This window comes from Bartonella sp. CL100XZDX (assembly GCF_042195375.1).
Lineage (GTDB): Bacteria > Pseudomonadota > Alphaproteobacteria > Rhizobiales > Rhizobiaceae > Bartonella.
The window spans coordinates 1-48,493 of the sequence record NZ_JBHIOH010000053.1 but is presented as its reverse complement, the minus strand read 5'-3'; the positions used below and the strand labels follow the sequence as shown (position 1 = coordinate 48,493).

Here is a 48,493-nt window from a genome sequence, read left to right as displayed (position 1 = left end):
TTATCATTCAATCCAAGTGATTTCGGATGCTCAAAAAGACCATGATTTACCCGAATTTGATCTGATCATTTGTGATGAAGCGCATAGAACAACTGGGGCTTCATTGGAAAGTGAAGACAATGAATCTGAATTTATCAAGGTTCACGATAACAGCATCATTCGAGGTAAAAAACGTCTGTATATGACAGCAACGCCGCGTATTTTTAGTGATACTGCCAAAAGGCGGGCGGATGAGATTAATGCCGTTCTCGCATCTATGGACGATGAAACGCTTTATGGCAAACAACTCCATCATTATACATTCGCGGAAGCTGTCGATAATGAACTTTTAACTCCTTACAAGATTGTGGTCTTGGGTATTAATGAAACCTATATCACACCAGCCATACAGGAGATTATTGCCAATGAAAACCGTGAAATTGATTTAGATGATGCGGCAAAAATTATTGGCTGTTATAGAGCACTTACCAAAATAGATAAGCAAGCCGCTGTTGATGATGATGATACAGAGCCCATGCAATGTGCTTTAGCTTTTTGCAAAGATATCAATACCTCTCAATATATAACAAAGCTCTTTAATAAAATTATCAAATCTCATATTGATGATTTCCTTCAAACCGTTCCCTTTCTAAACTGTGAAGTAAGACATATTGACGGAACGCAAAGCGTCAAAAAACGCAATGAGGAATTGGATTGGCTTAAAGAAGATGCGGGGCAAAATGTTTGTCGGATTTTAAGCAATGTTCGGTGTCTGTCTGAAGGGATTGATGTCCCTGCTCTTGATGCCATCATGTTTTTACACCCGCGTAATAGCCAAGTGGATGTGATACAAGCGGTGGGGCGTGTGATGCGCCGTGCTCCAAATAAGAAAACGGGCTATATCATTTTACCCATTATCATTCCTTCACGCTTAGAAGCCAAAAAGGCTTTAAAAAACAATAAGAGATACCGTGTTGTTTGGCAAGTTTTGCATGCTTTACATTCTCATGATGAGAGACTTGCTCGGACGATTAATCAAATGTCTTTAGGACAAGATAGCAGCCATACGATTGAGATTATAGAGATTAAGCGTGAGGATGAATTAAAAGAGCTTACCACAACGGTTGATGAGATCTCGATACCATCAAAAGCAGAAAGTTCTGGACATACCATTGGAACAGCAGAAAGCAAATCTCAATCGGTATCTGGAGGACAAGGAGACTTATTCCCCCATTCTGAATTTTTTGATTTTGTCAAAGCCATTTTTCTGGATAGTTTTAAAATCACGGATTATTGGGAAAATTGGGCGGGTAATGTTGCTGAGATTGCTCAAAACCATATTACGCATCTTCAAAACCTACTTGCCGATGAAAGTAGTGAAGCCTTTCATGCTTTTGATGCCTTTCATAAGGAATTAAAGAACAACGTCAACAGTGAAATCAAGCAAGAGGAAGCGATTGAGATGCTTGCACAGCATCTTGTCACGCGTCCCGTATTTAAAGCCTTGTTTTATGGCAATGAATTTGTACGGAACAATGCCATTTCGCAAGCCATGGAAAAAATCTTAGCTGAATTGGATAAAACCAATATCGAAGAGAAAACGAAAAATCTTGATAAATTTTACAAAAGTGTCACGTTCTGTACAGCGGGCATTACCAAAACGCATGCAAAACAGAATCTTATTATCAAACTTTATGAAAGTTTTTTTGCCAAGGCATTTAAGAAAACCACGGATAGGCTTGGGATTGTTTATACGCCCGTTAAGGTTGTTGATTTTATCATTCATTCTGTTGATGATGTGTTGCGGAATGAATTTGGAAAAAGCTTAGGGTCACGGGGTGTTTCTATTCTTGACCCTTTCACTGGAACTGGAACCTTTATCACACGGCTTTTACAATCTAATCTCATCAAACCAGAGGATATGGAATACAAGTTCCGTCATGATATCCATGCCAATGAGATTGTCTTACTCGCTTATTACATAGCAGCGATTAACATTGAAACGACGTATCATAGTCTTATGAAAGGTGAATATATTCCTTTCAAGCATATTGGTTTGGCTGATACGTTTCAGATGCTTGAAGAGAAAAATCTTCTACAGGAATTATTCAAAGAAAACAGTGAATATTTAGAGCATCAGAAAAATCTAAACATCAAAGTTATCTTTGGTAACCCTCCTTATTCTTCTGGTCAAAGAAGTGAGAATGATAATAATGCAAATGTAGAATATGAAATACTTGATAGAAGTATCCAAAATACGTATGCACTTAAATCTCAAGCAACATTAAAAAGAAATCTCTATGATAGCTATATTCGAGCGATTAGGTGGGCAAGTAATCGCTTAAGTTCTCAAGGTGGTATTGTAGCTTATATTTCTGGAAATGGATGGATAGATAAAGCATTTGCTGATGGCATGCGAAAATGCTTACGAAATGAATATTCTTCTATTTATATCATTAATCTTCGTGGTGATATTCGAAAAAATATAAAATCAAAAGAGCTATCAAAGGAAGGAGGCAATGTTTTTGGTTCTGGAAGTCAAAACGGAATAGCTGTAACGATTTTTGTGCGCAATCCAAATAAAAAACAACCGTGTAAGATTTACTATCATGATATTGGAGATAATCTTTCCACCGCAAAAAAACTTGAGATGCTTCAATACTTTGGTAGTGTTGATGGCATCACAAATAAATCGAGTTGGAAAATAATTACACCGGATGAACATGGTGACTGGATTCATCAACGTGATAACAATTTCAAAACATTTTTAGCTATAGGCGATAAGAAGGGATGTAATTTCAGACTATTTGAAACATTTTCTCTTGGGGTTGTAACTAATCGTGATGCTTGGACGTATAACTCAAGCCATGAAACTTTAAAGAAAAACATGAGTAATATGATTGCCTTCTATAACAGTGAAGTGGAACGTTTTAATGATATCTATCCGCATGCTAGTCGCAAGATACGTACAAAGGCTGTAAATAATTTCGTTGATACAGATGAGAGGAAGATAAGTTGGAGCTATAATGTTAAACAAGAGTTAGTAAGAGGAAAAATCTTTGAATTTGAAAATAGATGCATCACGCAAAGTCTTTATCGTCCTTTTACGAAACAATGGCTATACTGCAACCGTACTTTTAATGAGAGAGTCTATCAAATGCCGCGGATATTCCCTATGGGGAAGGTGGTTGAAAATATGGTAATACAAATTACAGGTACGGGAACTCAATCGGGTTTTTCTGTACTTATGTCTAAAAATTTACCTAATCTTGATGTAGTGGATAAAGGTCAATGCTTTCCACGCTATATTTATGAAGATGCTGAATCCTTGAAAAACAATAAAGAGAAACAATCCCATTTATTTACAGAAAAAAGCACAACAGCTGGTTTACAGAAGCATGATGCCATTACGGATGAAGGATTAGCACATTTTAAAGAGGCTTATCCAAATGAAAAAATTACTAAGGATGATCTATTCTATTACGTTTACGGTTTACTCCATTCGGAAGATTACCGTGCTCGTTATGCTGATAACCTCTCTAAAGAATTGCCTCGCATTCCTTGCGTAAAGAGTGCTGAAGATTTTTGGAAGTTTGTAACAGCAGGACGTGAACTGGGTCATTTGCACGTAAACTATGAAACTGTAGAACCTTATCCCGTGACCTTTAAAAAAGGCAATCCAAAACAGACTGATATCTCTAATCCAGAAAAGTTTTATTATGTGACTGAAATGAAATTCGCAAAAGCAGGTAAAGAGAAAGATAAATCAACTGTTATTTATAACAGCAATATCACAATGACAGATATCCCTCTTGAAGCTTATGAGTATATCGTTAATGGTAGACCCGCTCTTGAATGGGTTATGGGGCGTCAATGTGTAAAGACAGATAAAAAGAGTGGCATTGTTAATGATGCCAATCGCTATGCTGTTGAAACCGTTGGCAACCCTGCCTACCCTCTAGAGTTGTTTCAAAGGGTTATTACTGTAAGTTTAGAGACAATGAAAATCGTTAAAAGCTTACCAAAATTAGAAATTAAAGAAACTGAATAACTTATAAAGCATGCTCACATAATGGGTATGATAAACTCATAAGGGGTATAGAACATAGCGATAATCTATACCTCTCTTGTTAAGTTGATTACCTACCATCTTAAAAGGAGTGTTTATATGCGTTATTCTAAAAAGAAATCCCATCTTAAAGTGAATAGGCTTCTTTTGAATTGCCTTTAAAAGATTATATCGTCATCTAAAATGAGTGCTTTATGCTTTTCAAAAGCTTTGTTTAAAGAGAGTTATGTATATTCATTTTCTTATATTACTTATAGGTTTTGAAGGTGTAAAAACCGTCAAAACCCCCTCAGAACGTATATTATTAGTTGAATTTATAGGTTGTATTATCAATATAGATTGTTTTTTTAAGATCTGTAAAATCTTAACCTATTGAAATATATTGATTTTAATTTCCTCTCATTAAAAAAATAATATAGGCTCTAAAAAGAACTGACAACACTGACACGGTCTATTAAAAGGGATTTTGCTCATCTCTATAATGATCAGTTTCTATTGAGATGTTTTCATAACAGTCTATAAATTACAATTATCCTATTTATCAACTAGTTGTATAACATCATCTAAGGTATAGGTTTTCATGAATCCTCCCCTGCATACTCTTTAATTCTTTTGCAGAGAAATTCATAAAAATTACTTGCGTAATATTGGGGATCGTCAAGTGGAAACTTAAGATAGAGCGGGCACTCTCCATCCCGAAATTGAGTATAATCAAAGTAAAAGGTTTCACCGAAATCAGTTGTGCAGATAACAAGTTGTTTGGGATTCGTAAAGCCATCTCTTCTATCGAGCAAATTTCGGTAAACAATATCACCAGCAGGAATACCTGCGCAGATTTCATAAATACTGAATATTTCTTCACCTCCAATTTCTCCTCCTCCATAATTTTTTAAAAAATTCTTATAGGAAGAGGTAAATCGTAAATCGAGAGTGTTCTCAGCTGTTTTAATCCGTACATCATCAGGGGCATTATCTTGAGTACCAAAATTAATAGCATGACTATGCATATCAACATATTGTGCAACATCTGATAAAGTATAACTTTTCATAAATTTTTCTCCATAAGTCACAGCGTGTTTTTACTCATAATGAGTGTTTCTAATGATCAATCTTTTTCTACTATAGCCAATGAAATTGGGATGAGATTGATAAAATCATAAGAGATATGTTCTTGAAGGAGCTCTTTTCTCATCTGTCTCTGTACAATCATCTCGCATTTACAATATATGATGGAATTAAAGGAGGTGATCATTAAAGTTTAGAGAGCGCCTTTTAGGGACATTACTCCAATATTTGCAATAATTACTTTTTCTTTTTTTCCTACTTAGGAATTTTTTTTTGAAATCCAACCAATAACTTTTCTGATAAAATTTGTCTTTGGATTCATAGGAGCAAGCAAACTCCTGCCTTGATAAAATGAGTAGAGAACCTCAACGAGAGGACTATCTTGTTGTTGTGTCATAGGATGTAACATAATAGGTCTAAAATCGACTCCAATAGGAGCTCTTCCTGATGCCATTCTTTCCAGATTTGTACCTGTTACTATCTGTCCTTTTTCTTTCCAAGAAGAAACTGTTTCAGGCTCAAACAGTTCATCTTCCTGATAAACTTTTTGATCTTTAAATTCCACAGGCTCAGCTGCCCCCATACTTTTTTTCTTTATCCATTTCATGATTCATAATCCCCTCGATTTTTTCAAAATAATCAATGTATTCTGTGTTCTAAATAGACTTAAATAAACTCTCCTTCCAAGAGCGAGGTTATTCCTCGCTAGAAAGCTCTGAGTGATTATCAAAATCTTTTGCTACCCGTTCAATCAAAGCGTAACTCACTTGCTTCACCTTTGCTACTTCTTTGGCTAAAGCTAATGCATGTTCAAGGTGGGTTTTGTTGATGCTCTCGTCAAAGCCTAGGTGATCACCTGCCGTAAAGCTTTTCTGATAAGATTGTAAGGTCTCAACATCACCCAATAAAGCAAGAGCGCCAAGATGAAGTAAAGCATAATCCGTATCGTTTGCTTTAGACGTGGCGCCTTTTTCCCAAGGAGCAGTGCCATAATCAGAGCGAAGTCTTTTAGAAAGGTCAATGTCTGTTACCGCCCATTCTAAAGCATCATCAAGCGCCTGTGTTAAACGATCCGTAGTGACTTCTGGTTCAAAGATTTCCAATCCCTTGGCTTCAAAATTAAGCTGTATATCTGGAATATCTTCCGTGTGGGTAGGATCAATGAATTTACAAGCGGTGGAAAGAATGCCCGTGCTAATCAAAAAGGCGCTATCAAATTGCGGGTAATCTTTGGCAATTTCGTCGTTATAAAGAATGTCTACTTCACGATCAGCCAATTGATAGCTTGCCATATGGTCATTCTCATTGATTTTCTCGGTTGACCAGCCTAAGCTTTTTAAAAGTGCATGAGCACTTTCCATGGTGAGACGATCATCATTGTCATCCACTTCATCCACTTCCTCTGCCTCTTCAACAGAAGTTGTTTTAGAAGCAACAGATGCTGTTTGCGGATCCAAGCTCAAAATCGGTGCATTTTTCGGAAAACCTGCTCGATAACCCCGTGCAAGAGTGAGGAGATTATCAATTCTATATTTTGAGATTTCTTCCACAAAACCTAAAGAATTTCCCTTTCTAAAATTCTCCTTATAAGATTTGAGCTTTTCAACATCCCCAATCAAAACAAGCGCAATAAGGTGACGCGCTACAAGATCAAGTTCACTGTCTGGGGGAAAAGCTACATAATTATAAATGATCTGATTGACATTTTGTCGATCTGCCCATTCAAGTATATCTGTACAAATCTCCTTTAGCTTGCCTCTATCCAATTCAGTAGTAGAAACTGTATAAACTTCTTCTGCTTCTTTGAGGGCTATATATTGAGGCATATTATAAAAAATCTCTTTATGAGCAGAGGAAAAGCCAAGTATTGAAAGGGAAGCCTTAAATGCAACAATCGGCTCTTCTTCATCACTTTGAAGGTTATACATTATATTGATGATACGGTCTTTACTTATAAAATAAGCATTGCGATTGTAGTTTTTATCACGATAAACTGTCCAACCCATTTCTTTTAATTGCTCTGTAACTTTATTGAAAGTAATCAAAGCTTTCGGACCAAAATGTGCTTCTGCTGCTTCTCGCTCATTAAGGATTTTCAGATGTTTTTCAGCAAATTCAACGGCATGGTTAACATATTTTTCTACTTCATCATCATCCAAATCATCATCCAAATGTTCAGAAATCGTACCAGCTTCTAGAAAATTTTTATAAGATTTCAGGGTATCAATTCGACCTGTCAACGCTAAGCAAGCCAAATGCCAGACTATATCTATATTGTAGCTATACTTTTGAACACGTGTTTTGCTTTCTATTGATGCTTGTAAATCTTGGGCACGTGCCCATTGTATTATCCGCTCAGAGATTTTTGTCAACTCTTGCTCATTCAATATTTCTACACAAATATCAATTCCTTTATCAACCCCACGAAAATTCTCTCCTCCAATCGTATTAAAAGATCGATAAATATCCGTAGGTCGTACAAGATTACGTTGTCCACAAAAATGAATATACAAGCAAGCCAAAGAAATCTCTTCATTAGATATTTCAGCTTCGAGATGAATATTGTACTGATCATAGAGATGTACAAAGCCAAAATCTAACTTAATAAAACGATCCGGCAAAACCAACCACATTTTCCCAAGCTCTGTGGCAAACCACCCTTGAATTTTAAAAATGCGAGTTGCTGCTGTAAGACTCATCGACCACTGTTTAGGTTTTTTACGCGCTAAAATGTCATCTAACTCCCCGTTTTTATAAGCTTGCGCAAAAAGAATGAGGCGCTCAATCCACCCTATTGTTTTGTAATCTGAAAATTCTGGTACATGTAATTGGGGTGTAAACTTAGAACTTTTTAAAGCCTCAATATCACCAAGTAATGCTTCTGCAACAGCAGAATGATTGGCTGCTTTTTCACGTAATTTTTGTTCAATATCTTGTGCTTTCGCCCAAGCGATAACCTTATTTAAAGATTCCTTAACATGGCTTTCTGAGAGATCTGAAGCTGTAACATCGAAATCCTCTTTCGCAGAAAACAGCGTATCTTCATACTTATCCTGTGATACTTCACCACTAGCATATTCCCAAGCAAGGCAATAAGCACAGTGGTAAGATCAGCCGATAGCCGAAACTTTCCCCCATCCTCTCCATAATCTACAACATCATAACTAATGCCTACAATGCGATCGGGAAGATGATAATGCGCAAACATACTACCATCTTCAGCACGATAAGGTTCCCAGCCAAGCGTTTTTAAAATCTCTGTCACGTCTTTAGTTCGCATCGCTATTCACTTTCATTCAAAAAGTCCTGGATAATGAAAAACGTTAACGTCAGTTTTGTCTAACTTATTATTCAATTGTTCTTTAATCCATTTTCTATTCTCATTTTCCAATTCTTTCTTACTTCCTTTAAAATCTTTGAAATCTTTTTGATATTTTTCTAAGAACTCTTTGTTATCTTTAAGAAATTCCGTAAATTTGCCTTTTGTGGGCTCTGCATTTCCTTCTTTATATGCCTCTTTTAAAATCTTTTGTTGTTCACTTAATTTAGAATTCTTCCCCGTTTTTACCTCGCCAATTTTTATTTTACCATTCTCTATATAAACAATATCCGCACGAGATCTTACTACCCCCTTATCCGTCTTAGTTTTGAATACTATTTCTGTTTTGCATGTTCTACATCCTTCATCATTTAATTCTTGTTTTTTCTCATCGCGTTTTTTATCATGATGCTTCCTGACTTGTCCAAATATGTTACCCTTTCCATCATTATTGTTTTGTGGTTCTTTATTGTTTCCGTTTTTTTCTTATTTTTACTTTCCTTCTGAGAAGCTTTATTTTTTTCTTCTTTTGAGTTTTGGTTTGTTTTTTCGCTGTCTTCTTCTGCATTTTTCGATGCAAACAAATAGCCAAGGAAATCCGTTATAGCCGTCTTATTGCTAGAGGATCCAACAACAGTTGCTCCGCCAGCCATAAAAAGAGACAGAGCTGCCAACTCTTCTGGTGTAAGCGACACAATGAATGCTGCTACCGCAGGAAGAAAATTATTCTCCGCAGCATTTCCAGCGGCATCCGCGCCAGTATTGACATCACCACCAGCAAGGGCAGCGGCAACGCCCCCTGTAACCCGTGCGACATCAATGGCATGATCGCTAAAGTCAGCAAACTGCGCATCAATCTTTGCGTTTATACGCGCTTCCTCTTCCGGAGTTGGGGTGCGACCGTTTAGATCCCCCATTTCCTCTTTCACAATGCCTTGCACCCACAATTGAAACTGGAGCATGGCTGAGGCTTCGCCCACAGCACCCCCCACAGCACCGGCCGTGCAAGCACCACTCGCAACCGCGCCTTTTAAACAGCCAAGACCAGCGTGGGCAACGATCTGCGTGACCGTATCTATTTTGCCTTCAGCCTTGGCGGTACCGATTTTTTCTGCCAACGATTTGCCAACCGTATCAGACAGGGCAATGCGCAGATTGTTAAAAAAGTTCTTGTCAAGAGAACCACCCTCAAGAGCCGTTTGCACGCCTGTGCCAATGGCGGCTTTGATCAGGTTCTTTTCCGCTTCACGGGCGATACGATCGACAAAAGGAGCCGTTTTAGGCAAAGATTGTCCAACACCTGCCATTTCCGTTATTTGACTGGTTAAGCCCGCCATTAACATCGATGAGACAATGCTGGGAACATTCTTTGAAGAGCCAAGCTCATGCAAGGCGCCGGCAATATTGCCGCGATGATTGACAAAAGCCACAGCGCTTTTGTCAATCAATGCTTGGACACCTGCCTGTATCACCGCATTCATGGCGGTGCTCGAGCCAAGCCCCAATGCACCGGTAATGGCACTGGCAGCACCCAAGGCTGCTCCGCCCGTAACCGCGCCCCCGTGACAGCCAATGCCACGATAGCCGCACCGGCTTCTTTCAGCCCTTGGGCTTTATAATCCCAGTCTTTAAACTCAGCCTTAACTGCTAGCCAATCAACTTTCCTTACAAATCTTAATCAACCCAAAGTAATAGCCTGAAATAGCCGTGTGTCGTATGGAAAATTAAAAACAAAAACCGAATGAAGAAAATGCACTTGAGACTTGCATATGGCTTCACAGGTTTATTGCTGTAAAAGCTTCAAATGATGATATCTCTAATACTTTTCGCTTGTTCTCTTGTGGTAGCTTCCACATGCGAAAATATATGGACTATAATACCTCTTCTCAAGCTTATCAAACTGAACTCAAAGATATTTCCTTATTGATTTTGAAAGAGTCCTTAAAACGCATTTTGCAGAGCAACGTAGAAAGCATATCTAAAAAAATCATTCCAAGAGCAACAGATTTTTCTAAGTATTGTGAAGAGATTGAAAAAGACCTTCTTTCACGCGCCAAAACTCTTCATGAACTAATGATAGGAGAGTTTAAAATAGATTTCTAAAAAGTAGCAAAATAGTGAAAAGTGCTGATCATTTTTGGATTGGATATGCATTTAAAGAGTGATTAAAAAGTTTTTTTAATGTACAATATATTTCTAGAAGCTAAAATAGCTCTATAGTATCAAATTTATAAAGTAAATAAATCCATTAATACAAATTAAGGATTTTAGGATACGCGAATTTCAAAATATTTGTTTTTTTAAACATGAGTAGCCAGCATCAGCGCAAAAAATGTTGCGGCAATTATGATTCCCTTTCGTGTACTTTTGAAATAACAGAGCTTTTCTTTAATCTTTATGAAAGGATTGCCAGTGCGATGGGCTTTGTTGAAAGGTGGATTTGGGTATCAAAATGCAAGTAAGAGTTTGGGATTATGGAGCTCTGTGTTTAAAGCTATCATCAACTATAGATAAATCATAGACGAGGTTAACTAAAATATTAAAAGCAACTGGATGCAATAGAAGACATTGCTATTAAAAGAAAAGCAAATGCTAAAAAGACTAAAAGGTAGTTTGTGTTTTTATATCAGAAAATAATTTAAGAAATTGAGATCATAATTTTTTCACAGGAAATAAATATGTTTACAGATAAGAAGAGAAAAGCCTTGTTTGGCGTTATAATTTTTATATTTGTATGTTTTTTAGGAATAAGAAAAAATCTTGACTTTATTCAGGGTATTTTGACATTCGCGTCTATTTCTTTGGTGATCGTAACAACTGTTTTTGCAATTTTATGCAATTCTAATATCCCTTCTGAGTTGCAAAACAACCCACAATATAAATGCGGCAATACAACAGGTTGGAAGAGATTAACATGTGAGTTACATCAGTATATGCACAGTCTCCTAAAGTTAATAATTTTAGCGCTTGTCGTTTTAATTTTCCCAAGTAGTTATAAAGAAACTGTTTCTTTGCCTGTCATTTCTAAGTACGTGGAGCACAAGTTTTCTTTTTCATTGGATACCGTACTTTGGTACTTAGATATTGCTCTTGGATATTCAAATATTATAATTTGGTACCTTTTTTTAGTCTGTGTATTCTTCCTTATGTTGCGTACACGCAGTTTAATAAATATATCTATTTACACGCTACAGTGCTCTAGTAAAGAGATACAGTAAAACTTACGATTTCATGCTTTAATTTTTCTTTTATATGACCTTCATTATACATACCATTATCATTTTTACTTGTTTTAATAGCAAATTTATGTTGAAAAGTTTAAGTATTAAAGATTATATCAAAATTATTATGTGTCTTTCCAACAAAACTTATGTTTTTAAATGCTAGATTTAATTTATATTTTTTAAAAAGATTCAAAAAATAATTCTTTAAATTATTTTTTTCTTTAAATTTGATACCCAAGTCAAGTTCCTTTTCAGAATAATCATCCGTGGGAAATTCACCTAACAAAAGTTTAGCCATCTTTAGCAAGTTGTCTTCTGATTGCATTGCAAAAAAATCTAATTGTTTTGGTTGTGTATATTTCAGTTTTATTTCTTTAATTAAAAGCAATTTTTTTTCGAACTCTTCCTTACCAACAATATCAGGTGAGATGTCAATCGTTTTCGGGGGAAAAGATTTTTTGTAGTGTAGCTGCAAGAATTTGTTTAACTCTTTATTTGAAGAAAAAAGAGTAAACTCTATAGGAATCAAAATTCCAAAATATTGCTTATTCTGTTCAATCTGATTTTTAGAACGTGGGTTAGGAATATTCTGAAAGTCGTTTTCAGAATCAATAACTTCAGGATTATAAGGACTATTTTCTCCCGTTAAAACATAAATCCAATAGCAGATCTTCGAGTTCACAGAAAAATTTTCGATTATTAAAGTAGCACATTGATTATCACAGTTAAAATCGTATCTTCTTTCCTATAAAAATTTATCAGCATCATTGATATTAACTAATTCTGAGGCTGGATCTATTTTATATTTATAAGAAAAAAAGTTAATGGTATTCATAAAGTTAACATAATTACAATGTCTATAGTCTTATCAGATGGCAGGTGCTTCCCAAGTTATCTTAGTGGCCACGAGAAGGTGGTGTATCCAAAATATATTGTATTGTTTAGAATTAGTTAGTTAAAGATCGAAGCTATACAATTTTAATTGCAAAAGCAATACGAATTTTAGAGAACTCTGCAGTGAAAGCTGCTTAGATTTTTAGAATATGGGCTCCCCCTTCCCGGCTTTTAAGTGGAGGAGAAATCAGTGCATTGAACGAAGCATAGTATCACGTAAAATGGCGTTAATACGCATTTGATATCCTTTCCCTTGACTTTTAAAGTCACGCTAGAACGTCTGAATCCACACGCACTGTTGTAACAGTTTTGGGTGGTTTATAGAATGGATTGCGAACGGCATTTTTCCAGAACGCATCATTGAGTGACGGAATATCTCTATAATCAATTGTATTGTCCGGCATTACAGCCAGTTTATCAACTTCAACTCTCTGTTCATCTGTCAAAGGTGATAAGTTACCTACCTCAATTTTATAACGAACTTTCTTCTTTATAAAGTTTCCTCTCTTTCAAATTGGCTCGCCGTGCTGAAATAATACGGATTACCTCTATGCCATTTTTATCGTCATGGACAATATGCGCTACGAATAGTAATAAAAAAACATCCATGAGCCATAAAGCTTGCTAACCATACTCTCCATTTTCAATACGGTCTTGTTTAGCCATGGAGAATGGATCAGAAAAAACATATGCAGCTATTTCAAAACTTTACACGGTGCTTTCTAAGATTACTTTTTGTTTTAGCTTCATTCCATTCAAATCTCATTTTTATACCTTATATTAATACATTTATAAGGGCACTATATACATCAAGAGTTTTTAGATGAACACTAAATTATCCATGTTTTTATATAATTAATATAATTTAACACTTTTAAAATTAGTGATTAATTAACTAAAAATATTAAAAAAATAATAAATTATTCTAAGGCTTTATGCATATAATATGCAAATCGAATAAAACTTACAAGCCTGTTGAATAAAATGATATTAATTGGCTATTTAGGGGCTGCTCCTGAAAGAAAAAAGAATTTTGGTGCCGAAACATTCAATTTTCGTATGGCTACCTCTGAGAGCTATGCAGATAAAAATACCAATAAAAAAGTGACAAAACAAAATGGTATTCCGTGGTGCTTTTTAATCTACATACATTTGGAAAAACTTGTTCTTCAGTACAAAACTGCCCCTTTTTCCGAATGAATGAGAGGAACGGTTTTTTTTATGGTCAACGCTACAAAAGATGCAATCAGCACTTTCAAGAAACCACTAACAAAAAAACCTAATGAACTTATTAAAACTGTCAGAAAAGGAACCTGTGTCATATACGCTACCCATGGTATTCCAAAAGAATAGACTATCCCAATGCCACCCACAGTATTTATCATAAATAATATTATAAAATTTAACCGCTGCCAAAACAATTCTACCATAAAGCCAATAAAAAATGCAGCAAATGGAAAACTAATCAGATAACCACTTGTAACTCCTGAAAAAACACTAATTCCACCACGACCACTAGGCAATAGAGGTAACCCAATCGCAATAAGAACAAGGAAAAGAAGTGATGCTAACGCTCCCCTTTTTGCTCCAAGTATAGAGCCTGCTAACATCGGAGCCATAGACTGAGCTGTAATAGGGACACCCAGCAAAAAAGGAAGATAAAGAGGAGGAAAAAGACTCAAAACAGCGTAAATAGAGGCAAATAAAGCAATATAAACCAAATCCTTTGTATCCACTGAATTATTCCTTCACTAGGGAAAAGCTTTCGTTATTGTTGTACAATTAATGAAAAGTATCAGATTTATAAAAGTACACTTTAAATGCCTTAGATATAGAGAAAAATACTATAATAATTTATTTTAATAATATTACTTATATGAATCATATTAGATTCTACAATGTTTAATTATATCATAAATTACTATAGTTAAATTCAATAATAGTGATATACGAATATTATATAACAACAGCATAACAAAATAATACATTTATTTTAGTTATTATGCTTTGAATGCATGAGAGGAACAGATCTTTTAATCGCGAGTGCAATAAAGGATGCAATCAACGCTTTTAAACAATCGCCTATCAAAAAAACTGATGAAGCCATTAAAACATTCAGTAAAGAAACTTTGGTCATATACGCTGTCCATGGAACCCCAAAAGAATAAACTATCCCAATGCCACCAAAAGTATTTATCATAAATAATGTTATAAAATTTAACCGCTGCCAAAACAACTCTACCATTAAACCAATAAAAAATGCGGCAAATGGAAAACCTATTAAATAACCACTTGCAATCCCTGAAAAGACACTGATTCCACCACGACCACCAGACAACAGAGGTAATCCAATCGCAACAAGAACAAGAAAAAGGAGTGACGCTAAAGCACCCCTTTTTGCCCCAAGTATAGACCCTGCTAGCATCGGTCCCATCGATTGAGCTGTAACAGGTAGCCCTAGAAGAAAAGGAAGATAAATAGAAGGGAAAAGGCCCAAAATAGCATAAATAGCGGCAAATAAAGCAATATAAACTAAATCTTTTGTATTCATTTAATTCTTCTTTTACTATAAAAACTCTGATTATTACGAGATGCTGTATCAATAGTATCAGCATCATAAGAACGCGCTTCCAATGCTTCAGCCACTTCTGACGCCATTCTTATGGTCCGTATAATTAAAGGTATCGCAAGAGCAACAATGTTAGTATTAAGTCCCCGTGCTTGCTGTGCTTCATGTACCTCATTAAACTTTTCACTCAAAAGAGGAATAAACCTGATCGCCATAGAGATAACCATACTCACTTTTGATGGATTTATACCAAAACAACGAAAGGGCTGGAGGCCTGCTTCAATTGCATCCACCATATCTGACACTTTTGTTGTGAATGAAATAACTGATGATAAAGAAAAGAGGATAACAAGACGTAATATGACCTCAACCCCCGTAAGCCAACCGCTAAAAATAGTTTGAAATACAAATAGAAGAACTAAAAGCAATCCCATCGATTTAAATTGCTTTATCACAGTTTTGAAAGGGATCTTGGCGACTCTATAGAATAAGATGACAAACAACAAAAATAAACCAAGAAGCGCTATGGAAGAAACCATTATTATAAAAGTTCCACACGCCGTAAGAAATAATAACTTAACTCCAGGCCTTAACCTATGAATAAATGTATCCCTCGGAATATATAAACCGATCATGACATTCTTCTTATATACTCCTTTATAGCAACAAAAGGTACATCATCAATTGCTATCTCCCCCTTATCAAAAACCAGCACTCTATCAAACTTTTTCAAAAACTCTAAATCATGCGATACAACTATTGCAGTTTGTGGTAATTCTTCTATCACTTGCGTAACGCGATGCTTATTTCGCAAATCAAGTAATGTCGTCGGCTCATCAAAAATAATGTAGTCTGGTTTCATTGCAACTACACCGGAAATAGCAACGAGTTGTTTTTGCCCACCACTTAATAAATGGACAGCGTGATTTCTGAAATCTTGAAGTTCATAGCGCTGTAAAATTTCATCTACACGCTCCTTAATTTCATCTTTATTAAGCTTTAAATTTTTGAGACCAAAGGATAAGTCCTCTTCAACTAATGGTAAAACAATCTGATTATCTGGATTTTGAAAAACAAATCCAACTTTACGCTTTACTGCTTTTGCATCGCGTTTGGTATCAAGCCCATCAACGCTTACAAAACCATGAGATGGTAATTGGAGCCCATTAATAAGACGAACAAATGTACTTTTTCCAGAACCATTCGCACCTATAATAGCAATTCGTCTTTCGGTAAGCTGTACAGTAATATTTCTTAAAACACACAAATCACCAAAAACTTGTGTTACCTCATCAAATTTTATAATCCCCAAAGTTTATTCCAATCAATCCCTTTTATTAGCCCTTCTTTCTCTATCGTTTCAGTTTATAACCTAAAAGTAATAACAAGCACCATAGAGGAATAATAATGACTGCCAAACTCATATCAGGCATCTGTACAGGAATATATGTTTCAAGAAAAGGCACGCTTATTCCTATCATATCAAAAAGTCGAGTCATCAATCCATTTTGCCCAAAACCACTGACAAACATAATGCAAAACAATAAAGCAAGAAAGCTGAGGCAAAGATAGTTAGCGTAAGGATATAAACCAAATGCATAAATAAAATCGCCCTTTCTGTTCTTATATGCATCGCGAAATTTCAAATGAACAATAACAATAATAGCCCAAGTAATCACTGCTGCTGCAGTTGCAAGAGCCATGATCCGCATGAAACTATTATCAGGAACAAGAGCATTAACAACGACAATCAACGCCGTACATAATGATGAAAAAAGGATAGCAATATAAGGAACACGAGCAGCACTCAGTTTACTAAAAATATGTGGTGCATTTTTTTGTACAGCTAAACTATAAAGCATACGGCCATTAGAATAAATGCCACTATTGTAAACAGAAATAGCAGCCATAATCACCACAAAATTCAAAATATGACCAGCAGCAGGAATTCCTATAGTCTCGAAAATTGTGACAAAAGGACTACCATTTTTTCCAATCATATTCCAAGGGCTGATTATCATAATAACGCTGATAGAACCAATATAAAAAATTATAATCCTCCACATAACTTGACGAATAGCCGCTGGAATTGTTTTTTGTGGATTAGATGCTTCTCCAGCAGCAATACCAATAAGCTCCGTTCCTCCAAAAGAAAACATTACTACAGAAGTTGCTAAAACAACCCCTACTGCTCCATAAGGGAAAAAACCGCCATGGTCCCAAAGATAATGAATATTCGCTTGATTTTCCCCTAGTCCAGTGACAATGAGAAAAATTCCCAAAATAATCATACCAATAACAGCAGCCACTTTGATCAAAGCGCAAACAAATTCAAATTCTCCATAAAAACGAACATTAAACAAATTAACAAATGTAACAAATAAAAGAACAATGAAAGATGTCTTCCAATGATCAATCAAAATCCAATGATCAAGGTAAAACCCTATCACTGTAAGTTCAGCCATGCTCACAAGAATATAAAGAAACCAATAATTCCAACCTGTTATGAAACCAGCTAATCTCCCCCAATATTTATAAGCAAAAAAACTAAATGCTCCTGAAGACGGTTCTTCTACTGACATTTCACCAAGCATTCGCATAATGAAATACATAATAAGCCCGCCGACAAGATAAGATAAAATAACTGAGGGACCAGCTAATTGAATTGCCTCGGTTGACCCATAAAAAAGTCCCGTCCCAATAACGCCACCCAAAGCAATCATTTGAACATGGCGATTTTGAAGGCTACGCTTCAATTCCTCGTGCTTTTTTTCAGACATCATGCCTCACTACTTTTGTTGAACTTAACCTCAACTTTTATTGAAAAATTAGGCACCTCTTTCAAAAAACACAAAACAAACGTAAACTTATTTTCTCATCATAATGCAACTCCTCATTTTTTTGTGCATTATACGTATGTCCCGTTGAAGTTTTAAGAAAAAATATGCTCCACCCTTTATTTAAATTAATGTCCTTCATTTTCGTTACACTAACCATTATAGCATTGGTCATTGATAACGCACACTCTGTAATCACATCACATTGGACAACAACCCCCTTTAATAAAATTTTAATAAACCTTCTGCAAACAGATATCTATCACCTTAATCAATCTCTATGCAAGGTAATGCCTGATTTTCTGTCCTCCATTTGCATTACTCTCACTTATTTACCCGCATGGTCTATCTTTGGTGCTTTAGCAATAGTATTTTGTATCTTAAATTACGAAAAACAAAAGCCTTTTCACAAAATATCATATACATATAACGAAGAGTACATTTGATCTTGAAAAAAACTTCTAGAGCTCTCTGTCCTATAACATAATCGATGTCGCTTAAAACCCCTCACTCTATAAAACAACTGAAAATCACTTGATCATCAGAACAAATTAAAACGCTTTATTATAAATATAGACGCTCACTTATGATTTCTATAGATAACGATAACATCACTTCATTTGTATCAATTTAAAAAAATTAGCGAATAAATCTACCTCCCACCTATAAGAAAACTCTGTACAGAAAAAACTTAAAATATTGCAGTTCATATATTTTTCTATGGCTGCTTCTTTATACTCTACAAAAACTTTTCTTAATTTTCGTACTAGAAACCCCATGTAAAAAAACGTCTTCTAATATCAGCTCTCCTTATAAGATTAGAACTTATTAGAATTAATGAAGAAGCTTATAAAAATTATTCTACAAGTCTAACAAAATGCGTGAAATAAAAACTCATCTGTAAATAATTGCAATTATGATAAAAAATATTTCGCACCTTCTCCCTATTGAGAAAATGGTAAGATAACAGCTTCAGTAACACTCTGTTCTTTTAAATCTGAAAATCGTCTCGCTAAAATATCAACTTTTTAGATATCTCATCCAAACTTTTCCATTGATTAATTACCTCTCGAGAAAGTTCTTCAATGAATTTTTCTTGGTAAGCTAGCTTCATTTCTAGTTCTATCAGCCGATCTTCATCCGACATGATTTTTACTCCCTCTTAAATAAAAAAACGTGATTAATTTTATTAATCCTCCTCCCTTTTTCTTCCCATAAAAATGAGAAGTAACTTTTAAACTAATTCTACTCATCTTATTTGCACATTATAAAGGGTTTATGATGATCTTTATTTTCCCAATCACTTATGCAACAAATTTCTTTCTCAAGAACCAGAAAATGTTTTTATCTTTACTAAGATATCTTGACACCATTTTTCATCCTAAAGATCTACATTCCCAGCTTCTTAATTTAAGTGTTATCGTAAATTGGAAAGCATTTTATAGCATTAAGGTCAAAGAATACTTTCCTCTGACTTTTACATACTTCTCCTTCAAATTATTATCATATTTATAAATTATTGAAAAAATGCATTCTTGCTTTTATACGTACTTTTAGCTATTACCCTCAAATTAGTTTTGTTTTATTGACTTACAAACCTATGCCGCATTAGCTCAGTTGGTAGAGCACATCATTCGTAATGATGGGGTCGCTGGTTCGAATCCGGCATGCGGCACCATTTTATTTCTTAAACATATTGAAATATATAGATTTTTTCTTTAAATAGCCATTTTCAGACCACCTTTTACAGTTTGTATAATTTTATCTAATTTGTTCTTATTTTCTCCTTATTTTTCGTTGAAGTGAATGCTAAAATCTCTTTTTTCCTTCACCTTACTGCTCTCCCTAGCTTGCATGGCTTTGGAAATACACCTGAGGCATCTAATGGCGAATCGTTGTTGTGGATACACTAAAAAGCTGTGCACATTCACGGATTGTTACATATCTATCGCCATCATCAAATATCATTTCATTGCCTTTCTCTTTTTTATGTTATGTAAATGGGCTGGGGGGCTAGGAGGAGAGAACTTCCTATATCTTCAAGCGGCTTTTTGTCAAAATCTTTTTTTGTCTCTTGTGCTATTGCCTAAAAAGATTTCAATAGCTTGATTGATTTGCTTAAGACGCTGCTGGAAACGTAGCCAATACAACACCAGACAAAGGTGATACCATTGGACCCGAACACCCCACAAAATGCTTCATATGAAAAAGACGAAAGCGTTATTCATATGGAAAAAAATATCTGACGGTGAGGTCAGCGATCATAGCAGCTTTTCTTATAGCTTTAGTCAAAGCCTTTTTTCTTGGGAAAAAAGTTGAGAAGCAAAAGCAAACAAAGGAAGCTTTCAAGATAGCGACAACACGGCTTGAGATAGAAAATGAAATTAATAGAAAAGTGATGCTGATGTGCGCACTAAGCTTTCTAGCTAGTTGCGCGACGAATGAATGAACTTCTTGTATTGGATGGCTGCCAATTTATTTGAATCGACAAGATATCAATGTCATTAGTCCAAATTTGGCGAGAGATATTTTAAAACATAATGAACAAGGTGAACGTTTATGTGATTGGAAACATAAACGGAAAATAAAGTGATAAAAATATAATTTCTCTGAAACATCTATCAATGAAAAGATTTAAAAGAGGTGGATACATTCAGATTAGAAAGTAAAAGCACTTAAAGGATTAAAACACTCTGGTGGTCGATTGGGTTTAATTAGAGTGACTAAGGGACGTTTAAGTTGAAACTAAAGGATTGAACAGGTTATATTTGTGTAAAATGATTAAGTCTATTGATGTATTCTAAGGGCATCTTTGTTATCTTATCAAAAGAAGATGAGAAAAGATTTTATGGATAGCACTACTATCGTCGTTCAAAGAACTGATCATACACAAAGGTTCTGTTTTCAACAAAAATAATATCTAGGAGCCGGCATGCTTGAAGAAAAGCAATCTACGGAACTATATAATGAATAATGGTATAGGCTCTATGTGATTTGTAAATGACGTTGCTTCAGCTTCCTAATTATAATAATGATGTTGACGATAAGGCAAATACTTTCGCACTATATCTGCTTTTTCATGCTAAAGTGGCGGGAACACGTTGTGAATGATCTGGGCTGTTAATTTTTCTATAGGTAAATTTCCTATGTGGAAATAACATGCAACTCCAGTAGAGAAAACCAACAACCATTTTTGCTTTTATTTTTTAACTTAGCTTTTTTACTTTCAAAATTCGCCTAGCAATTTCTTGGAAAATATTGCTTTGCTATTTTAAGACAATTTCTTCCTGAAATAAAATCCTTCTTTTAAAATATCACTGTAATATCTTGCAAACTCATGTACTGCTCTTAGAGAAAGTTTGTAATAGGACCGTGCCTTTCATGGCGTTTATTGTGATGTGTATAACGGAAAAATTAAGAGCGCGTATTATCTTTCGACACTCAACCACAATCTTACTTTATCACAATATTTATCTTGAGAAGGTACTTTTACAAAGATACTGATAATCTATAAATCGCCCTCACCTAATTCACCTTCTCGCTCATCCTTCCATGCATTGCTCGTCCACCTTTTAAACTACCTTAAATTTTTGATATAGAATTTTTTCTTTAATTTTTTTATTGAATCATAAAAATGATATGTCTTAATCTCACCTCTATGCATCTTTATACGCTTTGATTCTTATTTCTAAAGCCCAGACAGCCCGCATATCGCACTGTTTTTTATATTTAATATATATTTTTAGATTTATTCGTAACTTGTTAGAAAAGTTGCTATATTTTGATAGAAAATCTTCTATCAATTCACTTTTTTAAAAGGTTCTGAAAGGATTCTTAAAAAGTCTGTAAAGTTAAAGACTATTTAATACGTATTGTTTCTTTTTTAGAAATCAAAATTGGTGATGCCCCATTCCTTACCAGCAATTGTGTTATTTGCAGAGCAATCTGTATAAGATGGTGTAATCTCTTTTATGAAGTTAACTAAAGTTTTTTGAATTTCTAGCATATTGCTTAAAGACAAAAAACTCCCCTTTATTTATGCAAACAGCTTAGACATCGGCTGATAATCCTCTCGCTTATAAAAATCCTTTCTTTATAACCTTCAAAACCACAATTAAAGTGGTAAAAGATAGAACAAGATTTTTAGACGATCATAACGCACAATAAAAATAGACCAGTTTAAATGTTCAATGCTAACACCTGCTAAACAGAGGAAAATAAGTTTTAGCACGCCTTCAAATTGGAAGGGCTTAAGCCCGCGCGCGCTACGATGGGTTTCACCTCTCATCGTACGATTTACTTTCTCTCAAAAATTTAATCGCTGTAAATATAAAAATCTTGAAGCCCGTCTAAATCCGTGAGAGTTTCTGGAGCTTGCTGTATTAAACGTTGAAACTCCTCACAGCTGCTTATCTGAAATGCTAACATTTTTCATAAAAGGACGACAGTGGTGTTGTAACATCCCCAAAAAGTTTACGCCATAACCTGAGAGATTATTGCTGATTTCAGGGGATAGAATCAATTTCAGCTCAAAGAAAATCCCCCCATACCAACAAAAAGGTTTAGTCTACATGCCATGAGGAATGTCCTCAATAATTTTGATAATTTTTTGGTAAAATTTCTTTTGCCACCAATATCAGCTGCAACAGGTGTGGAATTAACAGGATTATAATTTTTTATCCTAAAATGTATCCATCATTTTTTACATTCTTTCATCTATCTTAGCCTTCTTTTCACAGCTTCAAGTGATAAAAAGTAACTGCAATTTAAATTATCTTGCATCGAACAAATTGCTCGCAAACTATCCCTATTGGCTAGATGACAACCCATCATCTATTTAAAGAGAGAAAAACTTTTCTTTTTTATTCAGCGATAAAGTAAATACTATTCAATTACTTATGAGTAGTAATTAGATCAAATGGAAACTGCTAATCTGAGTAATCTTGTACCCGTTTATATAGATTTAGGAAAGCGTGCTGTTATGAATATTCATAAAAATGCTTTAAAAATTGATATCAGCAAAACTTCTGTTAAAAAAAGGAAAAGATGTTCTCTTACTTGCTACTGAAAAAACTGTTCAGATTTGTCTTATATTACTGAAGAGCTTCAAAAAACATGAAGTTATCCCAATAATTACAAGTGTGCCAACAATTCAACTTTGAGATAATATATCTGTGCTAGAGTTATGCCAATCTCACCAATCTGTTGTTGTCTGTGAAGAGCATAGTATCCATGGAGAAGCTTGGAGATGTAATTGTTAAATCGATTATGGAACAAAACATTCTATGCCAATTTGTATCATTATGAATACACAACGACCCCATCTGTAATAAAAATAAACTGGATATTTTTAACAAATTATGAAATAAATCTAGAACACATAAATAGTGTTAGAAATGACATACTATACAAAAAAATATTCAACTGCTTCCTAATATGTTCGCCAGTTCAAAAACATCATAAATCATTGAGTATGCAAGAAAAGCACATTAATTCACGCAGTCTTGCTCTCAGTAAACCAGCTTCTTTTAAAGATAGTACAGGTATTTTTTTCATTGCTTAAAAACGTACTCCATAAAAACAATATCATATCCTTATAATATATTATTCAATAAAATTAATATAAATAATATATATATTATAGAAAAATTATTTATATTGATCCAATTTTATTATAATTAAATGTTACAATAAATACATATTGACATTTTTAATAATTTTATTTATATATCATAATTAATATTATTCTATATTAAAATAAAACTAAATGAGGTTTATATTTTATGCTAATGTGGAAAAATAGTGATTAATATATTATGTTTTTATATAGGAGGGAAAAATGCTCACAGCATTATTTATATCTATTTTTTCTATATCAACAGTTGTTTTGCCTTTAATATCAGCGCTTGTTCCTTTTTATCCATAGAATGAGCTGTTAATAACGTAAATAAAAGATGTATGCAATGTTATTAGTATTTTTTTTGTGTTTATTATTATTAAGATTTTTGCGTTAATATTATTGTAGTTACTTAGTATTTTCTGTGATTTTATAGAGGAGCTTCTTAATCTTTTCTATTTAAATTTAACTATCAACATATTTGTAAAGTATATAATTATGCTCCTCTATAAAAAGACTTTCTTTTTCTAAAATAAGTTATAACATATTGATTTCGTTACTTAAAAATATCTATATTCACTAAACTTTTGCGTGTAATATCTTTGATTGTCTGAGTACCGGTCAGTGTCATAGCTACCCGCATTTCATTAGCAAAAAGATCAAGGAGATGCATAACACCTTTCTTACCTGCTGCTGCAAGCGCATAAACAAAAGCACGACCAATCATAACAGCATCCGCACCTTGTGCTATCATGCGTACAACATCAAGACCAGAACGAACACCTGAGTCCACTAAAATAGTCAAATGATCCTTTACAGCATCCGCAATTGCAGGCAACGCTCGTGTTGTTGATAATACACCATCAAGCTGACGTCCGCCGTGATTAGAAACAACAATACCATCCGCACCAAATTTTACTGCTTCTCGCGCATCTTCTGGATCAAGAATACCTTTCAAAATCATTTTTCCTTTCCAAAAATCGCGAATCCATTGTAGATCATGCCAACCAATTGATGGATCAAAATTTGCACCAAGCCAACCAACGTAATCATCCAATGCAATTTTCTTTTTGAGATAAGTGGAGACATTTCCAAGAACATGAGGGCGCCCCATAACACCAACGTTCCAAGCCCAATATGGATGAGTCAAAGCTTGTAAAAAACGACGTAAACCAGCATAAGGACCAGACATTCCCGAATGCGCATCACGATAACGTGCACCAGGAATTGGCATATCAACTGTAAAAACCAACGTGCGTACACCAGCCAACCAAGCCCGTTCTAGTGCATCACGCATGAAACCGCGATCTTTGAGAACATAAAGTTGAAACCAAAATGCATCTCCAACCGCCTCTTGTACTTCCGCAATGGGACAAACTGAAACAGAGGATAGAGTAAAAGGAATCCCTTTTGCCGCTGCGGCACGCGCTGCTTTTACTTCTCCACGACGTGCATACATGCCCGTTAGCCCAACAGGTGCAAGTACAATCGGTAAATCAAGTGTCTGATCAAAAAGCTTGATTGAAAGATCAACTTCACCAACTTGCCTTAGAATCCTTTGACGCAGTGCAAGTGCTTGAAGTTCTGTACAATTACGTCGCATCGTTTCTTCAGCATAAGCCCCACCATCAATATAGTGAAAAAGAAAGGGAGGAAGACGACGCTTTGCTGCTTTACGATAATCAAGTGTTGAAGAAATAATCATTGATGGCACCATTGTTCCTAAATAAAAAAAGAAGACATCCTAAAACGCATAAAAGCGAATCCGTATACCTACCTATTCGACATCCTCCCAAAACGCTCTATTGAATAGATAGAAGTAACAGAGATTGCAACTTTCTAAAAAAACTAATTGATAAAAACAACGTCTTTATTTCTCTTATCCAAATTTAAAATCTCACAGTATGTAGTATCATTAATAACGTATCTACTCATATATCGTTCATGTGCAATTGAAATGTTATACTCTCGTTAAACCAATACCTCTTCGAAAGCGATTGCTCCGTAGCTTAATTAGTTATAATTTAAAGTCGTTTCTCCCTCCAAAGGTCCTTACATTATCAGTTATTAAGAATATAGAGTGTCATTAAGTATAAACCATAACCTCCTCCAAAAGATGAAAAAATCCTTTATTAATACTGTAAATAAAGCTGTCGCATACATCCATAAATCTTCTTATATCAATATTCAAAACTGAGACCTATTACTTGTTCATGAAAGTTTATAAAAATATACAGTGTCTAATTCACATAAAGCATAAAAAAACTTTTAATGTTCATACTAATAGAAGCTCTTCATATTTAATTGAATAATTTTCTAGCAATATTATATCTTGAGGCTATAAATGAGTTACTAAAATTAGAACAATGTTTAAAAAAATTGTTACTAAACTGTAGTGAAAAACTTATTTATTAGCTCTTAAGGATAATTTTTATACGAAATAAAATATACTGGTCATTTAAGCTCTAGAAAAATGGCGCCAAGTGTAGCATCCAATCTCGCATATTTACTTTGAAAAGTGAATACGCTACTGTTATATTGAATTTTATTAACCTATTGATTTATTATAATAATAAATATGAATAACATATTGAATATAGTAAAATTCTTTCATTTTAGATTTTGTCATGATGAAATAACCAAAACTATTCTTTTGCACATCATAAATGGAGTTTGTATAGATAGAACCTCTTAAAAAAGAAGTAAAAATGCCTCTCATACCCTCTCAAATACAAAACCATAACTTTGAAAACTGAAAATAAAATGCATGACGTCGGTTTTATGAAGGATAAAATTTTCTTTTATCTAAAATACGCTTTCTGCATACATGTTATCAAAATTCGTGGTTCCCAACTCATTTAAAATGCTTGGACAACTTTAAACCCTGTGCTTGATAATGTGATCCAACATCATGTCCATAAAGGGTTGATGGTCGATTAAGCATATGCTCATAGACCAAACGGCCAATAATTTGACCATGCTCTAAGATAAAAGGAACTTCATGGCTCCGCACTTCTAAAACCGCTCTTGCTCCTTTTCCACCCGCCTCCTTATGCCCAAATCCTGGATCAAAAAAGCCTGCATAATGCACCCTAAACTCACCAACTAAAGGATCAAAAGGAGTCATTTCTGCGGCATAAAGCGGAGGCACATGAACAGACTCTCGTGAAACTAAAATGTAAAATTCATCAGGATCAAGAACCAACTCCCTCTGACCACGATCAAAAAGAGGTTCCCAAAAATCTAAAACGTGGGCAACAGCACGTTTATCAATATCAATAACACTTGTATGATGTTTACCACGATAACCTATAAGCCCGTTTTCGTCTCCCTTTAAATTAATGGAAAGACCAATACCACCAACACTAATATTAGGAAAATCATCCGATATCAGTGTTTCTTGCCTTTGCAAAGTGTGCAACTCTATTTCATTTAAATAACTTTGCCCTTTTCTAAACCGAAGCTGTGATAAATGTGAGCCTGTATGCACCAAAATTGGAAATGTGCGTGGACTAATTTCCAAATAAAGTGGACCATGATAACCAGCACAAACTTTATCAAACTCTTGAGCATTATCCGTAATGACACGTGTAAAAATATCTAATCGGCCTGTAGAACTTTTGGGATTGGCAACAGCAGATAAAAATTCTGGTAACGCTAAACTTTCCAAAAGAGGAACAATATAAACACACCCCGTTTCCAAAACGGCTCCACCTCGTAAATCAAACTCATGCAACTTTAACCGTTCAAGCTTATCCAAAACTTTTGTATCAGATCCCGGCATAAAAGAAGCACGTATACGATAAGCTTTCTCCCCTAAACGAAGATCAAGGCTTGCTGGTTGTATTTGAGATCTATCAAATGGATACTGAGCCTTGAGAACGTTATTCTCAATCAAAGCTTGTATATCACTATCTGCTAAAATACCGCTTATACGCGCCATATATATTGCCTTCCCTTTTTACATTGTTTCTTTTTTGACCTAGATGATAAATTGGTGCAAGCTATTTTAAAGTGATAAAAACTATTTTTATGTTTTTTCCAACTGATTTGTTAACATAAAATAAAATAGGAGGTATTGTAAAAATAATACCTCTCAGCTCTCTTGTTCTTGAATGTCGCGCAAATGATGTTATCATAATTTTCCATAGAACCCTTAAGATTCCTGTTAGAATTTATTATGATTATACGCCATCTTAGCGAAAATATTATTAATCAAATCGCCGCCGGTGAAGTTATTGAACGACCAGCAAATGTTGTCAAAGAACTTGTTGAAAACGCTATTGATGCTGGTGCAACACGCATTGAAATTATTACAGCAAATGGTGGAAAAAATTTTATAAAGGTGAGTGATAATGGTTATGGAATTCCTGCAGATCAGTTAACTTTAGCAGTTTCTCGCCATTGTACCTCAAAGATTACCGATGACGTACACAATATCTGCTTCCTTGGATTTAGAGGAGAAGCCCTCCCCTCTATTGGTTCTGTTGCTAAACTTAAACTCATTTCACGAACAAAAGATGCTGAGAGCGCTGCTGAAATTTCCGTTACTGCAGGAAAAATTGTAGGACCCAAACCAGCTGCTGCAAATCTTGGAACAATTGTTGAAGTTCGTGATCTTTTCTTTGTCACGCCGGCACGATTAAAATTTATGAAAACTGATCGGGCTGAAACAAATGCTATTAGCGATATGATTAAGCGAATTGCTATTGCATTTCCACATATCCGCTTTTCTCTTTCAGGATTAGACAGAACATCTATAGAACTGTCTGCTACAGAAAATAATATTCAAGGACAATTACAACGTATTACGCAAATTATGGGAAAAGAATTTGCCCCTAATAGCATTGCGCTGAATGCTGAACGCGAAGCGGTGCGCTTAACAGGTTTTGCCTGTTTACCATCTTTCAACCGAAATAACAGCCTTCATCAATTTGCTTATGTTAATGGGCGTCCCGTGCGTGACAAGTTTCTATGGGGCGCTATCCGAGGTGCTTATGCTGATGTCATGACACGAGATCGTTATCCTGTCGCTATACTTTTTATTGATCTCCCACCTGCTGAGGTAGATGTTAATGTTCACCCAGCCAAAGCTGATGTACGATTCCGTGATCCAGGATTAATTCGTGGTTTGATTGTTGGAGCTATTCGTGAAGCATTGCAGCAATCTGGTATTCGTCCTACCTCAACCCGCTCTGAAGCAATGCTTGCTGCATTTCAAACACAACAATCATTGGCACAACAATCATTGGCACAACAACCATTAGGCAATTTTAAGAACACGCACCTGTCCTCTTCTTACAGTTCACAGCCTCATCATTTTACCAGCGCTTCAATGGTCCAAAAACCATTGGATAGTACTAGCTCTTTTGATTTAAAAGAAGATGCCGCTCCTATTATGGAGGGCTTAAATACACCAAGTGGGGATGCATACATTCCAAGCACTACATCTTCATCAGAAGAGTTATCTTATCCATTAGGAGCGGCCAGAGCACAAATCCATAAAAACTATATTATCGCCCAAACACAAGATAGTTTGATCATTGTCGATCAGCATGCAGCTCACGAACGATTGGTTTATGAAGCACTCAAAAATGCACTTTATTCCAAACCGCTTCCTTCACAGTTATTACTTATTCCTGAAATTGTAGAACTCTCTGAAGAGGATGCAACATGTCTTTTAACGCATAAAGATGCTTTGCAAAAATTTGGATTAGGAATAGAACCATTTGGACCAGGAGCAATTGTTGTGCGTGAAACACCTTCCATGTTAGGAGAGATCAACGTCCAAGCCCTTATTAAAGATCTCGCAGATGAGGCCGCTGAGTATGATACAACAAATAATTTAAAAGAAATGCTTGATTATGTTGCAGCAACGATGGCCTGTCACGGCTCAATACGGTCAGGGCGCCTTTTACGCCCCGAAGAAATGAACACACTATTACGGCAAATGGAGGCAATACCTAATACAAGTACATGTAATCATGGACGCCCTACTTATATTGAACTCAAATTGGCAGATATAGAACGGCTTTTTGGCAGAAAATAAACTCTTCATCATTTTGACAAGAAAAATATTTTTAAATTAACTCTCGACTTTATAATATATTTTATGGCACTTTTCTTGAATCTCTTGTATCAAGCAAAAAGGAGTTATAATGTTTTCCGATAGTGAACGCGAAGCAAAAATTCATTATTCTAATAACGGATATGACATTATAGAATATGGTACCTATACTATTTGTGCTGTTAGCGGGCAAAAAATCCCTATAGATGATTTAAAATATTGGAATCATCACCGCCAAGAAGCATATGCTAGTTGTGAAATCTCCTATCAACGTGAACTTGAGTGCAACCCATATCTCAAGCAATTGTTAAAAACAAAAGAAAAATAACCCTTTGAAAGCTATAAATTTAGCCTTTGCCTTTTAGACAAGAAAACTCAAGGGAACGTTTTCTAAAGCGGGTCATGACCTCCTCAAGAACCATGCGACAGAAGTCTTTTTGAACAAAATCGACATTCACATCAAAGACAATAAGATTTTTCAAATCTTTTTGCGTGTGAATTGTCTGTATACGGGTATAATCTTTAGCTGTTGTTGCGAGCCATAAATTGTGCATTTTAGCCTTTTGTATAAGGCTTTTTAAATTTTCATCTGTGAAAAAATAGTGGTCTGGATATATGTAAGTTTGCACCACATGACCAGACAATTCTTTAATAGATTTAAAAAATTTATCTGGATTGCCAATACCGGCAAATGCCAAAAATGATTTTCCTGAAACCTCATCAGAAGCACTGGCTTTAAGATGAGCACGATATAAAGGCTTTCCAGTACGCGAAACAAGAAAAGCAACATTATCAGGCACATCGGAGTGACCAATCAATAAAACACTATCCATAAAAGAAAACTGCGTTTTTAATGGTACGCGCAAAGGTCCTGCTGGAAAGACAGCTCCATTACCAAAACCGCGCATCGCATCAACAACGAGTAACGCATAATCCATATAAAGACGGCGACTTTGAAATCCATCATCCATTAAAATAAGATTACATCCCTCTTGCTTAAGCCGTTGCGCCGCTGCATAACGATTAGGTGATACAGCTACAAAAGCATGCCGTGCAAGTAAAAGTGCCTCATCTCCAACATTGTGTGGAGTATCATATTTCTCATTTACAAGATGTACCCCTTTAACTGATCCACCATAACCACGAGATACAATACCAGGTACAAAACCAAGTTCTTTAGCCACCTTGGTAAAAGCAATAACAACCGGCGTTTTACCCGCACCACCACATGTAAAATTTCCAATACACAAAACAGGCAGATTAATCACGGGAGGCTGTCTTGCCATAAAACGACTTGAAAAATAACCATACCCCCATGAAACTGGGGCTAATACAAAACGCAAAAAGCTTTTATTTTTCCACCAAAAATGGGGGGCGCTAATATGCATATCTACCCTGACGCTGACGTAAACCTGTTTGTATTACAAGGGGTTGTAAAAATGGATCTAAAATCTTTAATGTGCGCTCAAGTGCACCTGCCATACCTGTCGCCACTTCATGAGCCTTATCAACCATTTCTTGTCGCAATGTTTCATTTGTTAAAAGCTTATACACCTGAATAGCAAGCTGTTTTGTATCTTGAACCATATATGCTGCATCATGCGTTAGAAATTGTTTGAACATCTCTTGAAAATTTGAAACATGGGGCCCTGTCAAAATAGCGGAACCAAGTAAAGCCAATTCCAATGGATTGTGTCCACCATTTCCACATAACGATTTACCAACGAAAGAAACTTTCGATAAGCGAAGAAAAAGCCCCATTTCTCCAATGGTATCTCCCCATAAAATATCGGTATTCATGCTTGGAACAGCATCTCTACTCCTACGAATAAAACTTAACCCCTTATTATCGCATTTTCTGATAAGATCTTCTGAACGTTCAGGATGACGAGGCACAATAATTGTCAATAAATCTGGCAAATAATTTTTAACAATCTTATGGACCTCAAAAGCAATCTCCTCTTCCCCTTCATGCGTTGAAACAGCTGCCCAAACTGGGCGATTGCCGATAGCATTACGATAACGTGCAAGCAATGCTTGATTTTCAACCAGAAAAACATCAGCCTTGAGATTACCAGAAAACGTAACAGATTTTACGCCAAGTTTATGGTAATAAGCTACATCTCTTTCGTTTTGACCAATCGCCAAATCAATATCCTTAAAAATATGTTTGGCAAGAACGCGTCGTTTTTGCCAAGCTTTAAAAGAACGTTCAGACATATGGGCATTAACCAAAATCTGCGGAATACGCATTTTTGCAAGTTCTTTAATACGAAGGGGCCAAATTTCTGATTCACAAATCAAGACGAGATCAGGCTTCCAATGACTAATAAAACGGCGCACTGCAAAATCTAAATCCAAAGGAGCATATTGATGAATCAACCTATTACCAAAATGTTTTTTCACAAGAGTAGAAGATGTCACAGTCCCAGTTGTCATTAACACATTGATTTTCAATGATAAAATATAATTTACAAGTGGAAAAATTGCAAGTGTTTCTCCAACACTTGCTGCATGCAACCAAACTAATGAACCTTGGGGGCGTACATGAGAACTTTTACCTAAACGCTCTTTTTTGCGACACCACTCTTCTTTTCCACGAATAGCACGAAAGAACAAATAAAAAGGAATAACAGGACATAAGCAAAAACCAATTATCCGATAGCTTAAAAGAGCCGTATGTGCCTTTAATTCTACCATTTAAAATCACCTCATCCAGCTATTTTAAGATATCTATATGCTTATTTTGTTAAAAAATTCATCAACACTAGTGGTTGCTTCCGTATTTTTTTAATATCATCCATATCTTAAATAAAAAACGCTTAATCCATGAGAAAATTCAATACATAAAGGACAAAAAATGCAATTTTATCACCATATTTTTTTAAAACTTTCCTATAAAAATAACATATACACATTATTTAAATCTCTTTTAATGAAATTTTATCGCTTCATTCTGCACCCTATAAAAATCTTACTCAAAAATAACAAAACTATTTTTCAATCAATTATAATTTTGAAAATATAAATGATAAATACCATACAACCTATGACATATTTTTTCAGCTCACTGAATAAATACTTCTTATGATTTTAGTGAGGCTTTGAATTGTACACGTTGGTATTTTAGAGAAAAAACTTATTTTTACATATGTTAGGTATTGTCAATTTTTCAAAAAATAATCCATATAGACATTACAACCTAATATAAATACAATAAATAAAATATGTTTAAAAGGAAGCTCAATCTCTATTATTTCATTTCAATAAAATGAATATGTAAAACTAATCTTAAAAAGCTTTTGAACGGTATAGAGTTCTCATTTTAAATTGTGATATCATCTCTTAAAGGTAATCCAGAAAAATCTAATCTTTTTTAATAGAGAACTTCTTATTTAAGAGAGAATTTCTTAAAAGTCTTAAAGCAATTTAAATAAGAGTTTTCAAAATTTTAAATCCTCTCTTTTCAGAAGGTCGTATGATATATTATCCTTTTAAGATTGTATGTAATCAACACAAAATGATTAACTTATAGATTGTAGTTTTAAACGAGTACTCAAGAAAACCTTATGAGGTAAGTTAACTTCATAAATCTATTCAGTTTCTCTAAGTTTCTAATTTTGGTAAGTTTCTAACGACTTTCATGGCTTCTAAGCTTACAGTAATAACTCGTTGAAAAAAATACAATGGAGTAAGTAGGGAGTGCTAATAACCTCAACAAAGTAGTAATTGATATCATTAATAATGCTACTCTTTTTATTAATCTTAATGCATTAATGTCTCATACCCCATTCAAGAGCAGAGTGACTATTCCCAATATAATCATAAACTTCGAGTGATCACTCGTCATGATAATATTGCTGTTGTAAATAGGTTAATAGAACTGTCTTGCATTTTTATTAAGCGTAAAGATGGTGGTGCAACAATGGATTTTATACCTTGCACGAACACTATTATGAAATGGACTTTGGTGCCTTGAGAAATGTTTCCTTAAGAAAACATATGAATTTTAAACAACAAGCATATTCTTTTTTACGACGTTCTATTTTACCCGAAGAAAGTACCTCTGAAAAAGATGACTAAACAAAAGCTTGCAGCCAATCTACAGGCTATAATAACCAAATATTCAAGCTTTATTCTGCATCGCCTAACTCAGCATCAAGAAACTGATGCAAATCTACAATGTAATAACGTTGTAATGCATTATCTACACTGCTTTGTGCTTTTGCCTGCCATGCTTCTTTAGCCGATTGATAATCTGAGAAAATACCAACCACATCTAAATCATCGGGATTCTTGAATTGATTACTGTTAAGATTTTTTAATTCCCCACCAAATACAAGATGTAAATATTGTTTTTTTTCGTTGGTTTCAGTCATATGTGCCTCTATATTATTTAGATTATTTTAGCATGCTTTTACGTGATTAAACTAACTTTGTTTGACGAACAACATCTATCATATCTTGACAGCAATTATTTTTACCAGCAATTAAAAGTCCATATTGGTAAGGTTCAATTCCATAAGATAGTAAAGAGGCATCAAGCGATAAAAAACACCCTCCACACTCCTGCAAAATAAGATCAGCAGCGGCAATATCCCATTCATGACAATTTGGACGAACTAATACGATATCAATTTCATCTTGAGCAACAAGAACAATACGATAAGCAAGAGAAGGAAGATAATGGTAAAGACTGACTTGATTGAGAAAATCATCTGGTAATTTTTGTGCGAGCGATTTATCAAGTGAAATTTTATATTTTCGATGAACCTGAAAGGCTAAACGAGGAAGTTTTATCCCATTTAATGTTGCCCCTCCACCCGTTACAGCTGTATAAACATCTCCTTGAGCCGGACATTGTAGTACGCCCACAATAGGACGCCCATTCTCAATAATGGCAACCGAAATACACCAATAAGGACTGCCAGAAAGAAAACCACGCGTTCCATCAATAGGATCAACAACAAAAGAGCGCTCATAATAATCTTGTTTTTCTCGATTATCTTTTGTTTCTTCTGAAATCCATCCATAATTTGGACGTGCCCCTAGAAGCTTCTCTTTCAAGAAATGATCAACAGCAAAATCTGCTTCACTGACCGGGGAATTACCTTCTTTAATCCAGACATCCAACGTGCATCCAAAATACCGCATTGCTAAATCTCCTGCCTCTCGACAAACGTCACGCAAAAGATTTAAATCAGAAGAATGATGCGTGTTATTTTCCTGCAAGTGTCATCCCTTCAATTAACAATGTTGGAGCAGCTGTACTATAACGCCGATCAATATCATTGGCAGGTGTTAAATGTGCTAACATATGAAGCAAATCAGAACCTAGCGTTACTTCACTTACCGGATAAGCAATTTCACCATTTTCAATCCAAAAACCGGAAGCCCCACGACTATACTGACCAGTAATAAAATCAATGCCATGACCGAATAATTCAGTCACATAAAATCCATTTCGCAAACCTTTTATCATATCGCAAGGCGATACTAAACCCGGTTCAATAGCAAAATTTGTACTTGTCGGCTGCACTAATGATGCCGAACGTATACCGTGTCCATTTGTTTTAAGTCCCAATTCACGTGCTGTAGACGATGAAAGAAGCCAAGTTTTTAAAATACCATTTTCAATAATATTGAGTGTTTGCCCCTCTACCCCTTCTCCATCAAAAGGATGAGAAGCATTTCCACGTAATCGCAAAGGTTGATCGGTTACATTAACATTAGGCTTCATCACTTCCTTGCCTAGGAAATTCTGTAAAAGACTCGTTTTACGAGCCACAGAGGCTCCATTGACCATAGATGCGATATGCCCTGCAATTCCACGAGCCGTACGCGGATTAAAAATAACATCAACGCTCCCAGTCGCCGCACGAACTGCACCCAAACGTCGAACTGCACCAAGCCCTGCATTCTTTCCCACAGTTTCTGCTGCCTCTAAATCAGAAAAATGTAAGGCTGTTGTATAATCATAATCCCGCTCCATCTGTGTTCCTTCACCTGCAAGAGCACTACAAGAACGTGAAAAACAACTTGAGCGATAGGCTCCACAAAAACCATCGCTGGTCACAAGAATAAACCCACTACGGCCATAAGCTGTTGCAGCACCACCAGAATTGCTTACACCTTTAACATCAAGAGCTGCTGCCTCCGTTTTTAAAGCATCTTCTGTTAAAAAATGACTGCTGGGTACAAAATCATCAAAAAGATCAAGATCTTTAGGATACTTAACCAAACACTCTTTATCTGCCAAACCTTCAAATAAACTATCGGGAGAAGCTTTAGCCATCGCAACAGCACGTTCCGCAAGTTCTTGCGGATAAGACGCTAAATTAGCAGAAACACTTGCTACTTTTTTTCCAACGAAAACCCTTAGAGTAAAATCATTGCTCTCTGCTGCTTCTGTCGATTCAACTTTCCCAAAACGAACTGATACACTGGTAGAATGAGCATGAACAATAACAGCATCAGCAGCATCTGCCCCAGAACGCTTTGCTGCTTCAACCAGCGAAACAGCTTTCTCAATCTGGTTTTTGTCAGTCATCATAGACTCCCTAAAATATTTTATTATTTACATTGATAAGCATTCTGACAAATTGATATAAATCAGAATATAACTCTTGTATGTTTATTCATAAAATTACGCACATTTCATGCATTTTTTTCTTTTAATGCATCGAATAATTTCCTTTTTAGCTTCTTTATGAAAAGACGCAATATGTCGTAAAATTTCTTTAGTTTCAAGATTTCTCATTGTCCCTTATCATTTTAGATAATCCATTCTGTACTGATAATCAAATCAACTGAAAATTTGGCAATTAACAAAAAACCTAGCAATAACACTCGAATTTAAGTCAAAATCCTCAAAAATTCGAAAAGCATAAAATGACTTAAGTCACAAGCCTTATGTCCTCTGGATAGTCAAATAACTTCCTTCATTCCTATAGTATTCTTTAACTTCCAAGCAAGAATCAAGAAAATGCTTTATATTTGTGTATACTTCTTTGCTTCTATAAACTCTCTCATAATAAGATGGCAATCTTGTAAACAAAAAAATATAAACGGAATAAAAAAATTTTCTTGCGTTCTTGCTTCAACAAAATGAGCAGTCATAAGCTTCTTTATTTTCATAGGCGTGATATTACAAAGAACTCATTTTTTATATTTATCAGAAATAAGTTATAATCATAATATTCTCTCTCGTTTCTAATGCGTCTAATCAAGAGCATCTCATCTTTTTTATGCCTCATCCTTAACTGGTTATTTTGTTACTAAACAGATATAACTTAATAGACTTCTTTTTCCTGAAACAAAAATATTTGCAGAAACTGGGATATCTGTGCGCATTTTTAAAAATCGCTTTTTAAACATTTAAACCAAATACATACAACGATACGAGATTAATTTTTACGAAAATTAAGGGAGGTTTTATTTTATCATCTAAAGCCTTTTAGAACTGCACTCTCTAGAAAAGTGATCAGCTTTTAATCAAAAAAACACTTTGATTTATAATCATAATTGATCGTTTTGTAATTTGCATAAAAGAATCAAATATCATTAAATCTTCTCCATTTTAAACTTATTTATGTTGAGGAAATCACAACTATTTGCTCTCACATCATGAATAGATGTAATATTAATAAAAACTATTTAAGAAGGAGTCAAAAATGTCTTTTATGAATGCTCTCAAATCAAAAACTATCGCAACATTAGAAACTGGCAAATATCATGACAATATCAACCTACAGATTCACAAGAGTAGAAATAAGATTCTATACTTTTTTTATTTTCAGTAAAAATGCGCACCTTATAAGATTTTATATATAAAAAATTCAATGAATTTCATAAGATTTTTGGTGCAAAATTAATTTTCTCAGATGATTTGACTCGATTTCAACAGCTAACTAAAAAATGCGCCGTAGCTCATCGGTTTGCCGTATACTCATAACTGATTCCATTCTAATAATAAGTTATAATTTCTGCACCTTTTTAAAGGTATTAACTTCTTTATAAATGCCCCCCTACAAGATGCTTGTTTTCAGTAAGAGCACGTCTGCTCATTTCAATCATTGCATCCCGAAGATGTAACTTAATTTTTGACCCAATAATCATTCCAAAGAAAGGAGAAAGTAAACCAGACATGGTTACAGTATGGCGAATTTTGTTATTTGAAGAATCAGATTTTTTTGAACAAATATATTCATGATTAAAACTCATACGTGTAAAAGGAAGTTTAGCATAATCAGAAAAACAAACATTTTTTATAACTTTATCAAGTGTAAAAGTTACTGTAGGTCCCTTTTTAGGTTTCATGCGTCCTATAGCGCCTTCTTTGAAAGGACCAGAAAGTTCTACCCACTCAAGTTCACTATCCCAGCAAGGCCATGATGCCACATCTTCCCATATAGCCCAAATTTGCTCAGCACTTGCTTCTGTATTAATCTCTTCACTATATATCCAATTAAACACGATAATCTCCCCTTTTTTACAAATTACTTATCTTTAGTGATAAAGAATAATATAAAAAAGTATCCTTAAAGCTGCACAACGATAAGATACTTAATACTCTCAGATTTACTTAATATGTAATGATTAACTCAACAAGCGATATTACTAAACTAAACACACAAATATTCAGGATAAATGAACAATATTTTCAATACTAAACAAAATATCTTTTTTAAGTTTAGACAATAGCAAAAATAGAAGTTACGCATCATATAAGATATCAATGCAGACTGCATAGCTTAAAGCTTTCAACTGCTGATGAAATGTGATGATTAAGGTATGGCAGAAAGAAATTAGACAAAAAAGATCATAACTATTATCGAGGAATATATATCCTATTGGAGAAAAAACATCCTTCTGTATTAAAGCTAATCAAAATTCATCAATTCCTTTAACATTAGAATCTTTTATTGATTTTCTGCTTAACCTTTTAAAAACCATATAAAATGAAGAAAACTGTGAAGAAGCATTTTTTCATCCTATCGGATAAAAACAAGAACTTTCTCAAGATGTAAGCGATCGTAATTTATAGAGACGTATTGCTGTCTCACCATAAAACCGCTCATCATCTAAATAAAAGACATCAGGTAAATGAATCATTGTATCTTTCTTTTCTTCAAGTATGAAGAGTGTATCAGCTTTTGCCCACCCCCTTCGCAAAGCTTCTACGAAAGCACGTTCACCTAAACAACGGCTATAGGGAGGATCAGCACAGATAACATCAAATGGAAGCATTGTGCCAATATTGCCAAGTTTGGTCGCATCACGACGCAAAATTCGTCCTATCGACTGCAATTCAAAGGCTTCTATATTTTTTTGAAGCAACCCACGCCCCTCAACCGAGTTTTCAACAAAAACAGCCGCCTTTGCTCCACGCGAAAGTGCTTCGATGCCTAAAGCACCAGTACCAGCAAAAAGATCAAGAATGCGTTTATTGGTCCAAAACTCTTCTTCACGGCTAGAAAGAATATTAAAAAGGCTTTCACGTGTACGATCACTCGTTGGGCGAATCGACTGATTAACAGGCGAAAACAAAACACGCCCAGCAAATTTACCTCCTATGATCCGCACGTGGACCTCCAAATCGCTTAGAAGTTTTTGCAGCGTCCCTATGTGGTTTAGATTTTTTCATAGCACCACCAAACGATTTTACCTTTTTCTTTCTCTCAAAAGAATGTTCATCATGATCACCTTTTATCATTTTCTCTTTATCCTTTAAAAAGCGATCTTTCTTACCAAAGGGATGCGTCTCGTCATAAGATGTTTTGCCACGTTTTTGAACAAAACTTCCCCTCTTCTCTTTGTGTGATGGACTTTCTTTTAGTTTTTCCTTGCCTCGATGAAAGGACTTTCTACCATCCAAATCGCTCTTATGATCATGCGATTTCTCCTCACTATAGGAAGGCTTTCTACGTGCACTTTGCGGACGTGCACCAGGAGCCATCCAAACATTAGCACGGCGAGAACGCGGTAGAAAACGCTCTGCTTTTCCTTCTTCACTTTTCTCCTTCTTTACATTCTCATGAGACTTTGTACTTAATCGTGCGCGACTATATTCAACAGAACCATCTCTTGGTCGGCGTCGTATCGCCCTTTCACTTGAGAAAACCCAACCATCATTTGCAACAGAAAGATCTTTCTGGCTTTGCTTTTCTGCAACAACTGCAGAATTTGAAAAGGGTTTCAGAATAGGAGCATCAAAATCTGCATTGGCTTGCATAATCAAACGCTCACCCAACTGATCTCGTAACATCCGCCCTTTTAACTCTTGCACGGCTCCTTCTTCTAAATCAGAGAGATGAAATGGACCATAAGATACACGTATTAATCGATTAACTGATAATCCAAATGCCCCTAAAACATTCTTTATTTCACGATTTTTTCCTTCTCGTAAAGCGACAGAAAGCCATACATTCGACCCTTGTTCGCGTTCAATTGATGCTTCAATCGAACCATAAAAAATACCATTAATCGCAATACCATTTTTAAGGTTATCCAGCGCACTCTGTTTTACTCTTCCATGAGCACGGACGCGATATTTGCGGACCCACCCCGTTACAGGAAGCTCTAATACACGCGCTAAGCCACCATCATTGGTTAAAAGCAAAAGCCCTTCCGTGTTAATGTCAAGCCTTCCAACAGAAAGAACACGCGGCATTCCTTTTGGTAAATTACTAAATACTGTAGGTCTGCCTTCAGGATCACGGTTCGTGGTGACAAGACCTGCTGGCTTATGGTAAAGCCATAAACGCGTTCGTTCTATAGGAGGTAAAGGTTTGCCATCAACTTTAATAACATCAGAGCGGCTAACATTAAAAGCAGGCGTTGTCACGACTTTACCATTCACAGAAATACGACCTGCAACAATCATCATTTCTGCATCTCGACGCGAAGCAATACCAGCACGCGCTAACCTTTTAGCAATTCGTTCACTCTCATTATTTTCATTCATTTGCGTTTCAAACCAATCTTTGCAAGTATGTTCAGAAAATTATTCACATGCACCATACCGCTTATCCTGAAAAATGAAGTAGCATAATCATTTATCATTTTCTATCCTTTAACGACAATAATGTATCTGCCGACTTGCAAGTTTGTTTTAAACTCTTAAAAAAAATAGAGGTATTCTTTTCATTATAAAAGCGTAATAAATTATTCATTCTATAGCATTCCTTATCGAGATAACCTTTAAATTTTCTATACCTTCAGTAGAAAGAATATTATGACTTTGACGCCCATGGAAATAGCCCTTTTAGAAGCACAAGAGGCTGCAAAAAAAGATGAAGTTCCCGTAGGTGCTGTCATTACACGTGGAAAAGCTATCATTGCACGCGCTGGTAACTTTATAAAATCTGCATATGACCCTACAGGACACGCAGAAATACGCGCAATCCGTATGGCTTGCGAAACATTGCAAAACGAAAGGCTTCCTGATTGCGATCTTTATGTAACACTTGAGCCTTGTGCTATGTGTGCTGCTGCCATTTCATTTGCACGCATACGTCGTCTCTATTACGCAACAAATGATCCCAAAGGGGGGGCTATAGAAAATGGTCCACGTTTTTATCAGCAACCAACCTGTCATCACAAACCTGAGATTTATTCTGGTTTTAAAGAAAAAGAAGCTGCTCAATTACTTAAAGATTTTTTTGTACAAAAGCGATACTAAAAACAATTCTTCTTCCATAACTTTCACTCTTAAAAAACTATCCTACTTCTCAAAAAGACTATTAATTCTTCTGACATATATAGTAAAAGCTATTTCAAAGCATTTTTCTCTCTTTTAATCCTGCATATTGCTTCTATTAGATGATACATTCATTCATAAGAATAATTCATTATTTTGTATAATAAAATATAAATTCCAACATATCGTAGATATACTATCTTTCAAATTACATTGAAGCAATAAAAATCACTTTTTTGCACATCATAAGCGGGATTATCGTCTGGATAAAGAACGTTGTAGAAAAGACTAAAAATGTCTCTTATGAAGGCTCTCAAATGCAAGAATTGTCGCAACTAGAGTCTGGAAAATAAAATGATGGTATCAGCTTTCTCCTTCCTAAGCATCAAGATAGTGGAGCACAATAGATTTTACGTTATACTATCCACATGAACGATGTTGCAAAATGAACTTGAGAAATATTTCTTGTTAGGAAACGCATGAAGGACTCTCTCGATGCTGTTGTCATATTGCTATTTCATGAGAATAACACCCCTCCTCCAACAGCATTATAACTGTGCATGAATGAGAGCTTAGTATCATAAGTAATTGGAAAAATACTTTACTTTAAATATTTTGTCTTTCCCTTATCGACCAATAGGTGCAGTTTTTGCCGGTTGGCGATAACTTAAAGGTGGTTCAGTGAGATAGCGACGGTACTTTGAACTTCCAACTTGTGCTCTCTGACGACGTAAATATTCCTGTCGTTGCTTCGCATTCAACTGTGAAGAGTTTTCTGAACCAGCGCCATTAACTGACGATCCTTTGTGAGGAAAAGGAGTATTTCCTTGATTCTTCTTCGATGCTGCCATTTCATTGACAGATCTATCTTGTTGTGGTACCGGCAAAAATCTGCGTGAACTAGGGCTTGGTATTACAAGTTTTGGATGAGGTTTCATAACAATCTGGCTGCTATTATTTGTTGGTGTTAATGAAGTAATATTAGCAACATCTTCAAAAAACTGTATCGAAACCGGTTTATTAGTACCATAGGTAGGAGCGGATAAATTACATCCCGTTAGAACAAAGCACATCCCTAAAATTCCTATTGGAAATATTTTTATTTCACGTTTTCTCACTGCCTATTCCATTTCCTAAGTATATGGCTGATTAATATTCCCGTTATTTATGAGAGAACGGTCCATACACAAATTTCCCCCCTGCAGAAAAAACAACGGAATTTACCCTGTACCACAAAAAACTATATTCATCAATATGAGAAATATACTTGTACTCCTTTCCCTTGATTTAAAATTTTAAATCTTACCAAGAATCTGTAGTTCCCGCAAAGCAGCTGCATCGCGAGCAGATACATCCGGATAAGCTGGATCACTCCCAACATCTTGTGTATAACGCCATGATCGAGCACATTTTTTTCCTAATGCCTTCTCTGGATATACACCAACACCTTCAACATCATTCAAAGTAAAAGCATCGGAAGGTATCGTGTCCTGCCTAATTGTGAGTGCACTGGTAATACAGATCTCCGCCATATCCACATTTTCTAATGCCTCTCGTAAAACCAGATTGGAAATAAAAACAATAGGCGCAGCTTCCAAAGAGGATCCAATACGCTTATTAGCACGTTCAAGCTCTAAAGCACCTGTCACAACTTTACGGACCTGCCGAATTTTTTTCCAACGCTCAGCCAAAGATTGGTTTTGCCATTCTTCTGGTACAGAGCGAAATTGTTCCAAATGCACCGATTGGCTTTCTGGATAACGCTCTAACCAAGCTTCCTCCATAGTAAAAGGCAACATTGGAGAAAGCCATGTTACCATACGCTCAAAAATCTCACGGACAACCTGCAAGGAGGCCTTGCGTTTTTTTGATGAAGGCGCATCACAATAAAGAGAATCCTTGCGGATATCAAAATAAAATGCCGATAACTCAATGATTGAAAAATCCAATAATGCACGCATAATCTTTTTAAAATCAAATTCGTCGTAAGCGCGATTAATCAACTGATCAAGTTCAAAAAGCCTATGCAATATAAACTTTTCAAGATCCGGCAGTGCACCATAAGATATTTCTTCCCCATCATCATGTGCTAAAGTTCCTAGCATCCAACGAATTGCATTGCGTAGTTTACGATATGAATCCACATTTGTTTGAAGAATTTTTTTGCCTAAACGCTGATCTTCCCAATAATCGGTTGTCATAACCCAGAGACGAAAAATATCAGCTCCAGATGTTTTAATGATCTCTTGCGGAACAACCGTATTGCCTAAAGATTTAGACATTTTCTTACCATTCTCATCCAAAGTAAAACCGTGTGTGATCACGGCTTTATAGGGAGAACAAGCACGCGTACCACAGCTTTCCAAAAGAGAAGATTGGAACCATCCGCGATGTTGATCTGAACCTTCAAAATAAACATCAGCAGGCCATTTCAAATCAGCCCGATCTTCTAACACAAAGCTATGGCTTGCTCCAGAATCAAACCAAACATCCAAAATATCATAAACCTGTACCCAAGGCTCATGTGCACGCTCACCTAAAAAACGTTCACGTGCTCCTTCAGCAAACCATGCATCTGCCCCTTCTGCTTCAAAAGCCCGTAAAATACGCTCGTTCACACCTTCATCTTTTAGAATAACACCATCCTCATTCGCAAAAATACAAATAGGAACCCCCCAAGAACGCTGACGAGAAAGAACCCAATCAGGACGATCCTCTATCATAGAAGCTAGGCGGTTTTGTCCAGAAGATGGCACAAAACGCGTTTTTGAAACAGCTTCCAAAGCCCGACTACGTAAAGTTGAACCATCCCCAAAATCTTTATCCATTGAAATAAACCATTGTGGTGTATTGCGAAAAATAACGGGTTTTTTTGAACGCCAACTATGGGGATAGGAATGCTTTAAACGCCCCCGTGCAAACAATCGATCTGCTTTAATTAAAGCGTTAATGACCTCTTTATTGGCGTCACCCATTTTTCCATTATCATCAATAACACGTGCAGGTCCTCCTTCACGATCTGGTCCTAAACCTGGAACATCTTTCGTATAGAACCCTGCATCATCAACAGGAAACGGTATAGATGAATCAATCCCCGCTTGCTCCAGTAAGGACTTATAATCATTCCAAATTTCAAAGTCCTCACGCCCATGGCTTGGTGCTGTATGGACAAAACCTGTACCAGCGCTCTCTGTTACGTGTGAACCATCAAGCAATGGAATTTTATAATTATACCCTCCAGCTAAACCTTTGAGTGGATGAGAAAGAACAAGAGCTTTCAATTCCTCAGCAGAAATAACACGTAAACGCTTCAAAACAAGTTTGGCTTTTTCTCCACAACTCATCGCTAAAGCGTCTGCAAAAAGAAGCTTTTCTCCCACTTGAGGACCAAAATCATTTTCAGCACTTTCAACTTCGTAAATACTATAAGAAATTTGCGAAGAATAACTCACTGCACGATTGCTTGGAATTGTCCACGGTGTTGTTGTCCAAATGACGACATGAGCACCATATAAATCATCAGAATTTGCTTCAAAAACAGGAAACTTAACCCAAAGCACCTCTGATTCATGATCATGATATTCAATCTCAGCCTCTGCCAAGGCCGTACGCTCCACAACAGACCACATCACTGGCTTGGAACCACGATAAATCTGATCTGACATAGCAAATTTTATCAATTCACTGGCAATGCGTGCTTCTGCATGAAAAGCCATTGTAGTATAAGGCGTGTTAAAATCTCCCACAACACCAAGGCGTTTAAATTCTTCACTTTGAACGGTTACCCAATGCTGTGCAAATTCACGGCATTCTTGACGAAACTCGTTAAGAGGTACCTCATCCTTATTTCTTCCTTGTGCTCGATATTTTTCTTCAATTTTCCATTCAATTGGAAGCCCATGGCAATCCCAACCAGGTACATAATTTGCATTAAAACCGCGCATTTGGAATGAACGGACAACCACATCCTTTAGAACTTTATTTAAAGCATGCCCGATATGAATATGACCATTTGCATAAGGTGGACCATCATGAAGAATATAAAATGGACGATCTTTTGCTTGTTGGCGCAATTGCGCATAAAGCCCCATATCTTCCCAACGCGCCATCAATTCAAGCTCTTTTTGCGGAAGCCCTGCACGCATAGGAAAATTTGTCTGTGGGAGATAAAGAGTTTTTGAATAATCTATTGTTTCATTTTTCACAGCCATTGTGAAATATCCCTGTCCACTTTTACGATTTCATTTTTGCATAACTTCCCTGAACCCTGCAACTCTGGTTTTTATCTATAGGGAAAGCCGAGCTTATCATTCGTATTAAGCAGCGATCAGGAAAATATATCATCACACTCTATGGGCTTTATCATGAAATTCACAAGAAAAGAAACCAAAAAGTGATCTTTTAAAAAATAAAGGCTCCACTGTCAGTGGAGCCTCTTAGAAATTTACTCTTTAAAAAATTAGAATTTATAAGCTACACCAACACGGAAATCATTGGTTTTGTAGTTAACTTCAAGTTTTTCCTTTGCAAATTTCTTTTTACCAAAATCAGAGTAACGATATTCTGCACGTACAATCACATTATCCAGAAGCGAGAAATCAACGCCACCACCAAGTGTGTAACCAATCATGGTTTTTGTTTCATCAGCTAAGTTCTTAGAAGAAACGACTCTTCCATCCTCATCCTTAACGGATATTGATACAGTGTCTTGGAATTGCCCATAAGCAATACCACCAGCAAGATAAGGCATAAAGCGATCAGCAGCAAAACCAATACGTACCCGTGTAGCACCACCCCAATTTTGTTTGAAAGTATGACTTAACGTTTCAACTTCATACTCTTGATCAAGACCAAGTTCAGAAGCCATCTTTTTTATTTGTTCTATACCATACACACTGGAATCGTTCTTATCCACCACTTGTGTACTTTGTGCACCGTGTCCAGCCATATTCTGTCCACCATGAGAACTAGAAGCATGTGGATTAGCACCATGCGCATGAGCGCCAAAGCCATGCCCACCTGCATGAGATGCACCACGCGAATTAGCACTTCCGCTACCATGGGCACCATGATGATTCCCGTGTTGGGCTCCGCTTGTTCCATTAGAAGCTTTTGCTGATTCAGAGGATGACCCTGATCTCGCGAGTATAAGTGTCCCTCCGCTCGATACTGTTCTTTCTACTGCTGATGGTTGTGATGCAGGTTGTACCGATGCAGGTGCTTTTGCTGCTGGCTGACTTGCTTCTGTTCCCGTTGATGGGGTAGAGAATGTTAGTTTTGTTACAACTGATTTTGCAGGTACCGCCACCGCTGACTGTACTGCTGGTGTGGCTGAGATGGATTGTACTTGTGAAGATCCCGCTAATATAGATGTTGTTTCTGCAGATTTTTCAGGCGCATCTGCTCTTTTTGTCTCAACTCTTGATAATTGTTTTCCTGTATCTGATCTTCCTAACGAAAGCCCTGACTGGACCAGTGTTCTTGTCTCTGTGCTGGAGGAGGGTTGTCTAGATGTAGAAATTGTTGCTGTTTCTGCGCCTGTTTGTGGGTTTGTCACTGGCTCAGAGGGCCCTCGTTGTCCAGCTAACGATGCTGATGTTGGGTTTGAAACTCCTAATGTTTTTCCTTCCACTTTCACTGTTTCTTGTACTGTTGTAGAATTAGGATTGCCAGTTGTTGCTGTTTTCCCTGATTGGCTTACGCCTGGATTTGGTTGTTGACTTAAATTTTCCCGCGTAGATTGCGCTTGGACAGTTGATTGTATTGGTGTATTTGACGTTAGGGGTCCTGCTACTGGTGACACTCCTGCTGTGGTTACACCTTCTGCGGATCTGCGAGATCTTACGACTGCATTTTCTACTGTAGTGTTATCAGCTGCACCTATGGTAATGGTCTTTGTGTGTTTTTTTCCAGATATCATTAAATCCGTATCGATGCCAAAAATAAAGTTGTCACCGAGATCAATATTAGAACCTGCATAAAAACCACCTGCAAAACCTGAAAGTTTAGGAGAGAACTCTTTATCCAGTGGTAAACTATTTTCTTGACCAACAAGAGCCATATCAGCTTTGCTCGAAAAACCACCCGCTTGAACACCTAAATAAAGACCTGTCCATGAAAAAGTAGGCGTGATAATGGTAGAAGAAGTCGATGATGCTGGCTGATGAGGAATTATAACATCAGCAGCTAGTGCTGTAGACGCTGAAATTAAAGAAAAAATAGACGCTGTTATTAAACGTTTTGTATTCATAAAATCTCTCCAAATATCCAAAATGAAATGTATATAGAGCATCTTTTTTGAAAGATCTGTAGCAAAAATGACACACTCACAAAAAAATAAAGAATTTTTGAAAATAAGGCTTCTTAAACTTTTAATTTTGCATTCAATGAGCATTTGTAAACTAAATCACACTAAAATTATGTGTATTAAAGTTGGATTCATTTTCATTAAAGTTTCGCATAACTGTTAATGATAATATTCTTTATAAATTTCTTTTTATCAAAATCTAAATAACAGTATTCTGCATACAATAAACTATTATCTGTTATTGCAAAATCAATGCCAGCGCAAACAGTGAAATCAAATATTGCCTTTTTTAAAACCAAGCGCCATCAAAGTCTCATCTATTTACCAGCATGATCTACTTTTAGTACTTTAGCAATAGTATTTTGTATCTAAAATTCAGAAAAACAAAGGACTTATTCAAACACTTGCAAAAAAAACTTTTAGATTCTTTGCATAAACATCTTCATCCTGCTACATCACATTGATTTATAAGGATAACTTATTGTTTTCATATTGAATGAAAAAACTAATACTGTAGGATTCTCTCATTTTAAATCTGTTTATCTTGAATCAATCAAAACCGCTTGCTTGCACATCACAAGCGGGGCTGGCGTATGGGTAAAAACTATAGAAGAAAGGACTAAAAATGGCTCTTATGAACCGTCTTAATGCAAGGACTGTCGCAACACCCACGAGCTGGCAAATATAATGATGGTGCCGGCTTGTTACTTCATAAGCGTAAAGATGGAGGTGCTCAATGGATTTACCGTTGTACCATTCATGGTCGGCGTCGTGAAATGGGCTTGGGAGCGTTGCGAGATGTTTCTTTAAAACAAGCTCGTGAATTGGCAACTGGGTGGCGTTCT

The 48,493-nt window shown here is 35.8% G+C and carries 29 protein-coding genes, 1 tRNA gene and 9 pseudogenes; 10 read left to right on the top strand and 29 right to left on the bottom strand.

Annotated features, from left to right (window positions below):
• Positions 1-4,030: type ISP restriction/modification enzyme (locus ACFILU_RS06045; protein WP_375675184.1), on the top strand; the 4,030-nt coding region annotated here is incomplete at its 5' end.
• Positions 4,031-4,626: 596 nt separating this feature from the next.
• On the opposite strand, the gene ACFILU_RS06040 is transcribed toward ACFILU_RS06045, so the two are convergent.
• From ACFILU_RS06040 to ACFILU_RS06025, 4 genes and pseudogenes are all read right to left on the bottom strand, one after another.
• Positions 4,627-5,097, bottom strand: coding sequence for an SMI1/KNR4 family protein (locus ACFILU_RS06040; RefSeq protein WP_375675182.1), 471 nt, complete (start codon positions 5,095-5,097; stop codon positions 4,627-4,629).
• A gap of 275 nt (positions 5,098-5,372) precedes the next feature.
• Positions 5,373-5,720: an HNH/ENDO VII family nuclease gene (locus tag ACFILU_RS06035; protein ID WP_375675180.1), complete on the bottom strand. Its 348-nt coding sequence runs from the start codon at positions 5,718-5,720 to the stop codon at positions 5,373-5,375.
• An 88-nt stretch (positions 5,721-5,808) separates the two neighbouring features.
• A pseudogene (locus tag ACFILU_RS06030) lies at positions 5,809-8,393 on the bottom strand (DUF6990 domain-containing protein).
• Positions 8,394-9,148: 755 nt separating this feature from the next.
• Positions 9,149-10,098: pseudogene (locus ACFILU_RS06025) on the bottom strand (DUF637 domain-containing protein); the annotation flags it as partial.
• A gap of 188 nt (positions 10,099-10,286) precedes the next feature.
• On the opposite strand from ACFILU_RS06025, the gene ACFILU_RS06020 reads away from it, so the two are divergent.
• The gene (locus tag ACFILU_RS06020; RefSeq protein ID WP_375675178.1) at positions 10,287-10,535 is read left to right on the top strand and encodes a hypothetical protein; all 249 of its coding nucleotides are present in this window, start codon (positions 10,287-10,289) and stop codon (positions 10,533-10,535) included.
• A gap of 575 nt (positions 10,536-11,110) precedes the next feature.
• Positions 11,111-11,650, top strand: coding sequence for a hypothetical protein (locus ACFILU_RS06015; RefSeq protein WP_375675176.1), 540 nt, complete (start codon positions 11,111-11,113; stop codon positions 11,648-11,650).
• A gap of 100 nt (positions 11,651-11,750) precedes the next feature.
• Here ACFILU_RS06015 and ACFILU_RS06010 read toward each other — a convergent pair whose 3' ends face one another.
• The 3 genes and pseudogenes from ACFILU_RS06010 to ACFILU_RS06000 all read right to left on the bottom strand — a co-directional run bounded on the left by ACFILU_RS06010 (position 11,751) and on the right by ACFILU_RS06000 (position 13,159).
• Positions 11,751-12,338: a hypothetical protein gene (locus ACFILU_RS06010; RefSeq protein ID WP_375675175.1), complete on the bottom strand. Its 588-nt coding sequence runs from the start codon at positions 12,336-12,338 to the stop codon at positions 11,751-11,753.
• A gap of 399 nt (positions 12,339-12,737) precedes the next feature.
• Positions 12,738-13,044: pseudogene (locus ACFILU_RS06005) on the bottom strand (BrnA antitoxin family protein).
• On the bottom strand, positions 13,022-13,159 hold the full coding sequence (locus ACFILU_RS06000; RefSeq protein ID WP_375637499.1) for a hypothetical protein: 138 nt from the start codon (positions 13,157-13,159) through the stop codon (positions 13,022-13,024). The pseudogene ACFILU_RS06005 and the gene ACFILU_RS06000 overlap by 23 nt, the downstream one beginning before the upstream one ends.
• Positions 13,160-13,522: 363 nt before the next feature.
• Between ACFILU_RS06000 and ACFILU_RS05995 the strand changes: the two are divergent.
• Positions 13,523-13,698: pseudogene (locus ACFILU_RS05995) on the top strand (single-stranded DNA-binding protein); the annotation flags it as partial.
• Between the two features lie 21 nt (positions 13,699-13,719).
• Here the strand turns inward: ACFILU_RS05995 and ACFILU_RS05990 are convergent.
• From ACFILU_RS05990 to ACFILU_RS05965, 6 genes are all read right to left on the bottom strand, one after another.
• The gene (locus ACFILU_RS05990; RefSeq protein ID WP_375675174.1) at positions 13,720-14,286 is read right to left on the bottom strand and encodes a biotin transporter BioY; all 567 of its coding nucleotides are present in this window, start codon (positions 14,284-14,286) and stop codon (positions 13,720-13,722) included.
• A 257-nt stretch (positions 14,287-14,543) separates the two neighbouring features.
• On the bottom strand, positions 14,544-15,101 hold the full coding sequence (locus ACFILU_RS05985; protein ID WP_375675173.1) for a biotin transporter BioY: 558 nt from the start codon (positions 15,099-15,101) through the stop codon (positions 14,544-14,546).
• On the bottom strand, positions 15,098-15,754 hold the full coding sequence (locus tag ACFILU_RS05980; RefSeq protein ID WP_273790433.1) for an energy-coupling factor transporter transmembrane protein EcfT: 657 nt from the start codon (positions 15,752-15,754) through the stop codon (positions 15,098-15,100). Before ACFILU_RS05980 ends, ACFILU_RS05985 begins: the two co-directional genes overlap by 4 nt.
• Positions 15,751-16,431 carry an energy-coupling factor ABC transporter ATP-binding protein gene (locus tag ACFILU_RS05975; RefSeq protein WP_273790432.1) on the bottom strand — a complete coding sequence of 227 codons (681 nt, stop codon included), beginning with the start codon at positions 16,429-16,431 and terminating at the stop codon, positions 15,751-15,753. The genes ACFILU_RS05980 and ACFILU_RS05975 overlap by 4 nt, the downstream gene beginning before the upstream one ends.
• 40 nt (positions 16,432-16,471) lie before the next feature.
• On the bottom strand, positions 16,472-17,899 hold the full coding sequence (locus tag ACFILU_RS05970; protein WP_375675171.1) for an amino acid permease: 1,428 nt from the start codon (positions 17,897-17,899) through the stop codon (positions 16,472-16,474).
• Between the two features lie 1,069 nt (positions 17,900-18,968).
• Positions 18,969-19,103 (bottom strand): SlyX family protein, encoded by a 135-nt coding sequence (locus ACFILU_RS05965; RefSeq protein WP_273790429.1) that lies wholly within the window; start codon positions 19,101-19,103, stop codon positions 18,969-18,971.
• Positions 19,104-19,558: 455 nt separating this feature from the next.
• Between ACFILU_RS05965 and ACFILU_RS05960 the strand changes: the two genes are divergently transcribed.
• A tRNA-Thr gene (locus ACFILU_RS05960) sits at positions 19,559-19,634 on the top strand.
• A gap of 87 nt (positions 19,635-19,721) precedes the next feature.
• Here the strand turns inward: ACFILU_RS05960 and ACFILU_RS05955 are convergent.
• A pseudogene (locus tag ACFILU_RS05955) lies at positions 19,722-19,924 on the bottom strand (helix-turn-helix transcriptional regulator).
• Between the two features lie 274 nt (positions 19,925-20,198).
• Between ACFILU_RS05955 and ACFILU_RS05950 the strand changes: the two are divergent.
• Positions 20,199-20,386: pseudogene (locus ACFILU_RS05950) on the top strand (hypothetical protein).
• A gap of 655 nt (positions 20,387-21,041) precedes the next feature.
• On the opposite strand, the pseudogene ACFILU_RS05945 reads toward ACFILU_RS05950, so the two are convergent.
• The 3 genes and pseudogenes from ACFILU_RS05945 to ACFILU_RS05935 all read right to left on the bottom strand — a co-directional run.
• A pseudogene (locus ACFILU_RS05945) lies at positions 21,042-21,481 on the bottom strand (integrase); the annotation flags it as partial.
• A 2,648-nt stretch (positions 21,482-24,129) separates the two neighbouring features.
• Complete coding sequence (gene lldD, locus ACFILU_RS05940; RefSeq protein ID WP_375675170.1) at positions 24,130-25,278, bottom strand: FMN-dependent L-lactate dehydrogenase LldD; 1,149 nt, start codon at positions 25,276-25,278, stop codon at positions 24,130-24,132.
• A gap of 1,149 nt (positions 25,279-26,427) precedes the next feature.
• On the bottom strand, positions 26,428-27,516 hold the full coding sequence (locus tag ACFILU_RS05935) for a 2'-deoxycytidine 5'-triphosphate deaminase (RefSeq protein WP_375671180.1): 1,089 nt from the start codon (positions 27,514-27,516) through the stop codon (positions 26,428-26,430).
• Positions 27,517-27,753: 237 nt separating this feature from the next.
• Here ACFILU_RS05935 and mutL point away from each other — a divergent pair, with 237 nt between their 5' ends.
• Positions 27,754-29,622, top strand: coding sequence for a DNA mismatch repair endonuclease MutL (gene mutL, locus ACFILU_RS05930; RefSeq protein ID WP_375675169.1), 1,869 nt, complete (start codon positions 27,754-27,756; stop codon positions 29,620-29,622).
• 109 nt (positions 29,623-29,731) lie between these two features.
• A complete protein-coding gene (locus ACFILU_RS05925; RefSeq protein WP_273787833.1) occupies positions 29,732-29,968 on the top strand; it encodes a DUF2093 domain-containing protein in 237 nt (78 codons plus the stop codon).
• 19 nt (positions 29,969-29,987) lie between these two features.
• Here the strand turns inward: ACFILU_RS05925 and lpxK are convergent, their stop codons facing one another.
• The 9 genes and pseudogenes from lpxK to ACFILU_RS05880 form a co-directional block, all read right to left on the bottom strand.
• The gene (lpxK, locus tag ACFILU_RS05920) at positions 29,988-31,028 is read right to left on the bottom strand and encodes a tetraacyldisaccharide 4'-kinase (RefSeq protein WP_273790425.1); all 1,041 of its coding nucleotides are present in this window, start codon (positions 31,026-31,028) and stop codon (positions 29,988-29,990) included.
• Positions 31,018-32,340, bottom strand: coding sequence for a lipid IV(A) 3-deoxy-D-manno-octulosonic acid transferase (waaA, locus tag ACFILU_RS05915; RefSeq protein ID WP_375675168.1), 1,323 nt, complete (start codon positions 32,338-32,340; stop codon positions 31,018-31,020). The genes lpxK and waaA overlap by 11 nt, the downstream gene beginning before the upstream one ends.
• Positions 32,341-33,233: 893 nt before the next feature.
• A pseudogene (locus ACFILU_RS05910) lies at positions 33,234-33,511 on the bottom strand (hypothetical protein); the annotation flags it as partial.
• A gap of 262 nt (positions 33,512-33,773) precedes the next feature.
• A complete protein-coding gene (locus ACFILU_RS05905) occupies positions 33,774-34,019 on the bottom strand; it encodes a DUF4170 domain-containing protein (protein ID WP_375675167.1) in 246 nt (81 codons plus the stop codon).
• Positions 34,020-34,065: 46 nt separating this feature from the next.
• Positions 34,066-34,872 (bottom strand): 3'(2'),5'-bisphosphate nucleotidase CysQ, encoded by an 807-nt coding sequence (locus ACFILU_RS05900; protein ID WP_273790422.1) that lies wholly within the window; start codon positions 34,870-34,872, stop codon positions 34,066-34,068.
• Positions 34,859-36,190 carry a TldD/PmbA family protein gene (locus tag ACFILU_RS05895; RefSeq protein WP_375675166.1) on the bottom strand — a complete coding sequence of 444 codons (1,332 nt, stop codon included), beginning with the start codon at positions 36,188-36,190 and terminating at the stop codon, positions 34,859-34,861. Before ACFILU_RS05895 ends, ACFILU_RS05900 begins: the two co-directional genes overlap by 14 nt.
• A 1,463-nt stretch (positions 36,191-37,653) precedes the next feature.
• Entirely contained in the window at positions 37,654-38,115 is a 462-nt protein-coding gene (locus ACFILU_RS05890; protein WP_375675165.1) for a hypothetical protein, read from the bottom strand.
• Positions 38,116-38,658: 543 nt separating this feature from the next.
• A complete protein-coding gene (gene rsmD, locus ACFILU_RS05885) occupies positions 38,659-39,225 on the bottom strand; it encodes a 16S rRNA (guanine(966)-N(2))-methyltransferase RsmD (protein ID WP_375675163.1) in 567 nt (188 codons plus the stop codon).
• The gene (locus ACFILU_RS05880; RefSeq protein WP_375675161.1) at positions 39,206-40,606 is read right to left on the bottom strand and encodes a pseudouridine synthase; all 1,401 of its coding nucleotides are present in this window, start codon (positions 40,604-40,606) and stop codon (positions 39,206-39,208) included. The genes rsmD and ACFILU_RS05880 overlap by 20 nt, the downstream gene beginning before the upstream one ends.
• A 270-nt stretch (positions 40,607-40,876) precedes the next feature.
• Here ACFILU_RS05880 and ACFILU_RS05875 point away from each other — a divergent pair, with 270 nt between their 5' ends.
• Positions 40,877-41,323 carry a nucleoside deaminase gene (locus ACFILU_RS05875; protein WP_273790416.1) on the top strand — a complete coding sequence of 149 codons (447 nt, stop codon included), beginning with the start codon at positions 40,877-40,879 and terminating at the stop codon, positions 41,321-41,323.
• A 644-nt stretch (positions 41,324-41,967) separates the two neighbouring features.
• Here ACFILU_RS05875 and ACFILU_RS05870 read toward each other — a convergent pair.
• The 3 genes from ACFILU_RS05870 to ACFILU_RS05860 form a co-directional block, all read right to left on the bottom strand.
• Positions 41,968-42,459, bottom strand: coding sequence for a hypothetical protein (locus ACFILU_RS05870; protein ID WP_375675159.1), 492 nt, complete (start codon positions 42,457-42,459; stop codon positions 41,968-41,970).
• A 177-nt stretch (positions 42,460-42,636) separates the two neighbouring features.
• On the bottom strand, positions 42,637-45,552 hold the full coding sequence (gene ileS / locus ACFILU_RS05865; RefSeq protein WP_375675157.1) for an isoleucine--tRNA ligase: 2,916 nt from the start codon (positions 45,550-45,552) through the stop codon (positions 42,637-42,639).
• A gap of 248 nt (positions 45,553-45,800) precedes the next feature.
• Positions 45,801-47,591 (bottom strand): outer membrane beta-barrel protein, encoded by a 1,791-nt coding sequence (locus ACFILU_RS05860; RefSeq protein ID WP_375675155.1) that lies wholly within the window; start codon positions 47,589-47,591, stop codon positions 45,801-45,803.
• Positions 47,592-48,273: 682 nt separating this feature from the next.
• On the opposite strand from ACFILU_RS05860, the pseudogene ACFILU_RS05855 reads away from it, so the two are divergent.
• Positions 48,274-48,493, top strand: a pseudogene (locus ACFILU_RS05855) (Arm DNA-binding domain-containing protein); the annotation flags it as partial.

Coding starts and splice junctions, on each gene's coding strand:
- ACFILU_RS05895 (WP_375675166.1), bottom strand. CDS start 36,190: ATGACTGACAAAAACCAGATTGAGAAAGCTGTTTCGCTGGTTGAAGCA.
- ACFILU_RS05860 (WP_375675155.1), bottom strand. CDS start 47,591: ATGAATACAAAACGTTTAATAACAGCGTCTATTTTTTCTTTAATTTCA.
- ACFILU_RS05875 (WP_273790416.1), top strand. CDS start 40,877: ATGACTTTGACGCCCATGGAAATAGCCCTTTTAGAAGCACAAGAGGCT.
- waaA (WP_375675168.1), bottom strand. CDS start 32,340: ATGGTAGAATTAAAGGCACATACGGCTCTTTTAAGCTATCGGATAATT.
- ACFILU_RS05935 (WP_375671180.1), bottom strand. CDS start 27,516: ATGGCGCGTATAAGCGGTATTTTAGCAGATAGTGATATACAAGCTTTG.
- lpxK (WP_273790425.1), bottom strand. CDS start 31,028: ATGCATATTAGCGCCCCCCATTTTTGGTGGAAAAATAAAAGCTTTTTG.
- ileS (WP_375675157.1), bottom strand. CDS start 45,552: ATGGCTGTGAAAAATGAAACAATAGATTATTCAAAAACTCTTTATCTC.
- ACFILU_RS06040 (WP_375675182.1), bottom strand. CDS start 5,097: ATGAAAAGTTATACTTTATCAGATGTTGCACAATATGTTGATATGCAT.
- mutL (WP_375675169.1), top strand. CDS start 27,754: ATGATTATACGCCATCTTAGCGAAAATATTATTAATCAAATCGCCGCC.
- ACFILU_RS05905 (WP_375675167.1), bottom strand. CDS start 34,019: ATGACTGAAACCAACGAAAAAAAACAATATTTACATCTTGTATTTGGT.
- ACFILU_RS05880 (WP_375675161.1), bottom strand. CDS start 40,606: ATGAATGAAAATAATGAGAGTGAACGAATTGCTAAAAGGTTAGCGCGT.
- ACFILU_RS05965 (WP_273790429.1), bottom strand. CDS start 19,103: ATGTCGGATGAAGATCGGCTGATAGAACTAGAAATGAAGCTAGCTTAC.
- ACFILU_RS06000 (WP_375637499.1), bottom strand. CDS start 13,159: ATGGATGTTTTTTTATTACTATTCGTAGCGCATATTGTCCATGACGAT.
- ACFILU_RS06035 (WP_375675180.1), bottom strand. CDS start 5,720: ATGAAATGGATAAAGAAAAAAAGTATGGGGGCAGCTGAGCCTGTGGAA.
- lldD (WP_375675170.1), bottom strand. CDS start 25,278: ATGATTATTTCTTCAACACTTGATTATCGTAAAGCAGCAAAGCGTCGT.
- ACFILU_RS06020 (WP_375675178.1), top strand. CDS start 10,287: ATGCGAAAATATATGGACTATAATACCTCTTCTCAAGCTTATCAAACT.
- ACFILU_RS05985 (WP_375675173.1), bottom strand. CDS start 15,101: ATGAATACAAAAGATTTAGTTTATATTGCTTTATTTGCCGCTATTTAT.
- ACFILU_RS05925 (WP_273787833.1), top strand. CDS start 29,732: ATGTTTTCCGATAGTGAACGCGAAGCAAAAATTCATTATTCTAATAAC.
- ACFILU_RS05980 (WP_273790433.1), bottom strand. CDS start 15,754: ATGATCGGTTTATATATTCCGAGGGATACATTTATTCATAGGTTAAGG.
- ACFILU_RS05970 (WP_375675171.1), bottom strand. CDS start 17,899: ATGTCTGAAAAAAAGCACGAGGAATTGAAGCGTAGCCTTCAAAATCGC.
- ACFILU_RS06015 (WP_375675176.1), top strand. CDS start 11,111: ATGTTTACAGATAAGAAGAGAAAAGCCTTGTTTGGCGTTATAATTTTT.